This window comes from Streptomyces hygroscopicus subsp. hygroscopicus (genome assembly GCF_001553455.1).
Taxonomy (GTDB): Bacteria; Actinomycetota; Actinomycetes; order Streptomycetales; family Streptomycetaceae; genus Streptomyces; species Streptomyces hygroscopicus.
In genome coordinates this window covers 1-57,297 of sequence record NZ_BBOX01000097.1, presented here as the reverse complement: position 1 = coordinate 57,297, position 57,297 = coordinate 1, and the positions used below count along the sequence as shown (strand labels likewise).

Annotated in this window: 49 protein-coding genes and 2 tRNA genes (1 of these 51 only partly in view); 22 read left to right on the top strand and 29 right to left on the bottom strand. The window is 69.5% G+C overall.

All coding sequences use genetic code 11. The features are described from left to right. Positions 1–30 (bottom strand) — tRNA-Ala (locus tag AXW62_RS10835); it reaches 43 nt to the left of the window's first position. A gap of 118 nt (positions 31–148) precedes the next feature. Between AXW62_RS10835 and AXW62_RS10830 the strand changes: the two genes are divergently transcribed. Together AXW62_RS10830 and AXW62_RS10825 are read left to right on the top strand one after the other, a co-directional pair. Next, on the top strand, positions 149–694 hold the full coding sequence (locus AXW62_RS10830; RefSeq protein ID WP_030827812.1) for a helix-turn-helix domain-containing protein: 546 nt from the start codon (positions 149–151) through the stop codon (positions 692–694). 45 nt (positions 695–739) lie between these two features. Beyond that, positions 740–2,449 carry a serine/threonine-protein kinase gene (locus tag AXW62_RS10825; protein ID WP_060944313.1) on the top strand — a complete coding sequence of 570 codons (1,710 nt, stop codon included), beginning with the start codon at positions 740–742 and terminating at the stop codon, positions 2,447–2,449. 143 nt (positions 2,450–2,592) lie between these two features. Here AXW62_RS10825 and AXW62_RS10820 read toward each other — a convergent pair whose 3' ends face one another. The 11 genes from AXW62_RS10820 to dnaA all read right to left on the bottom strand — a co-directional run bounded on the left by AXW62_RS10820 (position 2,593) and on the right by dnaA (position 16,897). After that, positions 2,593–3,939, bottom strand: coding sequence for a hypothetical protein (locus tag AXW62_RS10820; protein WP_060944312.1), 1,347 nt, complete (start codon positions 3,937–3,939; stop codon positions 2,593–2,595). Positions 3,940–4,143: 204 nt separating this feature from the next. Beyond that, positions 4,144–4,278: a DLW-39 family protein gene (locus AXW62_RS45060; RefSeq protein ID WP_003958712.1), complete on the bottom strand. Its 135-nt coding sequence runs from the start codon at positions 4,276–4,278 to the stop codon at positions 4,144–4,146. 192 nt (positions 4,279–4,470) lie between these two features. Then, positions 4,471–4,544: transfer RNA gene (locus AXW62_RS10815), tRNA-Ile, on the bottom strand. 61 nt (positions 4,545–4,605) lie between these two features. Further along, entirely contained in the window at positions 4,606–5,379 is a 774-nt protein-coding gene (locus tag AXW62_RS10810) for a DUF3566 domain-containing protein (protein ID WP_236257918.1), read from the bottom strand. 3 nt (positions 5,380–5,382) lie between these two features. Next, a complete protein-coding gene (gyrA, locus tag AXW62_RS10805) occupies positions 5,383–8,007 on the bottom strand; it encodes a DNA gyrase subunit A (protein ID WP_060944311.1) in 2,625 nt (874 codons plus the stop codon). Between the two features lie 43 nt (positions 8,008–8,050). Next, a complete protein-coding gene (gene gyrB / locus AXW62_RS10800) occupies positions 8,051–10,081 on the bottom strand; it encodes a DNA topoisomerase (ATP-hydrolyzing) subunit B (protein WP_030827797.1) in 2,031 nt (676 codons plus the stop codon). Positions 10,082–10,390: 309 nt separating this feature from the next. Continuing rightward, on the bottom strand, positions 10,391–10,933 hold the full coding sequence (locus AXW62_RS10795; RefSeq protein ID WP_060944310.1) for a DciA family protein: 543 nt from the start codon (positions 10,931–10,933) through the stop codon (positions 10,391–10,393). Beyond that, on the bottom strand, positions 10,930–12,072 hold the full coding sequence (gene recF, locus AXW62_RS10790) for a DNA replication/repair protein RecF (RefSeq protein WP_060944309.1): 1,143 nt from the start codon (positions 12,070–12,072) through the stop codon (positions 10,930–10,932). The genes AXW62_RS10795 and recF overlap by 4 nt, the downstream gene beginning before the upstream one ends. Before the next feature lie 57 nt (positions 12,073–12,129). Next, entirely contained in the window at positions 12,130–13,011 is an 882-nt protein-coding gene (gene gnd, locus AXW62_RS10785; RefSeq protein ID WP_060944308.1) for a phosphogluconate dehydrogenase (NAD(+)-dependent, decarboxylating), read from the bottom strand. A 105-nt stretch (positions 13,012–13,116) separates the two neighbouring features. After that, positions 13,117–14,247 carry a DNA polymerase III subunit beta gene (gene dnaN / locus AXW62_RS10780; RefSeq protein ID WP_060944307.1) on the bottom strand — a complete coding sequence of 377 codons (1,131 nt, stop codon included), beginning with the start codon at positions 14,245–14,247 and terminating at the stop codon, positions 13,117–13,119. A gap of 829 nt (positions 14,248–15,076) precedes the next feature. Then, the gene (dnaA, locus tag AXW62_RS10775; RefSeq protein ID WP_079115565.1) at positions 15,077–16,897 is read right to left on the bottom strand and encodes a chromosomal replication initiator protein DnaA; all 1,821 of its coding nucleotides are present in this window, start codon (positions 16,895–16,897) and stop codon (positions 15,077–15,079) included. A 433-nt stretch (positions 16,898–17,330) separates the two neighbouring features. On the opposite strand from dnaA, the gene rpmH reads away from it, so the two are divergent. The 9 genes from rpmH (at position 17,331) to AXW62_RS10735 (ending at position 24,066) form a co-directional block, all read left to right on the top strand. Further along, positions 17,331–17,468, top strand: a complete 138-nt coding sequence (gene rpmH, locus AXW62_RS10770) for a 50S ribosomal protein L34 (protein ID WP_003956500.1) — start codon at positions 17,331–17,333, stop codon at positions 17,466–17,468. A gap of 24 nt (positions 17,469–17,492) precedes the next feature. Further along, positions 17,493–17,876, top strand: coding sequence for a ribonuclease P protein component (gene rnpA, locus AXW62_RS40675; protein ID WP_078961848.1), 384 nt, complete (start codon positions 17,493–17,495; stop codon positions 17,874–17,876). Beyond that, positions 17,873–18,190: a membrane protein insertion efficiency factor YidD gene (gene yidD / locus AXW62_RS10765; protein WP_030827780.1), complete on the top strand. Its 318-nt coding sequence runs from the start codon at positions 17,873–17,875 to the stop codon at positions 18,188–18,190. Before rnpA ends, yidD begins: the two co-directional genes overlap by 4 nt. 3 nt (positions 18,191–18,193) lie before the next feature. Beyond that, positions 18,194–19,324 carry a membrane protein insertase YidC gene (gene yidC, locus AXW62_RS10760; RefSeq protein WP_060944305.1) on the top strand — a complete coding sequence of 377 codons (1,131 nt, stop codon included), beginning with the start codon at positions 18,194–18,196 and terminating at the stop codon, positions 19,322–19,324. A gap of 15 nt (positions 19,325–19,339) precedes the next feature. Continuing rightward, positions 19,340–19,849 carry a Jag family protein gene (locus tag AXW62_RS10755; RefSeq protein WP_030827774.1) on the top strand — a complete coding sequence of 170 codons (510 nt, stop codon included), beginning with the start codon at positions 19,340–19,342 and terminating at the stop codon, positions 19,847–19,849. Between the two features lie 109 nt (positions 19,850–19,958). Beyond that, positions 19,959–20,672, top strand: coding sequence for a 16S rRNA (guanine(527)-N(7))-methyltransferase RsmG (gene rsmG, locus AXW62_RS10750; RefSeq protein WP_030827770.1), 714 nt, complete (start codon positions 19,959–19,961; stop codon positions 20,670–20,672). Between the two features lie 226 nt (positions 20,673–20,898). After that, entirely contained in the window at positions 20,899–21,984 is a 1,086-nt protein-coding gene (locus AXW62_RS10745; RefSeq protein WP_078961847.1) for a ParA family protein, read from the top strand. Further along, complete coding sequence (locus tag AXW62_RS10740; protein WP_079115564.1) at positions 21,981–23,123, top strand: ParB/RepB/Spo0J family partition protein; 1,143 nt, start codon at positions 21,981–21,983, stop codon at positions 23,121–23,123. Before AXW62_RS10745 ends, AXW62_RS10740 begins: the two co-directional genes overlap by 4 nt. 325 nt (positions 23,124–23,448) lie before the next feature. Continuing rightward, positions 23,449–24,066, top strand: a complete 618-nt coding sequence (locus AXW62_RS10735) for a GNAT family N-acetyltransferase (RefSeq protein WP_060944303.1) — start codon at positions 23,449–23,451, stop codon at positions 24,064–24,066. Between the two features lie 74 nt (positions 24,067–24,140). Here AXW62_RS10735 and trxA (AXW62_RS10730) read toward each other — a convergent pair whose 3' ends face one another. The 7 genes from trxA (AXW62_RS10730) to AXW62_RS10700 form a co-directional block, all read right to left on the bottom strand. Further along, the gene (gene trxA / locus AXW62_RS10730) at positions 24,141–24,470 is read right to left on the bottom strand and encodes a thioredoxin (RefSeq protein ID WP_014061966.1); all 330 of its coding nucleotides are present in this window, start codon (positions 24,468–24,470) and stop codon (positions 24,141–24,143) included. 43 nt (positions 24,471–24,513) lie between these two features. Next, on the bottom strand, positions 24,514–25,464 hold the full coding sequence (gene trxB / locus AXW62_RS10725; RefSeq protein ID WP_060944302.1) for a thioredoxin-disulfide reductase: 951 nt from the start codon (positions 25,462–25,464) through the stop codon (positions 24,514–24,516). Positions 25,465–25,617: 153 nt separating this feature from the next. Next, on the bottom strand, positions 25,618–26,589 hold the full coding sequence (locus AXW62_RS10720) for an RsmA family anti-sigma factor (protein ID WP_060944301.1): 972 nt from the start codon (positions 26,587–26,589) through the stop codon (positions 25,618–25,620). Beyond that, entirely contained in the window at positions 26,586–27,275 is a 690-nt protein-coding gene (sigM, locus tag AXW62_RS10715) for an RNA polymerase sigma factor SigM (protein WP_030827758.1), read from the bottom strand. Before sigM ends, AXW62_RS10720 begins: the two co-directional genes overlap by 4 nt. Positions 27,276–27,304: 29 nt before the next feature. Then, positions 27,305–29,035, bottom strand: a complete 1,731-nt coding sequence (locus AXW62_RS10710; RefSeq protein ID WP_060944300.1) for a protein kinase family protein — start codon at positions 29,033–29,035, stop codon at positions 27,305–27,307. Positions 29,036–29,145: 110 nt separating this feature from the next. Continuing rightward, positions 29,146–31,530 carry a murein biosynthesis integral membrane protein MurJ gene (gene murJ, locus AXW62_RS10705; protein ID WP_060944299.1) on the bottom strand — a complete coding sequence of 795 codons (2,385 nt, stop codon included), beginning with the start codon at positions 31,528–31,530 and terminating at the stop codon, positions 29,146–29,148. Between the two features lie 48 nt (positions 31,531–31,578). Beyond that, positions 31,579–33,936, bottom strand: coding sequence for a DUF6049 family protein (locus AXW62_RS10700; protein ID WP_079115563.1), 2,358 nt, complete (start codon positions 33,934–33,936; stop codon positions 31,579–31,581). A 179-nt stretch (positions 33,937–34,115) separates the two neighbouring features. Here AXW62_RS10700 and AXW62_RS10695 point away from each other — a divergent pair, with 179 nt between their 5' ends. Next, on the top strand, positions 34,116–35,606 hold the full coding sequence (locus tag AXW62_RS10695) for a CCA tRNA nucleotidyltransferase (protein ID WP_060944297.1): 1,491 nt from the start codon (positions 34,116–34,118) through the stop codon (positions 35,604–35,606). A gap of 5 nt (positions 35,607–35,611) precedes the next feature. Here the strand turns inward: AXW62_RS10695 and AXW62_RS10690 are convergent, their stop codons facing one another. From AXW62_RS10690 to AXW62_RS10680, 3 genes are all read right to left on the bottom strand, one after another. Then, positions 35,612–36,949 carry an MFS transporter gene (locus AXW62_RS10690; RefSeq protein ID WP_060944296.1) on the bottom strand — a complete coding sequence of 446 codons (1,338 nt, stop codon included), beginning with the start codon at positions 36,947–36,949 and terminating at the stop codon, positions 35,612–35,614. 84 nt (positions 36,950–37,033) lie between these two features. After that, positions 37,034–38,116 (bottom strand): inositol-3-phosphate synthase, encoded by a 1,083-nt coding sequence (locus AXW62_RS10685; protein WP_030827744.1) that lies wholly within the window; start codon positions 38,114–38,116, stop codon positions 37,034–37,036. 49 nt (positions 38,117–38,165) lie between these two features. After that, the gene (locus tag AXW62_RS10680) at positions 38,166–38,876 is read right to left on the bottom strand and encodes a PadR family transcriptional regulator (RefSeq protein WP_060944295.1); all 711 of its coding nucleotides are present in this window, start codon (positions 38,874–38,876) and stop codon (positions 38,166–38,168) included. A gap of 357 nt (positions 38,877–39,233) precedes the next feature. Between AXW62_RS10680 and AXW62_RS10675 the strand changes: the two genes are divergently transcribed. Both AXW62_RS10675 and AXW62_RS10670 read left to right on the top strand, forming a co-directional pair. Then, positions 39,234–41,921, top strand: coding sequence for a transglycosylase domain-containing protein (locus AXW62_RS10675; RefSeq protein ID WP_079115562.1), 2,688 nt, complete (start codon positions 39,234–39,236; stop codon positions 41,919–41,921). Positions 41,922–42,141: 220 nt separating this feature from the next. Further along, positions 42,142–43,629: a glycosyltransferase family 87 protein gene (locus tag AXW62_RS10670; protein ID WP_060944294.1), complete on the top strand. Its 1,488-nt coding sequence runs from the start codon at positions 42,142–42,144 to the stop codon at positions 43,627–43,629. Between the two features lie 36 nt (positions 43,630–43,665). Here AXW62_RS10670 and AXW62_RS10665 read toward each other — a convergent pair whose 3' ends face one another. The 3 genes from AXW62_RS10665 to AXW62_RS10655 form a co-directional block, all read right to left on the bottom strand. Continuing rightward, positions 43,666–44,697, bottom strand: coding sequence for an alanine racemase (locus AXW62_RS10665; protein WP_030827732.1), 1,032 nt, complete (start codon positions 44,695–44,697; stop codon positions 43,666–43,668). Positions 44,698–44,763: 66 nt separating this feature from the next. Continuing rightward, positions 44,764–45,882 carry a lipid II:glycine glycyltransferase FemX gene (locus AXW62_RS10660; RefSeq protein WP_030827729.1) on the bottom strand — a complete coding sequence of 373 codons (1,119 nt, stop codon included), beginning with the start codon at positions 45,880–45,882 and terminating at the stop codon, positions 44,764–44,766. Between the two features lie 118 nt (positions 45,883–46,000). Next, entirely contained in the window at positions 46,001–46,318 is a 318-nt protein-coding gene (locus AXW62_RS10655; protein ID WP_030827727.1) for a hypothetical protein, read from the bottom strand. Positions 46,319–46,546: 228 nt separating this feature from the next. Between AXW62_RS10655 and rpsF the strand changes: the two genes are divergently transcribed. The 4 genes from rpsF to rplI all read left to right on the top strand — a co-directional run bounded on the left by rpsF (position 46,547) and on the right by rplI (position 48,298). After that, positions 46,547–46,837 (top strand): 30S ribosomal protein S6, encoded by a 291-nt coding sequence (gene rpsF, locus AXW62_RS10650; RefSeq protein WP_030827724.1) that lies wholly within the window; start codon positions 46,547–46,549, stop codon positions 46,835–46,837. 82 nt (positions 46,838–46,919) lie between these two features. After that, on the top strand, positions 46,920–47,492 hold the full coding sequence (locus tag AXW62_RS10645; protein ID WP_060944293.1) for a single-stranded DNA-binding protein: 573 nt from the start codon (positions 46,920–46,922) through the stop codon (positions 47,490–47,492). 104 nt (positions 47,493–47,596) lie between these two features. Next, complete coding sequence (rpsR, locus tag AXW62_RS10640; protein WP_003978893.1) at positions 47,597–47,833, top strand: 30S ribosomal protein S18; 237 nt, start codon at positions 47,597–47,599, stop codon at positions 47,831–47,833. 18 nt (positions 47,834–47,851) lie between these two features. Further along, a complete protein-coding gene (gene rplI, locus AXW62_RS10635) occupies positions 47,852–48,298 on the top strand; it encodes a 50S ribosomal protein L9 (RefSeq protein ID WP_030827716.1) in 447 nt (148 codons plus the stop codon). A 248-nt stretch (positions 48,299–48,546) separates the two neighbouring features. On the opposite strand, the gene AXW62_RS10630 is transcribed toward rplI, so the two are convergent. Next, positions 48,547–49,887: an MATE family efflux transporter gene (locus tag AXW62_RS10630; protein WP_060944292.1), complete on the bottom strand. Its 1,341-nt coding sequence runs from the start codon at positions 49,885–49,887 to the stop codon at positions 48,547–48,549. Positions 49,888–50,347: 460 nt separating this feature from the next. Between AXW62_RS10630 and dnaB the strand changes: the two genes are divergently transcribed. The 3 genes from dnaB to AXW62_RS10615 all read left to right on the top strand — a co-directional run bounded on the left by dnaB (position 50,348) and on the right by AXW62_RS10615 (position 53,823). Continuing rightward, positions 50,348–51,823 carry a replicative DNA helicase gene (gene dnaB / locus AXW62_RS10625; RefSeq protein ID WP_030827712.1) on the top strand — a complete coding sequence of 492 codons (1,476 nt, stop codon included), beginning with the start codon at positions 50,348–50,350 and terminating at the stop codon, positions 51,821–51,823. Positions 51,824–52,029: 206 nt separating this feature from the next. Continuing rightward, positions 52,030–52,476, top strand: a complete 447-nt coding sequence (locus AXW62_RS10620) for an Rrf2 family transcriptional regulator (protein WP_079105768.1) — start codon at positions 52,030–52,032, stop codon at positions 52,474–52,476. A 102-nt stretch (positions 52,477–52,578) separates the two neighbouring features. Continuing rightward, on the top strand, positions 52,579–53,823 hold the full coding sequence (locus tag AXW62_RS10615) for an amidohydrolase family protein (protein WP_060944291.1): 1,245 nt from the start codon (positions 52,579–52,581) through the stop codon (positions 53,821–53,823). Positions 53,824–53,991: 168 nt separating this feature from the next. Here AXW62_RS10615 and def read toward each other — a convergent pair whose 3' ends face one another. The 3 genes from def to AXW62_RS10600 all read right to left on the bottom strand — a co-directional run bounded on the left by def (position 53,992) and on the right by AXW62_RS10600 (position 55,523). Next, a complete protein-coding gene (def, locus tag AXW62_RS10610; protein ID WP_060944290.1) occupies positions 53,992–54,630 on the bottom strand; it encodes a peptide deformylase in 639 nt (212 codons plus the stop codon). A gap of 84 nt (positions 54,631–54,714) precedes the next feature. After that, entirely contained in the window at positions 54,715–55,053 is a 339-nt protein-coding gene (gene trxA / locus AXW62_RS10605; protein WP_060944289.1) for a thioredoxin, read from the bottom strand. A gap of 38 nt (positions 55,054–55,091) precedes the next feature. Then, positions 55,092–55,523 carry a MerR family transcriptional regulator gene (locus AXW62_RS10600; protein WP_060944288.1) on the bottom strand — a complete coding sequence of 144 codons (432 nt, stop codon included), beginning with the start codon at positions 55,521–55,523 and terminating at the stop codon, positions 55,092–55,094. A gap of 120 nt (positions 55,524–55,643) precedes the next feature. Here AXW62_RS10600 and AXW62_RS10595 point away from each other — a divergent pair, with 120 nt between their 5' ends. After that, positions 55,644–57,032, top strand: coding sequence for a serine hydrolase domain-containing protein (locus AXW62_RS10595; RefSeq protein WP_060944287.1), 1,389 nt, complete (start codon positions 55,644–55,646; stop codon positions 57,030–57,032). Positions 57,033–57,297: the final 265 nt, after the last annotated feature.

Below are 57,297 nucleotides of genomic sequence, written 5' to 3'. Positions count from 1 at the left end.
ACGGCGCTCTACCAACTGAGCTAAGGCCCCGTCGCCGATCAGGATACCCGGTGCCGGGCACCTTTCCCGACCGGGTATCGCTCGTGCGTAGCGCTCTCCGTAGGATGCCACGCAAGATTCGCGGCAGCGAAGCGAAGGGGAGAGCGAGATGGACGCAACACAGCAGGATGCCACCGCCCGCGCACGGGAGCTTCAGCGCAGCTGGTACGGGGAGCCGCTGGGGGCGCTCTTTCGCCGTCTCATCGATGATCTCGGTCTCAACCAGGCCCGCCTCGCCGCCGTCCTCGGTCTGTCCGCACCGATGCTCTCGCAGCTCATGAGCGGCCAGCGCGCCAAGATCGGCAACCCCGCCGTCGTCCAGCGGGTGCAGGCGCTGCAGGAGCTGTCCAGCCAGGCGGCGGACGGCAGGGTCAGCGCCGCCGAGGCCGCCGAACGCATGGAGGAGATCAAGAAGTCCGCGGGCGGCTCGGTGCTCAACTCCACCCAGACCACGGCGAGCACGGGCGCCCCGACCGTACGGCGAGTGGTGCGCGAGATCCAGTCGCTGCTGCGGTCCGTGGCGGCGGCGGGGGACATCATCGATGCTGCCGACGCCCTCGCCCCCACCCACCCCGAGCTGGCAGAGTTTCTCCGTGTGTACGGCGCCGGGCGGACCGCCGAGGCGGTCGCCCACTACGAGGCGCACCAGAGCTGACGGGCTGAACTGCTGACGAGTCGATGACGGGGCGGGCACGGCGCGATGGGTGAGATCTTCGCGGGCCGGTACGAGCTGGTGGACCCGATCGGGCGCGGGGGCGTGGGCGCCGTATGGCGCGTCTGGGACCACCGCCGCCGGCGGTACGTGGCAGCGAAGGTGCTCCAGCAGCGCGACGCCCATACGCTGCTGCGCTTCGTCCGGGAACAGGCCCTGCGGATCGATCACCCCCATGTGCTGGCACCGGCCAGCTGGGCGGCCGACGACGACAAGGTCCTGTTCACCATGGACCTGGTGGGCGGCGGCTCGTTCGCCCATCTCATCGGCGACTACGGCCCGCTGCCGCCGCGTTATGTGTGCACCCTGCTCGACCAGTTGCTCTCCGGACTGGCGGCGGTGCACGCCGAGAATGTGGTGCACCGGGACATCAAACCCGCGAACATCCTGCTGGAAGCCACCGGGACCGGGCGACCGCATGTCCGGCTGTCCGACTTCGGCATCGCGCTGACCAAGGGCGAGCCCCGCCTCACCGAGGCCAACTACGTCATGGGCACGCCCGGTTACTTCGCACCCGAGCAGATGATGGGCGAGGATCCGGACTTCCCGGCGGACCTCTTCGCCGTCGGGCTGGTGACGCTCTATCTGCTCAACGGGCACAAGCCGGACGCGGAGGCGCTCGTCAAGCTCTTCGAGCAGGGGGTGCCGAACGCTCCCACCGGAGTGCCCGAACCGCTGTGGCAGGTGGTCGCGGGTCTGCTGCAGCCGGACCCCGAGGACCGGTTCCGCACCGCCACGGGAGCGCGGAAGGCGCTGACGACGGCGGTCGACCTGCTGCCCGAGGCCGATCTGGACGACGAGGCCATCGAGGTCTTCGACCATCTCGGACCGCTGCCCGCCGGCTTCGGCCTCAACGGCCCCACCCGGCCGGGCCGTCGGCATGCGAAGACCGACCCACCCCAGGAAGCCGGAGCGGCACCGCCCCGGCCTCAGCCGTCCGCCGGGGCGGTGCCCTCTCAGCCGTCCGACGAGGCGGGGCTTCCTCGGCCGGCCGCCGAGGTGTCCCCCGCTCAGCCGTCCGCCCCGCAGCCACCGTCCATGTCCGACACCGGGAGCTTCACCCTCCCGCCGCCGCTCCCCCGCAACGACCAGCCACGAATACCACATGCCGAGGCCCCTTCCGGTCAGAGCCCGCACACCGGGACTCCGTCCTCCCAACATCACGTCCCGCACGCCGAGCCCCCGCACACCCAGGCGCCGCTGAGCCGGACGCCACCTCCCCGGACCCCACCACCGCAGCCCGCGAACCCACCGACACCGACACCGACGCCCCCGCCACCGGCCGCCCAGCCCGGGACCCCGCCCCCGCCGGCCCGGCAGCCGTCGATGTCCCATCCGCCGGCCCCGCCGACCCCCTCGACCGCGGCCCCGCTCCCACTGGCCCCTCAGCCGCCCGTGCACCATTCGCACCACGCACCACAGCCCCCACACTCCGTACAACCGGTGCAGCACGCGCACCCGCATACGCCCACCCCCGCTTCCGCTCCGATTCCCACACCCACGCCGACTCCGACTCCGACCCCGGCGCCGCCCCCGCGTGAATTTCCCTCTACTCGTCCTTACACCGCCCAGCGGCCGCAGGTTCCCCGTGCGGCACGGCGGCGCCCCGGACCGTCCCGGAAGGCGGTGGTCTCGATCCTGATCGTCGCGGTGCTGTGCTTCGCCGTCGGCGCGTGGGCACTGGCGGCCACGGGCTGACGGCCGTCTTCCGCCGGCAAGCCTGGTGTCTTCCACCAGCGAGCCCGATGTCTTACAGCGAGCCCGGTGTCTTCGACCAGTAAGCCCGGCCGACCGTTCCCAGCAGCAGGCCGTTCGGGGCAACCGTCCCGAAACAGGCCCGGCTACCAGGCAGGCGGCGGCCCGTGCCGTTCCGCCGAGGCCCGGCGCCGGGCGATGAGCGTCCACGCCCCGAGCCCGAGCACCAAGGCCGTCCCGGTGCCGATCCCCGCGTACCCCACCACCCGCAGCATGGCCTTCTCCGAGTCATCGGCGGGCACGCCCATCGGGTCGTCATCCGCCGCGACCGCGTGCTGTTTCGCCGCCCGCCGGTCGGCCGCCGTGAGGCCGAACCCCGCCTCGGCGGGGTCCTTGTCGTAGGTGGGGCCGCTCCGCGCGGCGCCCGCGATCCGCACCCGCAGGACCACCGGCACCGAGCTGTTCAGATGCGGCGCCACCTGCGGCGGATTGAGGGTGACCGCCAGGAAGTACCCGCCGCTGAAGCTCATCGCGCGGACCGCGGAGCCGGTGTTCGCATACCGGTTCCCGTAGGCCACCGGCGCGGTGGTCAGCTCGGTGCGGGGCGACTCGCCGTCCTGCGCGGCGGCGGTGCCCCGCTTCGCGAGTCCGCGCGCCGGGTTGTAGGCGTGCACCGCCAGTGCGCGGTCGAGCAGACGGGTGCTCTGGTCCTTGTCGTCGGCGGGCAGTTCGGCGACGGCGGAGAGGCGCTGCCCCCAGTCGAGGGGCACCCGGTAGAAGTGCGTCTCCCCCGGTGTGATCTCGTCCTGCCACACCCCCGTGCCCAGGGTCGGCGCGTCGGTGAAGCCGCGGCCGCCGCTCCTCGGCCGGGCAGTGCCGTCCGGCGGCTCGGGCGACGGCGTGCCCGAACTCCCCTCCGGAGCCGCCCCGGTGGCCCCGCCCTTCACCGGCGGCTCCACCATCAGCCGGAGCTCCACGGGCCAGCGCTCCGGGTCCTGTGAGCCCGTCTGGCGCTCCACCGTCACCCCGTAGCGCCCCGCCTGGTGGCAGGAGGCCGGACCGGATTGGAGCTGGCGGGAGGCGTAGTCGGCCAGGGGATAGGCGACCCCACTCGTCTCGATCTTCGGGGCCGCGGTGCCGCAGATACCCCCGTCGGGGCTCTCCAGAGTCACCTTCACCCCGTCCCGGTAGGAGGCCACTCCCGCCCCCGGCCGGGGTGCCGCGACCACCGAGACGTAGGCGGCGGACTTCGCGTCGAGCGTCACGCCGTAGTACCGCTTCTCGCCGGGCCCGAGGCTGTCGACGTAGGTGCGGCCGGCCGTCAGGGACGGCGCGTCGGCGGCCCCGTCGGCGCCGTGTATCCGGCTGCCCCGGGGCTCGTACGCCCGGGCTCCGGCGGCGTCATCAGCGAGGGACGTCCCCTGCGCGGCGGCCACCACGCACAGCGCCGCCACCGCGGCGAGGCCGGCCCTGACCTTGCGGCGGTCCTTCATCGCGCGTCACTCCTCGTCGTACCGGCCGGTCGGCCCGTTCAACTTTGCCTGTGCAAGCTGTTCGTTTGCGAGAGTGAAACAGAAGGCCCCCGGTCATCCCATCCCCCGGCGCCCCCGCACCTTCCCCGCCACGGCGCCAGTAAAGCCGACGGGGCCCCGACCGCTCCAGCGGTCGGGGCCCCGTGGCGGGACTGTCGTGGGGGCTCACACACCCGAACCTGCGGGCACGGAGTCGGTCGCCTCCGTCCACAGATCCTGCTCGGCGCGATCCGCCTGGATCTGGCGGTACACGAGGAGCCCGCCGATGGCGGCCAGTGCGACCAGGAGAAGCTTCTTCACCGCGCTACCTCGTCTCTTTCTTGACGTAGGGGACCTCTGGCGCCCGATGATACACACCGACCGATACCGATCGGTGACCTATGCCCGGCATGGGCCGGACGAGAAATCGGGCTGGAATCGGGGGCCAACTTCCGGCCCCCATACGACATCAGCCTGACCGGAGATGATCTCCGACCAGGCTGATCGTGTCGGTGGGGCTAACAGGACTTGAACCTGTGGCCTCTTCCTTATCAGGGAAGCGCTCTAACCGTCTGAGCTATAGCCCCGCGCTGCACCGAAAGATTAGCGCACCACCTGCCCTGTCCCAAAATCGGTAACGGCGGGCCGCTACTCGTCCTCGGCCAGGGTCAGCTCGACCCCGCCCACGAAGCCCGCCGACAGGTTGTAGATGAAGGCCCCGAGCGTGGCCAGCGCGGTCGCCAGCACCACGTTGATCACGGCGATGACCGCGGTGAACCCCAGGGCGCGCGGCAGCGACAGGAAGGACTCCAGGTCGAACCCGGAGCCCTTCTGCGACTCCGTCGCATCGCTGATGGTGCCGCCCACCGCGCTGAAGACGCCCATGGCGTCCATGACCATCCACAGCACCGCCACGGCGATCACGGTACAGATCCCCAGCGCGATCGCGAGCAGGAAGCTGACCTTCATGACCGACCACGGATCGACCTTGGCGACCCGCAGCCGCGCCTTACGGGTCCGCGGCGCCGGCCGGGCCCCCGCCGTGGGCGCCGTTTGCGTACGGGGGCGGCGGGCGGCCGTGGTGGCCTGCTGCTGCCCCGACTGCCCCGGCACCCCGGAGCCGCCGCGGCCGGTGCCGCCGCCGGACGGCGGCGCGTACGCCTGCGGCGGGTGGTACGGCTGCGCGGGCTGGGAGGGCGCAGAACGCTCGCTGGGGAGCGGGCTGGAGTACTGGGGCTTCGGCTGCGGATCGCGCTGCGGCCGGAGCTTCCGGGTCTCCGTCACCGCGCCGGCCGCGGAGTCCCCGGCCGGGCCACGGGCGCCTTCCCCGGCGGCGGTGCCGCCCGCCGAAGTCGGGGCTCCCGATCCCGGACGCCCTCCGGCGTCCGCACCGCCGCCCGCGGCACCCGTGGCTCCACTCACGACTTACTCCTCGGTCTCATCGGCCGGGGGCGAGGTGCCCTCGGCCGCCTCGGACGCGGCCTCCTCGGCTGGCGCGTTCCCGGTCTCGGATTCCTCCTCGACCTCTTCAGCCTCGCGACCGGCCTCGGCGTTCCGGGCGATGCCGACAACGGCATCGCGCTTGCCCAGGTTGATCAGTTGGACGCCCATGGTGTCACGGCCCGTCTCCCGGACCTCATTGACCCGGGTACGAATCACGCCACCGCTGAGCGTGATGGCGAGAATCTCATCGGTCTCCTCGACCACCAGCGCCCCGACCAGGGAACCGCGGTCCTCGACGATCTTCGCGGCCTTGATTCCGAGGCCGCCGCGTCCCTGGACGCGGTACTCGTCGACATTGGTCCGCTTCGCGTACCCGCCGTCGGTGGCGGTGAACACGAACGTACCGGGCCGGACCACGTTCATCGAGAGGAGCTCGTCGCCCTCGCGGAAGCTCATGCCCTTCACACCGGAGGTCGCGCGCCCCATCGGCCGCAGCGACTCGTCCGTCGCCGTGAACCGGATGGACTGCGCCTTCTTGCTGATCAGCAGCAGATCGTCCGCGGAGGAGACCAGTTCGGCGCCGATCAGCTCGTCCTCGCGGCCGTCCTCCGTCTCCCGCAGGTTGATGGCGATCACACCGCCCGAGCGGGGCGAGTCGTAGTCCTTCAGCGGGGTCTTCTTCACCAGGCCGGACTTGGTGGCGAGCACCAGGTACGGAACCGCCTCGTAGTCCCGGATCGCCAGGATCCGCGCGATCCGCTCATCCGGCTGGAACGCCAGCAGGTTCGCGACGTGCTGGCCGCGCGCCTCCCGGCCCGCGTCCGGCAGCTCGTACGCCTTCGCCCGGTAGACCCGGCCCTTGTTGGTGAAGAACAGCAGCCAGTGGTGGGTGGTCGAGACGAAGAAGTGCTCGACGATGTCGTCCTGCTTCAGCTTCGTCCCGCGCACCCCCTTGCCGCCGCGCTTCTGCGAGCGGTAGTCCTCGGTCTTGGTGCGCTTCAGATAGCCGCCACGCGTGATCGTGACGACGATGTCCTCCTCGGCGATCAGGTCCTCGATGGACATGTCGCCGTCGAAGGGCACCAGCTTGGTGCGCCGGTCGTCGCCGTACTTCTCGACGATCGCGGTCAGCTCCTCGCTGATGATCTGCCGCTGCCGCTCCGGCGAGGCCAGGATCGCGTTGTACTCGTCGATCTTCGCCTGGAGCTCGTCGTGCTCCTGGACGATCTTCTGACGCTCCAGGGCGGCCAGCCGCCGCAGCTGCATCTCGAGGATCGCGTTCGCCTGGATCTCGTCGATCTCCAGCAGGCCCATCAGGCCCTCGCGTGCGATCTCCACCGTGTCGCTGCGCCGGATCAGCGCGATGACCTCGTCGATGGCGTCCAGGGCCTTGAGCAGACCGCGCAGGATGTGCGCCCGCTCCTCGGCCTTGCGCAGCCGGAAGCGGGTCCGGCGGACGATGACCTCGATCTGGTGCGTGACCCAGTTGCGGATGAACGCGTCCAGCGAGAGGGTGCGCGGCACACCGTCGACCAGCGCCAGCATGTTGGCGCCGAAGTTGGTCTGCAGGTCGGTGTGCTTGTAGAGGTTGTTGAGGACGACCTTGGCGACCGCGTCCCGCTTGAGCACGATGACCAGGCGCTGGCCGGTGCGCGAGGAGGTCTCGTCGCGGACGTCCGCGATGCCGCCGATCTTGCCGTCCTTCACCAGGTCGGCGATCTTCTGCGCGAGGTTGTCCGGGTTCACCTGGTACGGCAGCTCGGTGACCACCAGGCACTGCCGGCCCTGGATCTCCTCGACCTCCACGACCGCGCGCATCGTGATCGAGCCGCGCCCGGTGCGGTACGCCTCCTCGATGCCCTTACGGCCGACGACCAGCGCCCCGGTCGGGAAGTCCGGGCCCTTGATCCGGTCGATCAGGGCGTCGAGCAGCTCCTCCTGGGTCGCCTGCGGGTTGGCGAGGAACCACTGGGCGCCCTCGGCGACCTCGCGCAGATTGTGCGGCGGGATATTGGTGGCCATGCCGACCGCGATGCCCGCCGAGCCGTTGACCAGCAGGTTCGGGATGCGCGACGGCAGGACCGTCGGCTCCTGGTTACGGCCGTCGTAGTTGTCCTGGAAATCGACGGTCTCCTCGTCGATGTCCCGGAGCATCTCCATGGCCAGCGGGGCCATCTTGCACTCGGTGTAGCGCATGGCCGCCGCGGGGTCGTTGCCCGGGGAGCCGAAGTTGCCGTTGGAGTCGACCAGCGGCATCCGCATGGACCACGGCTGGGCCAGCCGCACCAGGGCGTCGTAGATCGACGAGTCGCCGTGCGGGTGGTAGGTGCCCATGACGTCGCCGACGACGCGGGCGCACTTGTAGAAGCCCTTCTCGGGGCGGTACCCGCCGTCGTACATCGCGTACAGCACCCGCCGGTGCACCGGCTTCAGGCCGTCCCGGACGTCGGGCAGCGCACGGCTCACGATCACGCTCATCGCGTAGTCGAGGTACGAGCGCTGCATCTCCGTCTCGAGGCCGACCGCCTCGACGCGGAGGGCGGCGCCTTCGGCGAGCTCGTCGGGGGTCAGGTCGTCGGTGGTGTTCGGAGTGTTCTCGTCGGCCATTGCTGGTCAAAGTCCTTGTCGTGGTCTGCGGCTGGGGGCCGACTCAGATGTCGAGGAAGCGGACATCCTTGGCGTTGCGCTGGATGAACGAGCGCCGTGCCTCGACGTCCTCACCCATCAGGACCGAGAACAGGTCGTCGGCCTGCGCCGCGTCGTCCAGGGTGACCTGGCCGAGAACGCGGTGGTCGGGGTCCATCGTGGTCACCCGCAGCTCTTCGGCGTTCATCTCGCCCAGACCCTTGAAGCGCTGGACCGAGTCGTCCTTGATGCGCTTGCCCTGTTCCCGGCCGGCCTGGATCAGCGCGTCCCGCTCCCGGTCCGAGTACGCGTACTCGAAGTCGTCCCGGCCCCACTTGATCTTGTAGAGCGGCGGACGGGACAGGAAGACGTGCCCCGCCTCGACCAGCGGGCGCATGAAACGGAAGAGGAAGGTCAGCAGCAGGGTGTTGATGTGCTGGCCGTCGACATCGGCGTCCGCCATCAGGATGATCTTGTGATAGCGGAGCTTGGCGATGTCGAAGTCCTCGTGCACGCCGGTGCCGAAGGCGGAGATCAGCGCCTGGACCTCGTTGTTCTGGAGGATCTTGTCGACGCGGGCCTTCTCGACGTTGAGGATCTTGCCGCGGATCGGGAGGATCGCCTGGTACTGCGGGTTGCGGCCGGACTTGGCCGAGCCGCCGGCGGAGTCACCCTCGACGATGAAGATCTCGCACTTCGACGGGTCGTTGGACTGGCAGTCGCTCAGCTTGCCCGGCAGCGACGCGGTCTCCAGCAGGCCCTTGCGGCGGGTGAGGTCGCGGGCCTTACGGGCCGCGACCCGGGCGGTGGCCGCCTGGATCCCCTTGCGGACGATGTCCGCCGCCTCGTTGGGGTTGCGGTCCAGCCAGTCGGCGAGGTGCTCGTTGACGATCTTCTGGACGAAGGTCTTGGCCTCCGTGTTGCCCAGCTTCGTCTTGGTCTGGCCCTCGAACTGCGGCTCGCCGAGCTTCACCGAGATGATCGCGGTCAGGCCCTCGCGGATGTCCTCACCGGTGAGGTTGTCGTCGCGCTCCCGGAGCAGCTTCTTGTCCCGCGCGTACTTGTTGATCAGGTACGTCAGCGCGGCGCGGAAGCCCTCCTCGTGGGTGCCGCCCTCATGGGTGTGGATGGTGTTCGCGAAGCTGTAGACACCCTCGGTGTACTGGGTGTTCCACTGCATCGCGATCTCGAGGGAGAGCAGCCGCTCCTTGTCCTCGGCCTCGAAGCCGATCACCGTGGGGTGGACCAGCTCGCCCTTGCGGGAGTTGAGGTAGGTGACGAAGTCGACGATGCCGCCCTCGTAGTGGTACTTCACGGAGAGCGGCTTGCCCTCCTCGTCCACATGGGCCTCGCGCTCGTCCGTCAGCGAGATCGACAGGCCCTTGTTGAGGAACGCCATCTCCTGGAAGCGCCGGGACAGCGTCTCGAAGGAGTACTCGGTGGTCTCGAAGACGTCCGGGTCCGCCCAGAAGGTGACCGTGGTGCCGGTCTCCTCCGTGGCCTCGTTCCGGGCCAGGGGCGCGGTCGGCACTCCCGTCTTGTAATCCTGGGTCCAGCGGTAACCATCCGTCTTGACCTCGACCGACACCTTCGTCGACAGGGCGTTGACGACGGAGACGCCGACGCCGTGCAGACCGCCGGAGACGGCGTAGCCGCCGCCGCCGAACTTGCCGCCCGCGTGCAGCACGGTCAGCACGACCTCCACGGCCGGCTTCCCCTCGGAGGGGACGATGCCCACGGGGATACCGCGGCCGTTGTCCACGACGCGAACGCCGCCGTCGGCGAGGATCGTGACCTCGATGCTGTCCGCGTGACCGGCCAGGGCCTCGTCGACGGAGTTGTCGACGACCTCGTAGACGAGGTGGTGCAGGCCGCGCTCACCGGTGGAACCGATGTACATACCGGGTCGCTTGCGGACCGCCTCCAGCCCCTCCAGGACGGTGATCGCGCTGGCGTCGTACGACGGCGAAGCCAGAGCCTCGCCGGCGGGGGTGGACGGGATGTTTTCGATGGGGTTGCCGGAATCGGCCACGAAGCGCCCTTTCTGGCACAGCACAAGCCGTCTCCGGGCAGGCGGGAGCGGCTGCGTCGTTCAACATGTGTCCGCGAGCGCTCGGTGCGCCAGCGGCGACGGTGTACGGCCCCAGTCTACCGGTAGCGCCGACAAGAATGGGGGCTTGCTGGCGCCTGAGTCCGCATGTGCCGCCCTGAACCGGCTGCCACCGACTCCCCATATGCGGGGACGGGCTCCAAGAGGCTCACACCGCCACTCAGCGCTTCGGGCTGTCAACCACCGGCTACCGTGACCGGCGTCTCAGCGGCCACCCTGTGACCAAGGGTTCACGCCACGGCACACGCGCCCCGGTCAGCCGTAGGTGTCCCCCGGGCCGGTGGAGCCCGGAGAGCGCAGCGGCCCGTAGCGGGGGGCCGGGCCGCCGGGGCCCAACACCTTGATCATCTTTACCGTGCCATGGCCCAGATCCGCGTTCAGCCGGGCGACGAGCTGCGGGGCGAGCAGCCGCAGCTGGGTCGCCCACGCCGTGGAATCACAGCGCACCGTCAGCACCCGGGCGTCCTCGTCGTACCGCTGCGGCTGGCAGTGCTGCGCCACCTCGGGCCCCACCATCTGGGGCCAGCGGCCCATCACCCCGCCGACCGCGGCCGGGGCCTCCCAGCCGCGCTCGGTGATCAGCCGGTTGATCGCCGCACCGAGCGGAAGCGGATCGCGGCCATCGGCGCGTGCGCCGGAGCGCAAGCCTCCTCTGCGCGCCTGCTTCTTCTGCTGGGCCGCCGCTCCCCGGGCACGCGCCTGCTCCTTGGCGGCACGCAGCGCGACGCGCGCCAGATCGACCCCCGAGGGCTCGGGCACCGGCGACGGCCGCGCGGGCTGGTCCATCCGGTCCGTCATACCCGCCGCACCTCCCCCTCGGACACCGCATACCGCGTGCCGGTCAGCACCTGCGGGACGTCGTCCTCCACCGCCGCGGTCACCAGCACCTGCTCACCGGGGGCGACCAGCTCGGCCAGCCGCTCCCGGCGCCGCTCGTCCAGCTCCGCGAAGACGTCGTCGAGCACCAGCACCGGCTCGCCCGCCTCGGTGCGCAGCAGATCGTAGGAGGCCAGCCGCAGGGCGAGGGCGTACGACCAGGACTCGCCATGGCTGGCGTAGCCCTTCGCCGGGAGCCGGCCGAGCTTGAGCACCAGGTCGTCGCGGTGCGGGCCGACCAGCGTGACCCCGCGCTCGATCTCCTGCTTACGGGCCTGGGCGAGGGCGGCCAGCAACAGCTCGTACAGCTCCTCGCGGCTGCCCGCGCCGGCCGGCCCCTCGCCGGCCGAGCCCCGGTACTCCAGCAGCACCGGGCCGCCGCCCGGGGCGAGCTGCTCGTACGCCTTGTCGGCGAGCGGCTGGAGGACCGAGATCAGGTCGAGCCGCTGGGCGAGCAGCTCGGCACCGGCCCGGGCCAGATGCTGGTCCCAGACGTCGAGCGTGGACAGGGCCGCGTCGCCGCCCCCGCTCCGCGAACCGTGGCGCCGGGCCAGGGCGGCGGTCTTCAGCAGGGTGTTGCGCTGCTTCAGCACCCGGTCGTAATCGGAGCGGACCCCCGCCATCCGGGGCGCCCGTGCGGTGATCAGCTCGTCGAGGAAGCGACGGCGCTCGCCCGGATCGCCCTTGACCAGGGCCAGATCCTCGGGCGCGAACAGCACGGTGCGCAGGATCCCCACCACATCACGCGGCCTGACCTGCGAGGATCGATTGATCCGGGCACGATTGGCCTTACCCGGGTTGAGCTCGAGCTCGATCAGCTGCTGCCGGTCCCCCTGGACGACCGCGGCCCGGACCACGGCCCGCTCCGCGCCCATGCGCACCAGCGGGGCGTCGGAGGAGACCCGGTGGCTGCCGAGGGTGGCGAGATAGCCGACCGCCTCGACCAGATTGGTCTTGCCCTGGCCGTTGGGCCCGACGAAGGCCGTGACGCCCGGACCGAGTCCGACCTCGGCCCGGACGTACGAGCGGAAGTCGGCGAGCGACAGATGCGTGACGTGCATGGTGGGCTGCGCCGACCTCCCCCGGCAGTACTGCTTGCTCCACCCCGTGGGGCGGTGTTACTTCTCGCTGCTCTCGACCGCGTGGCCGCCGAACTGATTGCGCAGCGCGGCGATCATCTTCATCTGCGGCGAGTCGTCCTGGCGGGAGGCGAACCGGGCGAAGAGCGACGCGGTGATCGCGGGCAGCGGCACGGCGTGGTCGATCGCCGCCTCCACGGTCCACCGGCCCTCACCGGAGTCCTCCGCGTAGCCGCGCAGCTTCGTCAGGTGCTCGTCGTCGTCCAGCGCGCGGACGGCCAGGTCCAGCAGCCAGGAACGGATGACCGTGCCCTCCTGCCAGGAGCGGAAGATCTCGCGGACGTCGGTGACCGAGTCCACCTTCTCCAGCAGCTCCCAGCCCTCGGCGTACGCCTGCATCATCGCGTACTCGATGCCGTTGTGGACCATCTTGGCGAAGTGGCCCGCGCCGACCTTGCCGGCGTGCACGGCGCCGCCCTCGCCCTCGGGCTTGAGCGCGTCGAAGATCGGCTGGACCTTGGCCACGTGCTCGGCGGCGCCGCCGTACATCAGGGCGTAGCCGTTCTCCAGGCCCCAGACGCCGCCGGAGACACCGCAGTCGAGGAAGCCGATGCCGCGGGCGTTGAGCTGCTCGGCGTGCTTCTCGTCATCGGTCCAGCGGGAGTTCCCGCCGTCCACGACGATGTCCCCGGGCGACAGCAGCTCGGCCAGCTCGTCGATGGTGATCTGGGTGGGGACGCCCGCCGGGACCATGACCCACACCACACGCGGACCCTTGAGCTTGCTGACGAGCTCATTGAGGCTGTGGACATCGGCGACGTCCGGGTTGCGGTCGTATCCGATGACGGTGTGGCCTGCGCGGCGAATGCGCTCGCGCATATTGCCGCCCATCTTGCCGAGGCCGATGAGACCGAGCTCCATCAGTGATCCTTCGTGCCGTAGTCCGTTGCGTTTCGCGGTGGGTCCGAGCCTACGCCCGCGGGTAACCGCACAGATGTGGGCTACACCTGCTCATTCGCTCGGGTCTCAGCCGCTCAGTCGGACCGGCATGATCAGGTACTTGTACGCCTCGTCCGCCTCCGCGTCCATGGCCGGCTTGCCACTAAGCAGAGCGGGCTTGGTCGAGGTGGTGAACGACAGTTGGGCGACCGGCGAGTCGATCGCGCTCAGGCCGTCCAGCAGGAACGTCGGGTTGAAGGCGATCGAGATGTCGTCGCCCTCGAGCTGGGCGTCCACCCGCTCCACAGCCTGTGCGTCGTCGCTGGATCCGGCCTCCAGGATCAGCACGCCCTGCTCGAAGGTGAGCCGCACCGGGGTGTTGCGCTCGGCGACCAGGGCCACACGCTTGACGGCCTCGACGAACGGGGCGGTCTCGATCACCGCGACCGAGTTGAACTCGGTGGGGAAGAGCGTGCGGTACTTGGGCAGGTCGCCCTCGAGCAGCCGGGTGGTCGTACGGCGCCCGGCGCCCTCGAAGCCGATCAGACCCTCACCCGCGCCCGAGCCGGACAGCGCGAGTGCGACGGTGTCACCGCTGGTCAGCGACTTGGCGGTGTCCAGGAGCGTCTTGGCGGGCACCAGCGCGACGGCGGAGACGTCGGGGGCCTCGGGCTTCCACAGGAACTCGCGGACCGCGAAGCGGTAGCGGTCGGTGGAGGCCAGCGTGACGGTGTCGCCCTCGATCTCGATCCGGACGCCCGTGAGCACCGGCAGGGTGTCGTCACGGCCGGCGGCGATGGCGACCTGGGCGGCCGCGGCGGCGAACACCTCACCGGGGACGGTGCCGGTCGCGGTCGGCATCTGCGGCAGCGCCGGGTACTCCTCCACCGGCAGGGTGTGGAGGGTGAACCGCGAGGAGCCGCAGACCACGGTCACCCGCACCCCGTCGCTGGAGATCTCCACGGGACGGTTGGGAAGGGCGCGGCAGATGTCGGCGAGGAGCCGGCCGGAGACGAGGACCGTGCCGTCGTCCTCGGTGTCGGCCTCCACGGACACCCGGGCCGAGACCTCGTAGTCGAAGCCGGAGAGGCTGAGCGCGCCTTCCTCCGCCTTCATCAGGATGCCCGCGAGGACGGGCACCGGCGGTCGGGCCGGAAGGCTGCGGGCCGTCCAGGCCACCGCCTCCGCGAGTACATCGCGCTCCACCCGGATCTTCACCGTAAGCCGCCTCCTGCTGTTGCTGGCTCGCCCTGCTGGCCTTCGTCGTCGGCTGTGTCGCCGGAGACCAGTCTGACGTACGCCGCCGACAGTCGGTGCGGCTCGGGGTCAAGTCGGTGCGCGAGGTGTCGGGCGGCTCGGCCCGAGGTTGTGCACAGGCCCCACTTCGAAGCGAGTTTCCCGCTATCTCTCTGTGGTCGTAGTAGTAGGGCCTGTGGAAACCGTGGAAAACTGACTCTGCCCTGGTCAGCGGCGCTTTTTTGTCCACCGGTCCTGTGGGCGGAGGCAGTGGACAACCAGGACTGTCTGTGGACGCCGAAGAGTTCTGCACACGCGATGCACAGACATCGCCCGGTTCTCCCCAGCGCCGTCCCCAGTTTTACCCACCTTCCCCACAGCCCAACCCGCCTCCTTGGTGTGATGCCTTTCACTCGCCCCGGTGACCGTGGCCGTTTCGTTGCCGAACAGTGGACAGCGGTGTGGAGAAGCTGTGGGCAACAGGCTCCCGGCTGTGGGTTGCCGGTGGACAAGCCGGTGCGCCTCCGGTGGGCATCTCGTTCATCCACAGTCTGTGGACATCCGTCGACCACAATTCCACACCCGCCTGACCTCGGGCGATGGCTGCCTTTCCACACAGGCTGTGGATGCGATCGGGACAACTCGCATGTCCCCAGGGTGTGGACGCGGGATGGGCGGTGAATCTGTGGAGAACCCGGTCGGCCGGGCGCGGAATCGAACAGTCCCGGAGCGGTGAATGACGAAGGGCGCCCCGGGAGTTGTCCGTCCCGGAGCGCCCTTCAGCGGTTCGCGGTGGCCGTACGCGCCCTTCTCAGCCGTTCTTGATGCGGTTGGTCAGCTCGGTCACCTGGTTGTAGATGGAGCGCCGCTCGGCCATCAGCGCCCTGATCTTGCGGTCGGCGTGCATGACCGTCGTATGGTCGCGGCCGCCGAACTGCGCGCCGATCTTGGGCAGCGACAGATCGGTCAGCTCCCGGCAGAGATACATCGCGATCTGCCGCGCGGTGACCAGCACCCTGCTGCGGGAGGCACCGCACAGATCGTCGACCGTGTGCCCGAAGTAGTCGGCGGTCGCGGCCATGATCGCGGTCGCGGTGATCTCCGGGGCCGCGTCCTCGCCGCCCGGGATCAGATCCTTCAGCACGATCTCGGTGAGGCCGAGGTCCACCGGCTGCCGGTTCAGGCTCGCGAAGGCGGTGACGCGGATCAGCGCGCCCTCCAGCTCACGGATGTTGCGGGAGATCCGCGAGGCGATGAACTCCAGCACCTCCGGCGGCGCGTTCAGCTGTTCCTGCACCGCCTTCTTACGGAGGATCGCGATCCGCGTCTCCAGCTCCGGCGGCTGCACATCGGTGATCAGACCCCACTCGAAGCGGTTGCGGAGCCGGTCCTCCAGGGTGACCAGCTGCTTGGGCGGCCGGTCGGAGGAGAGCACGATCTGCTTGTTGGCGTTGTGCAGCGTATTGAAGGTGTGGAAGAACTCCTCCTGCGTCGACTCCTTGCTCGCCAGGAACTGGATGTCGTCGACCAGCAGGATGTCCATGTCGCGGTAGCGCTTGCGGAACGCGTCCGCCTTGCCGTCGCGGATGGAGTTGATGAACTCGTTGGTGAACTCCTCGGAGCTCACGTAGCGCACCCGGGTGCCGGGATAGAGGCTGCGTGCGTAGTGCCCGATGGCATGCAGCAGGTGGGTCTTGCCCAGCCCGGACTCCCCGTAGATGAACAACGGGTTGTACGCCTTGGCCGGCGCCTCGGCCACCGCGACCGCCGCGGCGTGCGCGAAGCGGTTGGACGCGCCGATGACGAAGGTGTCGAAGAGGTATTTGGGGTTCAGCCGCGCGGTCGGCTCACCGGGGCCGGACGCGGGCGCGGGCTGGGCGGCGAGCGGGCCGGGGGCGCCGGTCTGCGAGGGCAGGACGGGCGGTCCGCCGCGGGCGCGCTCCAGCGGATCGGGCAGGTCGTGGCGCTGCTGCTCGTACGGCGGACGCTCGAGCCCTGGTCCGGGGCCGCCGGGGCCGCCCGGTCCGGGGCGCTCGGCGCCCGGACCACGGTAGTCGCCGCGCGGCTGCTGGTCGTACGGCTGCTGGTCGTAGCCGGACGAGGTGTGCTGGGAGCCGTAAGGGTCGCTTTCGGGGAAGCCGCCGAGCCGGGGCTGCTGCCAGCCGTAGTCGTCACGGGGCCGCGGCCAGCCGCCCGGTCCGGGGCGCGGCTGCTGGTAGCCGGGGTACGCGGGGCGGGCCGACGGCAGATCGTCCGGTGCCGGGCGGCCGTAGCCGTCCCGGCCGTCGTAGCTCTCGTAGGACTCGCGCTGCTCGCGCTGGAGCTGCTGGGGGACGACCGGTTCGCCGGCGGACTCGTCGACGGTGATCGCGATGCGGATCGGGCGGCCGCACTCCCGGCTGAGCGTTTCGCTGACGATGGGGGCCAGCCGGCCCTCCAGGACGCCCTTGGCGAATTCATTGGGGACGGCGAGCAGCGCGGTGTCGGCGACCAGCGCGAGGGGCTGGCACCGCTTGATCCAGTGCTCGTCCTTGGCCTCGACGCCCTGTCCGCCCTGTCCCGAGCCCTCTCCCAGAAGCCGCTCGAGCACACGTGGCCAGACTGCGGCAAGATCGGCGGGTACGTCAGCCACAGGGCACGCTCTCTCACTCGCTGGGTGGGGGACGCCGACAGGTCCCACGAATGCGTGGTTCTCGGGACGGGCGTGAAGGAATCGGAGCCCGGCCACGGTAGTCAGGCCGGGGTTCGCGGTTCAAGTCGTTGTCCACAGGGTGTGTACAAATGTGCCATGCGATGTCGCCGGGCGTTCCCCTGCCCCTGGGGTGGAGGAAAGTCCGCTGTCAGGGTGTCGGCCACCGGTTTGACCGGATGGCGTAACCGCGCGTACCGTAAGCAAGTCGAGTTGTCGATGGCTGCTGCCGCCTGCCTCCGATGGGCAAGGATCACGGGCCGATGATCCGTGGTCGTGAAGCGGTGCACTCGGGCGTATTGCGAGCTACTCGTGGGCGCACGGTGACAGCCAAGCGATAGACCGCCACCATCCGATTCATTTCTGGAGCCCCCGAGTGAGCAAGCGCACCTTCCAGCCGAACAACCGTCGTCGCGCGAAGACCCACGGCTTCCGGCTGCGTATGCGCACCCGTGCCGGCCGCGCGATCCTCGCGTCCCGCCGCAGCAAGGGTCGCGCCCGCCTGTCGGCCTGAGCAGCCTGACCCAAGGTCCATGACGTGCTGCCTACCGAGCATCGGCTGAGGCGGCGCGAGGACTTCGCGGCCGCGGTACGCCGAGGACGCAGGGCCGGTCGCCCGCTCCTTGTCGTGCATCTTCGCACCGGCCTCACCAGCGGTGACACGGACCCGCACGCACCAGGGGAGAGTGCTCCCCCGGCGCGTGCGGGTTTCGTCGTGAGCAAGGCGGTCGGCGGTGCCGTCGTCCGTAATCTGGTGAAGCGGAGGCTGCGCCATCTGATGCGGGACCGCATCGACCGTTTTCCCGCAGGTAGCCTTGTGGTCGTACGGGCGCTGCCCGGTGCGGGTGAGGCGGGTCACGACCAGCTGGCCCGCGATCTCGACACGGCAGTGCAGCGGCTACTGGGAGGGGTGCCGCGATGAAGTACCCGCTGCTGTGGTTGATCAAGCTGTACCAGTGGACCATCAGCCCGATGCTGGGACCGGTCTGCAAGTACTACCCGTCCTGCTCGCACTATGGCTACACGGCCATCGACCGGCACGGCGCGGTGAAAGGAACGGCGCTGACGGCCTGGCGCATCCTGCGCTGCAACCCGTGGTCGCTCGGCGGCGTCGACCACGTTCCGCCCCGGAAGCGTCCGGTGTGGCACCAGCGGCTGCGGAACCGCCTCGGCGGGCATCCGGCTGTGGAGCCTGCCGCACAGCCCGAGACCCAGCCCAACGCCCAAGGAGCCTGATTCGTGGACACGATCCTCGGTCCTCTTTATGACGTAGTTTCCTGGATCATCGTCCAGTTCCACTCGTTCTACAGCCTCATCTTCGATCGGGACAGTGGCTGGGCGTGGGGTCTGTCGATCGTTTCACTGGTGGTGCTGATCCGTGTCTGCCTGATCCCGCTCTTCGTGAAGCAGATCAAGTCGACACGGAACATGCAGGCGCTCCAGCCGAGGATGAAGGCGATCCAGGAGCGCTACAAGAACGACAAGCAGCGTCAGTCCGAAGAGATGATGAAGCTCTACAAGGAGACGGGCACCAACCCGCTCTCGAGCTGTCTCCCGATCCTGGCGCAGTCGCCGTTCTTCATTTCGCTGTACCAGGTCCTGAACCACATCGCGAACAACAAGACGGTCGGCGTCATCGACCAGTCGCTGCTGGACAGCGCCCGTAACGCGCACATCTTCGGTGCTCCGCTGTCAGTGAAGTTCATGTCGTCGGCCGACAAGGTCGCGTCGCTCGGCGCCTCGCTGACCGATGTGCGGGTCGTGACGATCACCATGATCGTCCTGATGTCGGCGTCGCAGTTCTTCACCCAGCGCCAGCTGATGACCAAGAACGTCGACCTCACGGTGAAGACGCCGTTCATGCAGCAGCAGAAGATGCTGATGTACGTCTTCCCGATCATGTTCGCCGTCTTCGGTATCAATTTCCCCGTCGGTGTCCTCGTCTACTGGCTGACCACCAACGTCTGGACCATGGGTCAGCAGATGTTCGTCATCCGCCGTAACCCCACCCCGGGCAGCGTCGCCTTCAAGGCCCGCCAGGAGCGGCTGCGGGCCAAGGGCAAGCTGAAGGAGGAGCCGGCCGAGGTCGCCGCGAAGCAGGCCGTCGAGGCGGCGCGTGCCAACCGTCAGCAGCCCAAGCGGCAGACCAAGGCGCAGCGCGCCACGACCGGTCACAGCAGGGCCACCGCGCAGTCGGCTTCCTCGGTCTCCACGCAGAAGTCCGCTCAGACCCAGCAGCAGGGCGCGGGGCAGAAGAAGGGCGCGCAGGGCGGTAAGCCGGCCGGCGGTTCGGCTTCCGGCTCCTCCCGTGGCGCCAAGTCCGGTCAGCGCAAGGGCCAGCAGCGCCCCAAGCACCCGTCCAAGAAGTAACGAAGGAGTCCATCCGTGACGGAAGGCACCACCCCGGCCGCCGAGGGTGTCGACACCCTGACCCGCCTTGAGCAGGAAGGGGAGATCGCGGCCGACTACCTCGAGGGGCTGCTGGACATCGCGGACCTCGACGGCGACATCGACATGGACGTCGAGGCCGATCGCGCAGCGGTGTCGATTATCAGCGACTCGACCAGCCGGGATCTGCAGAAGCTGGTCGGCCGCGATGGCGAGGTGCTGGAAGCCCTTCAGGAGCTGACCCGGCTCGCGGTCCACCGGGAGACCGGCGACCGCAGCCGGCTGATGCTCGACATCGCCGGATACCGGGCCCGTAAGCGTGCCGAGCTCACCGAACTGGGCACCAAGGCCGCCGAGGAGGCGAAGGGCACCGGTGAGCCGGTGAAGCTCAAGGCGATGACGCCCTTCGAGCGGAAGGTGGTGCACGACGCGGTGGCCGCCGCCGGGTTGCGCAGCGAGTCCGAGGGCGAGGAGCCCCAGCGCTGCGTGGTCGTGCTCCCGGTCTGAAGCGGTTCCGCATCGTGATCCACGGCCCCGTCTGTGCGCAGACGGGGCCGAATCTTGTCAGCCTTACATCATCGTTCAGCACAGTGTTCGGTACGGAAGGACGGTCCCCGTGACGGAAGCAGCGGAGCTCCCCCCGGCGCCCCCCGAGGCAAGGGATGTGTTCGGTGACCGCTTCCCGGAGGCCGTCCGGTATGGCGAGCTGCTGGCCGATGTGGGAGTGACACGCGGGCTGATCGGCCCGCGCGAGGTGCCGCGGCTGTGGGAGCGGCACCTGCTGAACTGTGCCGTGCTCTCCGAAGTGGTTCCCGAGAGGGTCACCGTCTGCGATGTGGGGTCGGGGGCCGGGCTCCCCGGTATCCCGCTCGCCCTCACCCGGCCGGACCTTCAGATCACGCTCCTGGAGCCGCTGCTGCGCCGGACGAACTTCCTGCGGGAAGTGGTGGAGCTGCTGGGGCTGGACCATGTGACGGTGGTGCGTGGCCGTGCCGAGGAGGTTCTCGGCAAGCTGCCGCCGATGCATGTGGTGACGGCCCGGGCGGTGGCCCCGCTGGACCGGCTGGCCGGCTGGGGGGTGCCGCTGCTCCGCCCGTACGGCGAGATGCTGCTGCTGAAGGGTGATACCGCCGAGGAGGAGCTGAAGCACGCCCGGGCCGCGCTGAGCAAGCTGGGCGTGGTGGGGACCTCAGTGCTGCATGTCGGTGAGGGTGTGGTGGACCCGCTGTCCACGGTGGTGAGGGTGGAGGTCGGCGAGAGCCCCGGAGGTGTGCGCTTCGCCGCGAAGCGGGCCAAGGCGGCTCGCCGGGGGCCGCGCCGTCGGCCCTGAGTAGCGGGCGTTGCTCCATACAAGCTGGCAAAACTACGCATACCGGAGTGTCGCAACGAATCAACGGGGCCTCCCGTGCATCGTGTTTCACGTGAAACGTCGCTCCCTGCTGCATGGAATCATCAGTCGCGGTCGTGCGGCGGCCTTGCCCCGCGACCGCCGACTTCGTACGAACGTGGATTCATCCACAGGAGAACGGGCCTCGCTGGTTCACGACCCCAAAAGCATGGCAGGCTCTGTTTATTGCGAGCCTGATGTCGAGGAGAGTGAATCCTTGCGGTCCGACGCCAACATCGCGGGGCCGATGACCGATCCGGTCCCCGGCCCCCGTACCGAATCGGCGGGGGAGGATGTTTCACGTGAAACACCGCCCCCGATGGACGACACCCCTATTGGTCGTGCCGCTCAACTGGCGGTAGACGCCTTGGGACGTGCCGGTGAGGGGTTGCCCAGGCCGGAGCAGACCCGGGTGATCGTGGTCGCCAACCAGAAGGGCGGGGTCGGCAAGACCACCACCACGGTCAATCTGGCCGCATCGCTCGCCCTGCACGGTGGTCGAGTCCTGGTGATCGACCTCGACCCGCAGGGCAATGCCTCGACGGCACTGGGGATCGACCACCATGCCGAGGTTCCATCGATCTATGACGTACTGGTCGACAGCAAGCCGCTGTCCGATGTGGTGCAGCCGGTCCCGGATGTGGAGGGGCTCTTCTGCGCTCCGGCCACCATCGATCTCGCCGGTGCCGAGATCGAGTTGGTTTCCCTGGTGGCGAGGGAAAGCCGGCTGGAGCGGGCCATCCAGGCGTATGAGCAGCCGCTGGACTACATCCTGATCGACTGTCCGCCCTCGCTCGGGCTGCTGACGGTCAACGCGCTTGTGGCCGGTGCGGAAGTGCTGATCCCGATCCAGTGCGAGTACTACGCGCTGGAGGGGCTCGGGCAGTTGCTGCGGAACGTGGATCTGGTGCGGGGTCATCTCAACCCCAAGCTCCATGTCTCGACGATCCTCCTCACCATGTACGACGGCCGCACCCGGCTGGCCTCTCAGGTCGCGGACGAGGTGCGCAGCCACTTCGGCAGTGAGGTGCTCCGGACGAGCATTCCCAGATCTGTGCGTATCTCCGAGGCTCCCAGCTATGGGCAGACCGTCCTCACCTATGACCCGGGGTCGAGTGGGGCGCTCTCCTATCTCGAGGCGGCTCGTGAGATCGCACTCAGAGGCGTCAGCGTGCACTACAACAGCCAGCACGCTCATGCCTTGCCCGAGCTCAGCCAGCACGATCAGCACAGCATGCAGGAGGGGATTCAGTGAGTGAGCGACGCAGAGGACTGGGCCGTGGGCTCGGTGCCCTGATCCCTCCCGCGCCGAAGGGGGCGGACAACACCGTGCCCGCGGCGGGGGCGGGAGCGGTCACGGCGACCGGGGCCACCACCTCACCGACCACGGTCCCGGTGCTTACCCAGGAGCGCGGAGTGGCGGCGGCCAAGGTGGCCGGACTGTCCACGCACACCGTTCCACAGGAAACCGAGCCCGCACCGCGGGAGAAGGAGCCCGAGGCGGCGCCGGTGGTGGTCCCGGACGAGGTGGCCGGCGCCCACTTCGCCGAACTGCCGCTGGACTTCATTACCCCCAATCCCCGACAGCCCCGTGAGGTCTTCGACGAGGACGCGCTCGCCGAACTGGTCACCTCGATTCAGGAGGTCGGTCTCCTCCAGCCCGTCGTCGTACGGCAGTTGGCGCCGGAGCGCTATGAGCTCATCATGGGCGAGCGCCGCTGGCGGGCCTGCCGTGAGGCCGGGCTGGAGAAGATCCCCGCGATCGTCCGGGCCACCGAGGACGAGAAGCTCCTCCTCGACGCGCTGCTGGAGAACCTGCACCGTGCTCAGCTGAATCCACTGGAAGAGGCGGCGGCGTACGACCAGTTGCTGAAGGACTTCAACTGCACGCATGACGAACTGGCCGACCGTATCGGGCGCTCACGTCCACAGGTCTCCAATACGCTGCGGCTGCTGAAGCTCTCCCCTTCTGTTCAGCGCAGGGTCGCGGCGGGGGTTCTCTCCGCAGGCCATGCCCGGGCGCTGCTCTCCGTGGACGACGCGGAGGAGCAGGACCGGCTGGCCCATCGCATCGTCGCCGAGGGGCTTTCGGTGCGTGCGGTGGAGGAGATCGTCACCCTGATGGGGTCGCGGTCGGGCGGGACGACGAAGGCCAAGGGTCCTCGGGCGGGGACGAGGGTGGCACCCGCGCTCACCGATCTCGCCTCGCGTCTCTCCGATCGGTTCGAGACGCGGGTGAAGGTCGACCTTGGTCAGAAGAAGGGAAAGATCGTCGTCGAGTTCGCCTCGATAGAGGATCTCGAGCGAATCCTCGGCACGCTGGCTCCCGGTGAGGGACCGGTGCTGGAGCAGCCTCTCTCCTCCGAGGGCGGAGCGGCGGACGAGGACGAGTGAGTCACGGTCCGTGCGGCCATGCCGCGCGGAAGGGCAGTGCGGGGCGGGTCGTGTTCCGACATGGTCGGAACACGACCCGCTGTTTGCCTAAGGGCGGTATCGGTGCAATCTCGGCACGGATACGATGCGATCAGATAGGGCGGATCCATGTGGAGGCGCCGCATGTGGAGGGCAGGGCCATGCGATCGGTGAGCCGCACCGGACTGTTGGCCACAGGATTGGGCCTGGGGGCTGTCGGTGGTTTCGTCGGCAGTCTGCTCAGGGAGCGTAGTGCGCTGTCAGCCGCCCGTGCCGCGGCTGGCCACGAAAGTGAAGGACTGGCTTCATGGGGCGTCGGCTCGTACCGCTCACGCTGGACAACCTCCCGGACATCCCCAAGCGCTGCCGCGCCTGTGTCTTCTGGGAACTCGATCCGGTCAGCGGTGAGGCAGCGGTAAGGGCCGGGCGGCCCGAGCTGGAGAAGGAAGCCTGGATCTCGGCCGTATTGCTGGAGTGGGGATCCTGCGGTCGGGTCGTCTACGTCGACGAGGTCCCGGTGGGCTTTGTGCTCTACGCGCCTCCGGCGTATGTGCCGCGCTCCACGGCCTTCCCGACCAGCCCCGTCGCGGCGGACGCCGTGCAGCTGATGACGGCATGGCTGACGCCCGGGTACCAGGGCCAGGGGTTGGGGCGGGTGATGGTGCAGACCGTCGCCAAGGACCTGATCCGCCGGGGCTTCAAGGCGATCGAGGCGTTCGGGGACGCCACCTGGAAGGAACCGGCGTGTGTGCTGCCCGCCGACCACCTGCTGGCCGTGGGCTTCAAGACCGTACGGCCGCATCCGCGCTATCCCCGGCTGAGGCTCGAGCTGAGGACGACGATCTCCTGGAAGGAGGATGTCGAGCTGGCGCTGGACCGGCTGCTCGGCGCCGTCCAGAAGGAGCCGGCGCTTCGGCCGCTGTAGGCCGTTCCACGTGAAACACGAAGGGGCTGCCCATGAGGGCAGCCCCTTCGTGTGTACGAGGGTGAGGCGTTCGCTCAGCCGATGAAGTCGGCCAGGTCGCGCTCGATGGCGGCCTTCGGCTTGGCGCCGACGATCGTTTTGGCGACCTCGCCGCCCTGGTACACATTGAGCGTCGGGATGGACATCACGCCGTACTTGGCGGCGGTCGCCGGGTTCTCGTCGATGTTGAGCTTGGCGATGACGATCTTGTCGGGGTGCTCGGCGGCGATGGCCTCCAGCGAGGGGGCGATCTGGCGGCACGGACCGCACCACGCGGCCCAGAAGTCGACGAGTACCGGCTTGTCGCTCTTGAGGACCTTCTCCTCGAAGTCGGCGTCCGTCACGGTGACCGTGGCACCGGCCATGGCAATCTCCTTAGTGGGTTGGTGCAGGGGGTGGATGGCGAAGTCAGACGGTGGCGTCGCCCTGGCCCAGCGAGGCGAGGTACCGCTCGGCGTCCAGCGCCGCCGAGCAGCCGGTGCCGGCCGCGGTGATCGCCTGACGGTAGGTGTGGTCCACGACGTCGCCCGCGGCGAAGACACCGGGCACGTTCGTCCGGGTGGAGGGTGCGTCCACCTTGAGGTAGCCCTCGTCGTCCAGGTTCAGCTGGCCCTTGAACAGCTCGGTGCGCGGGTCGTGACCGATCGCGATGAACAGTCCGGTCACCGGCAGCTCGGAGGTCTCGTCCTTCTTCACATCGCGGATGGTGAGACCGGAGAGCTTGCCGTCGCCGTGGATGTCCTCGACCACGCTGTCCCAGACGAACGAGATCTTCGGGTCGGCGAAGGCCCGGTCCTGCATCGCCTTGCTGGCGCGCAGCGTGTCCCGGCGATGGACCACCGTGACCGACTTGGCGAACCGCGACAGGAAGGTCGCCTCTTCCAGCGCCGTGTCGCCGCCGCCGATCACGGCGATGTCCTGGTCCTTGAAGAAGAACCCGTCACAGGTGGCACACCAGGAGACACCGCGGCCGGAGAGCTCGTCCTCGCGCGGCAGACCCAGCTTGCGGTGCTGAGAGCCGGTGGCCACGATGACGGTCTTGGCACGGTGGACCGTACCGGCGGAGTCGGTGACGGTCTTGATCTGCTCGCTGAGGTCGACCGCGACCACATCGTCCGGGACCAGCTCGGCGCCGAAGCGCTCGGCCTGAGCCCGCATGCCGTCCATCAGGTCGGGGCCCATGATCCCGTCCCGGAAGCCGGGGAAGTTCTCCACCTCGGTGGTGTTCATCAGGGCACCACCGGCGGTCACGGAACCCTCGAAGACCAGCGGCTTCAAGGAAGCGCGGGCGGTGTAGAGCGCGGCCGTATAGCCCGCGGGCCCGGAACCGATGATGATCACGTTGCGGACGTCGCTCACGGATGTCTTCCTTGTCTCTGCCGACTACCGGACTGCTGCTTGGGCGGACGGGGGTCCGGGTTTCCCCGGAAATCCGCTGTCACCCCACCCAACGGATCCTACGGGTCCGGCATTCCCGGGCGCTGTCAGACAGGGCCTGATGTGCGGTGCGCCTCAGCCACGCGGGTAGGTGCGGGTCACCAGAAGCTCCCCGGGAGAAGACGGGGATTGTGAGACGCAGGACGCGTCGATGACGAAAGCGTCGACGAGCGAGCTGTCGGAGGGGTGCGGCAGGACGACGATATAGGCGGTCCGGCCGTCGTAGGTGTCCCGCTGTGCCGCGAGAGCCGGTTCCTTGCGGCCGGTGCCGCTCTGGACGCAGGACGGCACGTACGGGTCGTCGTCGGCACGCAACGGCACATCGGGTGTGTTGTCCTGCCCGGTGACGCCCTTCGAGGCGGTGGACTTCCGCTCGGCGAGCAGTTCGTGCACGCGGTCCTTGAGGGTGCCCGAGGAGAGGGTGGATTTCCCGGGGCTGGCATGAGCCTGGGTGCCGTGGTCGCCCTGATCGTCGGAAGAGCCGCCCGGGATGAAGAGGGAGCCGATGCCGATCACTGCCGCGGCGCATGCGCCACCGAGGACGGCCTTGCGCCAGCGGCGGGCGCGGCCCGGGCGGGTGCCGGGGCCGGTCGATCCCCGTCCCGGCCCGGTGGCCCCCCGCGGGCGTCCGGCGGGCCGGTCCGTCACGGTGGACGGCGTGGAGACGGGCTCCGCGGCATCGGGCCCGGAGCTGCCGGAGGCGGTCCCGGCCGTTTCACGTGAAACTGGCGAGGGCGTCGAGGCCGGATCCGGAGTTTCACGTGAAACATCGGAGACGGCCTCGGGGGCGGTCGCGTCGAGAAGCGCTTCGGCGGCCAGGGCCGCGTCGATACGGCCCGCGACATCGGCGGGCATCCGCACCGGCCCCGGCAGGGTCCCGAGCATGGAGCGGATCTCGTCCAGGGATGTCCATACATCCGCGCACAGCACGCAACTCGCGAGGTGAGTGCGCACATCGACGGCGCGGGACGGAGAGAGCAGACCCTCGGTGAGTGCGGAGATCTCCGCGACTTCAGGGTGCTCGTCCGTGTCCGTCGAGGATGTCACGCTCGCCCACCTCCGCCCTTCACGGCATCTGTGTCGTTCGGTCCTGCCGTCGGTGGGACGGACGTCCCCTGCGTCCGGTTCCTTCCCCCGTCCGAGGGTGAGCTATCCCTCCCCTTGGGGTGGAGATGTGAGAGCAGCGGCAGCAGTCGAGCACGGCCCCGAGCGCAGCGGCTCTTCACGGTGCCGGTGGGAACGTCCAGAACCCTTGCCGCCTCCGCGACGGGATAGCCCTGCATATCGACGAGCACCAGGGCCGCACGCTGCTCGGGAGGAAGCGTGCGCAGCGCCCGCAGCAGCTCACGGTGGAGATCACCGCGCTCGGCGGGCGCGGCGGCCGACTCATGGGGTTCCAGAAGCTGCTCGAGCCGCTCGGTGTCGTCGACGGGCGAGGTGCGGCGGGACGCGGCCTTGCGGGCCCGGTCCAGACAGGCGTTGACCGTGATGCGGTGCAGCCAGGTCGTCACGGCGGACTGGCCCCGGAAGGTGTGGGCGGCGCGGTAGGCGGACACGAGCGCGTCCTGGACGGCGTCGGCGGCCTCCTCCCGGTCGCCGAGGGTGCGCAGCGCCACCGCCCAGAGTCGGTCGCGGTGGCGCCGCACTATTTCGCTGAAGGCGTCCGGGTCGCCGTCGACGTGCCGGGCAAGGAGCTCGCCGTCGCTCGCCCCGCCGATGGTGGCGTCGTCCAACGGTTGCGCCCCCTCCCCGATCAGCCGGCTCAGCCGGTGAACTTCACTTCGGTGATCGCCTGCTTGTAGCCCGCGTTGCTGTAGCTGGCGGCGTCGTGGGGGGAGTATGGCATGGCGGTGATCCAGACCAGGACGTAGCGCGCCTTGGCCTCGCCGTTGACCTTGATGTCCGCGGATGCGCCCGTGCTCTTGACGGAACCGAGCTTCTTGAACCCGGCGACGGGGTCGGAGGCTGATACGGACGGCGTCAGGGAATCCGTCTTGTACAGCGACACCGCCGTGAAGGAGCCCTTGAAGCGCAGGCCGATCGAGGCACCGCCGAGCTTCTGCTCGGAGCCGAGATCGTAGATCAGACCGACTCCCTTCTTGACGCTGGGAGCCAGCTCCGGACCGTCGTTGAAGCTGCTGGTGTGCCAGAACGTCGAGGGGTCGCCGTCGTGGGTGCGCGGTGCTTCGTCCTTGTGCTGGTCGATGCCGTCCGGGTAGAACTCCACGGCGTCCTCGATTTTCAGCGGCTTGCTGACAACCTTTCCGGCCTTGCCGTCGTCCTTCTCACCGGTGGACTTGCTCGGACCGGTCTTCTCGTCCTTCAGGAGGGTGTCCGCGAGCTGCCAGCTGCCAAGGCCCAGCGCGGCGATCAGCAGGGCGGAGACGGTCCACTTGAGGGCCTTGCCCGTGCGGCTCTGCAGCGGCGGCGGAGGTGGCACGGGAGCGGCTGCGGGCGCGGTGCCGCCCCGGGCGGAGGACTGGCCGTACAAGCCCTGTTGGTATGTCGTGCGTTGATACGCCGGGGAGGGGGTGAAGGCGGGCTCGGGCGGCCGGATGCGCGGCATGGCCGCGACGGCCTTGGCCAGCTCCTCGGGGGTGGTGCAGGGCTGGTCCTGACGGGAGGCGGTGGCGCCGTCGTTGACCAGTGCGCGCATCGCGAGCTCGGACAGACCGCGGTGCACTCCGGCGCGGACCTGGTCGGGGGCGATCAGGCCCACGCCCTTGGGCAGCCCGGACAGCCCGTAGGCGTCCGTCTCGTAGGGCCAGCGCTGGGTGAGCGCCGCGTACAGGAGTGCGCCGATCGCCTCGGTGTCGGTGCGCTGGGGGTGTTCGGCGCTGATACCGCGCAGGGCGGCCATGACGGCGAGTCCGCGGATGCGGTACTGGCCGGACTCGGTGCGCAGCACGGATCCGGGGTTCAGCCGCAGATGGGCCAGACCCTCACGGTGGGCGGCGGCCATGGCCTGGGAGACCTGGCTGACGAGTTGGTAGGCGTCGTGCGGCTCGAGCGGCCCGGCGGCCAGCACGGCGGTGAGTTCGGTGGCGTCGGGAAGCCATTCATGGACGACGTAGACGAGGTCGTTCTCCTCGACGGCGTCGAGGACCTGGACGAAGCGGGGGTCGCCCAGCAAGGCCGCCGAACGGGCGGCGGCGAGCACCGGCCTGGCACGCGGGTGGTCGGCGGGCAGGACATGCACCCCGACGGCACGCCGCAGCTTCTCGTCCACGGCACGCCAACTGCTGAATCCGTCCAGACGGGTGACGCACTCCTCCAGACGGTAGCGTCTGGCCAGCTTGTGACCGCTGTGCAGCTCAAGAGGGCTTGTTCCGGCCGAGGCGCCCGCATCGTCGGTGACCGCGGCCTCCGTCCCCTTGCCGGCCTTTTCTTTCGTCCCCGCCCCGTCGGCCGTGGCCTTGCCCGCCTCGGCGGTCAGCGGCTCCTCTCCGCCGCTGTCGGCCACGTCGACGGCAGCCGTGCTCCGTTCCGCCACCGTCGTTCCTGCCTCCCCATCCGTTGCGCCTACTCCGAGCCAAGACAATTGTGCCCACAGTCCGCCGCTATGCACGACACACGGTGGCGGACGATGGTTGTGCTCAATGATCAGCGTCCGAGTCGTCCGCGCACCATACCGACCATGGCCGTCAGTTCCTCAACGCGCATCCGTTTCGCAGCAATGTAGAAGACCGCGACAAGAACGAGACCGCCGCCCAGCAGAGCCGCTAGGGAGCCGGCGATGCCCATGCCGAGGGTCTGCATGATGGCGTAGGCCGCGCCACCGCCCAGCAGGGCAGCCGGGATGCTGGCCCCCGTGAGGCGGGTGTAGGTGCGCACGACGCGCGGGCCGTCCAGGTCGCCGCCCAGCCGGTTGCGCAGCCGCTTCCAGGCCACGCCCACGCCGGCGGCGTAGGCCAGGCCGTAGGCGGCCGCCATACCGGCGACGGCCCAGCGGGCGGGCAGTACGACGTAGGCGAGGGCGGAACCGGCGGCGTTGACGGCGGCGACGATCACCGTGTTGTAGAAGGGGGTGCGGGTGTCCTCGTAGGCGTAGAAACCGCGGAGGACGACGTACTGCACGGAGAACGGGATGAGGCCGAGGCCGAACGCCATGAGGATGTAGCCCATGGCCTGGGCCGTCGCGGTGCCCGAGGTTCCGAACAGCAGGGTGCACAGGGGAATGCCGAGCGCGATGAAGCCGAAGGCGAGGGGGACGATGGCGACGGCGGAGGTGCGCAGGCCCTGCGAGATGTCGTCGCGGACCGCTCCGGGGTCGCCGTCGTGCGCCGCCCGGGAGAGCCTGGGCAGCAGGGCTGCCATCACCGAAACGGTGATGATGGCCTGGGGCATGTTCCAGATGAGCTGGGCGCTGGTGTAGCCGACGTAGCTGGCGCCCGGGTGGCCTCCGTTGTCGGCCTCCGTACCGGCCGCGGTGGCGAGCTGGGTCACCACGATGTTGCCGGCCTGGTTGGCGAGCACGAACAGCACGGTCCACTTGGCCAGCTTGGCGGCCTTCCCGAGTCCGTGGCCGCGCCAGTCGAAGCGCGGCCGGAAGCGGAAACCGGCCGCCCGGAGGTAGGGGAACATCGCCAGGGCCTGGACGGTGAGGCCGAGGAGGGTGCCCAGCCCCAGCAGCCGGATGCCCTCCGGCGTGATGGTCGTGACCCCCATGTTGGAGTTGCTGGAAGTGCCGAACACCCAGATGAAGAGTCCGAAGGTGGCGATGACGACGATGTTGTTGAGGACCGGGGTCCACATCATCGCGCCGAACTTGCCCCGGGCGTTGAGGATCTGCCCCACCACCACGTGCACCCCCATGAAGAAGATGGTGGGCAGGCAGTAGCGGGCGAAGGTGACCGCCACCTCGTTGGCGGGGGGATCACTGGCGATGTCCGCGGAGAGCATGCGGATCAGCGCCGGGGCCGCGAACAGCGAAACCGCGACCAGGCTGCCGAGCACGACCATCGTCAGCGTGAGCAGACGGTTGGCGTAGGCGACTCCGTCGTCGTCGTCCTCCTTCATCGCGCGCACGAGCTGCGGAACGAAGACCGAGTTCAGACCGCCGCCGACGGTGAGGAAGTAGATCATCGCGGGGAGCTGATAGGCGACCTGGTAAGCCTGGCCGAGGCTGGCGGCGCCGAGGCCCGCGACGAGCACCATCTGGCGGAGGAAGCCGGTCAGCCGGGAGACCAGGGTGCCCGCGGCCATCAGCGCGCTGGACTGCAGCAGACCGCCCGCCCGGCCTCCTGAGGGCTTCTTCTGCTGGGGCTCGGCCGCGGGGGCGGTCACCACGGGAGCGGCCACCGTGGGAGCGGCGGCCGTCGCGTGCGCGGACTCGGACCTCGACGGTCCGGGTACCGGTGCCTGCCCCGGTGCGGGCTCCTGCCCGTGCGGGTGATCCGCTGAGCCCTGCGGGTAGCCCTGGGCGGGCCGGGGCTCATAGGGCTGCTGATCGCGGTAGAGGTGGGCGAAGGCGTCCCGCTGCGGCTGCTCCGCCACGCCGTAGCCGTCGTCGGCCCCCGGATAGCCGTGGCCCGGCTGATCGCCGGCGTACGCCTGTCCGTCGGTGTACGGCTGCTGTGCCGCGCCCTGGTGGCCGGGGGCGGCCTCGGAGGGCCAGACCCGCGGATCGGGGCCCTGCGGCGTGGGGGGCTGCTGGTAGTACTGCTCCGGGTAGCCACCCTGCTGCGGGGCGTGGGCGGAGTGCCGGTCGTACAGCGGATCCGTCAGCGGGTCGTGACCGTAGGAATCCTGCGTCGGATACGGGTAGGGCGTGAAGCTGCCCGTCGCGTACGAATCGTCCAGATACGGATCCTGCGGGTAGTACTGCTGGCCGTACCCCTGGCGCGGATCGGCCGGGGGGACCTGGTGGGCGTCGCCCAGATACGGGTCCCGCTGGTGCGGTTCCTGTCCGTAAGGGTCATGGGGGCCGTGAGGCGAAGGCTGCGGCGGTGGTGGCACTCGGCCCTCACCGTCATACGGCGCGTTCATCGCTACCCCACCTCATTGTCCGCTGCGGCCGACCGGCCCCGGCATTGCTCAATGGTCCACTTTCTCACCCGAGCCGGATGGGCCAGTGCTTTGCGATCCGGTGTCCGGCGCCGGGTCACTCGCCTGCCCGGGCACGACGGCGTGAGCGGGGTCACGCCGTTCGGTCTCCTGGGCCTCGTTGTCGTCCTCATCCTGCCCGTGCGCATCCTCGGCGTCTTCCCCGTCCCCGCCGTCCTCACCGCTCCTGGCGGCCGCGCGCTTGCGCTGGATGTAGATCCGGACACCGGCGAGGACCAGCAGCAGCACACCGCCCGCGATCACGAGAATCACGGTCGACGTGATTTCGGTGACATTCACCTCGAACGGCATCTCGTCGCCGTACGGCTGCCCGTCCGGGGTGTAGAGCTGGGCCGAGACCCACACCGGGCCGTTCGCGTTCGCGGTGGTCCCGAACTTCACGGACTGGCTGTGCCCGCCCTCGACATTGACCAGCTGGGGCTCGCTGACCGCCAGCCGGTTGCCCTGGTGGGACCTGAGGACGAGCCGCAGCTCGACCCCCTGCACCAGGTTGTTCTGGACGGTCACCGGGACGGTCGCGCTCCGCCCGGACAGGGTCATGTCCGTCTTCGGCACCAGGCGCACCTTCTTGGTGAGCCCGGACAGATAGGTCTGCACGTCGTTGCGGAAGCCGGCCGCGTTCCGTGCCTCGCCGCGCCACGAGGTCGACATGTCGCGCCTGATCGCGTTCCCGAAGGGAGTGACCACCCGGTACTTGGCGGTGAGGATCGGCTCGAAGTTGTCCAGGGTCCGCTGGGTCTCCTGGATCTTCTGGAACGCCTCGGTCGGCAGTTCCCGGGCGCGCAGCGACCGGGGGTACGACCGGGAGCTGGGCACCCGCTGGGTGGCGTTCGGGTCGGGCTTGGCCTTCGCGGCCTGCCCCAGGCTCAGCGGCTGCGTCCACTGCCCGGAGAGGCCCTCCAGGGCCGCTGCCATCGCCTGCGCCTGGCTGGTGGTGGGCATCCGCTGGGGGGCGACCACGATGCTGCGCTGCTTGTCCGGCGCCTGCAGGTTGATCATCTGGCTCTGGGCCAGGAACCTCTGGATGGCGAGAGTGGAGTTCTCCGCCTTGGACATGTCGCCGGTGAAGGCGGTCGACAGCCGCGCGTCGGCGACCACCGCCGTGTTGCCGCCGCCGATCTGGCGGGCCGCGGTGGGGGTGTAGGAGAGCCCGCCGGTCTCGCGCAGGCTGTCGCTGCGGGCGATGACGTTGTGTGCGCCCGCGGAGGTGGCGACGTCCACGATCGAGGAGTCGATCGCGCCGTCCACCGGCCAGGCGAAGTCCGTGCGCGGTTTCACCCCGAGGACGGTCTCCACGGTCGTGGAGGCGAGCTCGGTGGCGTCCTGGAGGTGGCCGAGGGAGCCGGTGACGTTCTTGCCGCGGTGGGCGAGCGCGGCGAGGTCGGGGTCGGCGAACGGCAGCGCGACCACCTGCTTGCCGTCCACGGCCTTCTGCAGGGCGTCGAGCCACTGCTTGGCGACCGCCTGTCCGTGGCCCGTCCTGGTCCCGTTGCCCGAGCCGTCCTGGACCTCGTACTTCTTCGTCATCGCGTCGACCGTGGCGAGCAGGTCGGGGTCGATCACCCAGGTGATGGGGAGGTTCTTCCCCAGCGCGACCATCTGCTGCAGCCGGCCGCCGGGGGCCAGCTCCGACGCGAGACGGTCGTCCCGGAAGATCGGGGTGCGGTCCTCGTCGTTGTCCGTGCGGGCGGTCACATGGGTCGAGGAGATCAGCGGCCACAAGTAGGTGAGCTGTGACTTCTTCGCGGGTGCGCCCGACTGCCAGGGCAGGAACGTCCGCTCGATGCCCAGCACCTGTGGCCAGGGCTGGCTGGAGGTGCCGCCGGTGAGCGAGACGCCGAGCTGATAGACGCCGTCTTCCCCCAGATGCAGCTGGTTGACCGGTATGGAGAGGGAGAAGTCACGGCTGGCGCCGGCCGGCAGCTTGTCGATCTTCTTGGCGTATTTGCCGCCGATCTCGGTGCCGTCGAGGCCCTCCGCGTAGCCGGTGCGCCGGGCGGCGGTGTCGATCGCGTTGCGGCCGTTCATGGTCGGACCGACGCGGAGGCCGATACGGGCGTCGGAGACCGCGGTCCTGGTGTCGTTGGTGACGGTGCCGCTGACGGTGAGGGTGTCGCTCTTCTTCGGCGCGGTGGGGGTCAGGGAGGTGATGGAGACGTCCACCGACCGTGAGCCGGTGGCCTTGCTCTCGGCGTGGGCGGCGGGGGCCGCCGGAAGCTGCGCCAGGCCCGCGAGCATCGGCGCCGCGGTGAGCAGTGCCGCTGTGCGCCGCAGCCATCGTCGGGTACGAGCGGAAGTTGTCCCCCGGAGGTCTGCCGCATCGGCCACGCGCTCGCCCGTCCCTCGTCGTCAGTAGGTCGTCAGTGGTCGTCACAATGTGCGTCCACGAAATGGTAACGATGCCCGCTGTGACGAAGTGCTGTGGACGGCTCCACAAGATCGTTACGCAGTGGTGGTCGCCTTGGTGTGGAGTCTCCGAGGCGCGCGGCCACGTACTCTGTTTTGTTGTGCCGAACGCCAACAGTGACCGCCGATCCCCGCAGCCGACCAACGAGCTCAGCCAGGTGCAGCGCCGCGCCGTGGGCGAACTCCTGCGGGTCTCTCCCGTTGCCGACGATCTCGCCCGCCGGTTCGAGCAGGCCGGTTTCCATCTGGCCCTGGTCGGCGGCTCGGTACGGGACGCGCTGCTCGGCCGGCTCGGTAACGATCTGGACTTCACGACGGACGCCCGTCCGGAGGAGGTGCTGAAGATCGTCCGGCCCTGGGCGGACGCGGTCTGGGACGTCGGCATCGCCTTCGGCACGGTCGGCTGCCGCAAGGACGTATCCGCCGGAAACGGGTCGGAGCAGGGCTTCCAGATTGAAATCACGACTTATCGGTCAGAAGCCTATGACCGGACATCCCGGAAGCCCGAGGTGTCGTACGGCGACTCCATCGAGGAGGATCTGGTCCGTCGGGACTTCACGGTCAACGCGATGGCGGTGGCACTTCCGCAGAAGGAGTTCATCGACCCGCACAACGGACTGGAGGATCTCGCCGCCCGGGTGCTGCGCACCCCGGGGACGCCCGAGGAGTCCTTCTCCGACGATCCGCTGCGGATGATGCGCGCCGCGCGTTTCGCCGCGCAGCTGGACTTCGAGGTGGCGCCCGAGGTGATCGCCGCGATGACGTCGATGGCCGACCGTATCGAGATCGTCTCGGCCGAGCGGGTGCGCGATGAGCTCAACAAGCTCATCCTGTCGGACCACCCCCGCAAGGGGCTGCGGCTGCTGGTCGAGACCGGGCTCGCCGACCGCGTACTGCCGGAGATCCCGGCGCTGCGTCTGGAGCGCGATGAGCACCACCGCCACAAGGACGTGTACGAGCATTCGCTGACGGTGCTGGACCAGGCCATCGCCCTGGAGACCGGGGGGCCCGATCTGGTGCTGCGGCTGGCCGCGCTGCTGCATGACATCGGCAAGCCCAAGACGCGCCGCTTCGAGAAGGACGGCCGGGTCTCCTTCCACCACCACGAGGTGGTGGGGGCCAAGATGACCAAGTTCCGGATGACGAAGCTCAAGTACTCCAATGATCTGATCAAGGACGTTTCGCGCCTTGTCGAACTGCATCTGCGCTTCCATGGCTACGGCACGGGGGAATGGACCGACTCCGCCGTCCGTCGCTATGTCCGTGACGCCGGGCCCCTGCTGGACCGGCTGCACAAGCTGACCCGTTCGGACTGCACCACCCGCAACAAGCGGAAGGCGATGGCGCTTTCGCGTGCCTATGACGGCCTCGAGGAGCGCATTGCCCGGTTGCAGGAGCAGGAGGAGCTGGACGCGATCCGCCCGGACCTGGACGGCAACGAGATTATGAAAGTTCTCGGTATCCCCCCGGGCCCGCAGGTCGGCAAGGCGTACAAGCATCTGCTGGAGCTGCGGCTGGAGCACGGCCCGATGGGGCGCGATGCCGCGATCGCCGCGCTCCAGGAGTGGTGGGCGGCTCAGCCTGAGGGCTGATCTCCTCACGTTTCACGTGAAACATTGTTCCGGGGGGTGCCCTCCCGGTCATGTTTCACGTGAAACCTGACCATGGCCGCGGTGGCCGCGTAGAGCAGTGCCACACAGATCAGCAGCGTGGCCGAGGTGCCGTCCGGCGGCAGCATCAGGGCGGCGACCGCGGCGGCTCCCACGAAGGCGACGTTGAACAGCACGTCGTAGAGGGAGAAGATCCGACCACGGAACTCATCCGTGACCGCGGACTGCACCACGGTGTCGGTGGCGATCTTCGCTCCCTGGGTGACCAGCCCGAGGACGAACGCGGCGATCAGCATGGGGGCGGGTTCGAAGGGCAGTCCGAGTCCCGGTTCCAGAAGGGCCGCGCTTCCCGCGCACACCATGATCCAGGAGAGCCGGCCGTCCGGCCGGGACGATGTGCGGACCCTGAGCCGGCCGACCGCCCATGGGGTGATCACCGCCGCCACGAAGAAGCCGGCGCCCGAGACGCCGAGCGCCAGCCCCAGAAGTGCGAGCCCCTGGGATTCGGTATCGGCCCACGCGTACCGGCAGAGCATCAGCACCGTCACCGTGAGCGCGCCGTAGCAGAAGCGCATCAGCGTCATCGCGGTCAGTGCCACGGTGGGGTCCCGGCGCTGCAGCAGATGGCGTACGCCCGCGACCAGGCCCCGTGCGGTACTCAACAGGGCTGCGGAAACGCGGGGCTGAAGGGCCGTTGGGTCCGGTCCCAGCAGGCCGGGGGCCATCAGAAGGGCCGTGAGCCCGGCGATCAGATAGAGCGTGGCACCCAGCAGGACGACCAGCGCGTCCGATGAGGTTCCTCCCGGGCCGGAGAGCCGGACGATGAAGGCGAGGCTGCCCCCGGCCGTGGCGGCGAGCGTTCCCGCGGTGGGTGACAAGGAGTTGGCCATGACCAGACGTTCCTGGCTGTCGACCACCCGCGGCAGGGCCGCCGAAAGACCGGCCAGCACAAAGCGGTTGACGGCCGTCACCGACAGGGCCGATACGTAGAAGAGCCACTCCGGCACCTGGCCGAGGATCAGCACGGCGGTTCCGGCGGCCAGCCCCGAGCGCAGCAGATTGCCGTAGAGCAGCACCTGTCGCCGGCGCCAGCGGTCCAGCAGCACCCCGGCGAACGGGCCGAGGAGGGAATAGGGGAGCAGCAGGACGGCCATGGCGGAGGCGATGGCCGTGGCGGAGGTCTCCTTCTCGGGGGAGAAGACCACGTACGTGGCGAGGGCGACCTGGTAGACGCCGTCGGCCAACTGGGACAGCAGACGGACGGCGAGAAGGCGGCGGAAGTCCCGCAGTTGCAGCAGTACGCGGAGATCACGCACAACAGGCATGACGTCAGCCTCACACACCGCACGGGCCTCCGGGGGGATTACCCGGAGGCCCGTGATCATGCGGCGGGCATCAGCGACCGGCGCTCAGCGCTCGACCTCGCCCTTGATGAACTTCTCCACGTTCTCCCGCGCCTCGTTGTCGAAGTACTGCACCGGCGGCGACTTCATGAAGTACGAGGAGGCCGAGAGGATCGGGCCGCCGATACCGCGGTCCTTGGCGATCTTCGCGGCGCGCAGCGCGTCGATGATGACACCCGCGGAGTTCGGGGAGTCCCACACCTCGAGCTTGTACTCCAGGTTCAGCGGGACGTCGCCGAAGGCGCGGCCCTCCAGGCGGACATACGCCCACTTGCGGTCGTCCAGCCAGGCCACGTAGTCCGACGGGCCGATGTGGACGTTGTCGGCGCCCAGATCACGGTCGGGGATCTGCGAGGTGACGGCCTGGGTCTTGGAGATCTTCTTGGACTCCAGACGCTCGCGCTCGAGCATGTTCTTGAAGTCCATGTTGCCGCCGACGTTCAGCTGCATGGTGCGGTCCAGGACGACGCCCCGGTCCTCGAACAGCTTGGCCAGCACGCGGTGCGTGATGGTCGCGCCGACCTGGGACTTGATGTCGTCACCGACGATCGGCACCCCGGCCTCGGTGAACTTGTCCGCCCACTCCTTGGTGCCGGCGATGAAGACCGGGAGCGCGTTGACGAAGGCGACCTTCGCGTCGATGGCGCACTGGGCGTAGTACTTGGCGGCGTCCTCGGAGCCGACCGGGAGGTAGCAGACCAGAACGTCGACCTGCTTGTCCTTGAGGACCTGGACGACGTCGACCGGGGCCTCGTCGGACTCGTCGATGGTCTGGCGGTAGTACTTGCCGAGTCCGTCGAGGGTGTGGCCGCGCTGGACCGTGACACCGGTCGTCGGCACGTCGCAGATCTTGATGGTGTTGTTCTCGCTGGCGCCGATGGCGTCCGCGAGGTCCAGGCCGACCTTCTTCGCGTCCACGTCGAAGGCGGCCACGAACTCCACGTCCTTCACGTGGTAGTCGCCGAACTGCACGTGCATCAGACCCGGCACGCGGGTGTCCGGGTCGGCGTCCTTGTAGTACTCGACGCCCTGTACCAGCGAGGCGGCGCAGTTGCCCACGCCGACGATGGCTACACGAACCGAACCCATTCCGGTTGCTCCCTGTGTGTACTGGACGAGGCCCCGCGGACGCCGGGCCTCACTTGGCGGTGTCATCGGACGGATCCGGCCGGGAACCACCCCGGTGCCGGGGCGGGCCGTCCGCATCTCCTGACTGGTCCTGCTGTGGAGACCGGTCCGCATCCCGATCGGTCGTCCGGTCCTGCCCGGCGGCGCCGCCGCGCTGATCGCGGCCGGCCCGCTCACTCTCGATCAGCTCGTTCAGCCAGCGCACCTCGCGCTCCACCGACTCCATACCGTGTCGCTGGAGTTCGAGGGTGTAGTCGTCCAGCCGCTCGCGGGTACGGGCCATGGCGGCGCGCATCTTCTCCAGGCGCTCCTCCAGGCGGCTGCGCCGCCCTTCGAGCACCCGCATCCGGACGTCCCGTGAGGTCTGGCCGAAGAAGGCGAAACGGACGCCGAAGTGCTCGTCCTCCCAGGCGTCCGGCCCGGTCTGGGAGAGCAACTCCTCGAACCGCTCCTTCCCCGCCGCGGTCAGCCGGTAGACGATCTTCGCCCGGCGGCCGGAGAGGGGCGCGGCGAGAGCGTCCTGCGAGGCGCTGCCGGACTCCTCGATCAACCAGCCGTTGACGACCAGCGTCTTGAGGCAGGGATAGAGGCTGCCGTAGCTGAACGCACGGAACACCCCGAGTGAGGTGTTGAGCCGTTTCCGCAGCTCGTATCCGTGCATCGGGGACTCACGCAGCAGGCCGAGGACGGCGAACTCCAGGACGCCGGAGCGTCTGCTCATTCCCCGCCTCCCCTCTCCTATGAACCTGCTATGCCGAGCTGATGTATCGACTCGATACATCAAGACGATAGAACCGCGCTCTGGGTGGGACAAGGGGGACCACGGTGAACGCCGTCACATCATCAATTCGTGGCACTCAATCTGACGGTTATGGAGTGAAGGTGGCGGGTGGGCTGGTTTTGACCGTGCGTACTCTGTTCGCCATGCAGACCTATGGGAACCAAGTGACGCCGCGATGCGTCCTCGTCCCGGATGCAGTGCGTCCGGTTGCCTGGTGCGACCGGATCGCACATGGGGGGGACCGGAAGCCACCTGCCGCTTTCAGGCGATAGCGCCTGCCCGAGGAGAAGTCGTTCCATGAGCGAGCACCGTCGCAAGCCGCCGCAGCCCCAGGGCGGCGGACGAGCAGCGGCCCGGCGGGCCGGACAGCAGCCGTCCGGCCGCCGCGCAGCACCGACGCACAACGCCGCAGCCGGGTCGGGCGCCACCCCCCATGGGGAGGAGCGTCCTTACGGCGGCCGGGCGGCGGCCCGGCGGGCCGCCCAACGCGGCGGCAGCCGCAGACGAGCATCGGATCCCGGCGCGGGAGGCGCGGGGCGAGGCGGCCGCGGGGGCGGCCGGCGGGCGGCCGGTGGGGGACGCGGACGTGGCTCGGGGGGCGATGGGCGCCCCGCCAAGAAGCGCTTCATCGACTATCCCCGCGCGGGCAAGTCGGGTTTCCGGCGCTGGGTCCCGTCCTGGAAGCTGGTGACGGGAACCTTTCTCTTCTTCTTCGCGGTGCTGCTCGGCGCCGTCGGCATAGGGCTGTGGCTGGTGCAGGTACCGACCGCCCAGGCCGCGTCCCAGACCCAGAAGAACGTCTACTACTGGGCTGACGGCAAGCAGATGGTGGTCTCCGGCGGTGGTGACCTCAACCGCCAGATCGTGCCCCTCAGCAAGATCCCCAAGTCCATGCAGAACGCGGTCATCTCCGCGGAGAACGCCAGCTTCTACGACGACAGTGGCGTCGACCCGATGGGTATCGCCCGCGCGGTCGTCAACATGGCCAAGGGCGGCGCGACCCAGAGTGGTTCGACCATCACCCAGCAGTATGTGAAGAACACCTACCTGGATCAGTCGCAGACCATCACGCGCAAGGTCAAGGAACTGTTCATCTCCGTCAAGGTCGGACTGGACATGGACAAGGACGATATCCTCGCGGGGTATCTCAACACCGCGTACTACGGGCGCGGGGCCTACGGATGCCAGGCGGCGGCGCGCGCCTACTACGACCGGGACTGCGAGGACCTGACCGCGAGTCAGAGCGCCTTCCTGGCCTCCACGCTCAATGGCCCGAACCTCTACGACCCCAACGGCGGCTACGGCGCCGTGGCCACCAAGGAGGCCAACACCAAGCGCGCCAAGGCCCGCTGGGAGTGGATCCTCCGGCGTGAGGTCGCCGTCAACCGGATGTCCAAGAGCGAGGCCCAGAAGTGGATCGACAAGAAGTTCCCGATGCCCCGGGACCCGAAGGTCGCCACGAACAAGCAGGGTCAGATCGGCTATCTCACCGATCTCGCCGACAACTACATCGTCGCCAACACGGGCATCAGCAAGTCGCAGCTGGACAAGGGCGGCTATCAGATCCGCACCACCTTCGACCGGAAGAAGATCAGTGAGCTGACCCGGGCGGTCGAGAAGGTCACCAAGGAGAACATCAAGCCGAAAGAGCGCGACGTGGACAAATACGTCCAGTTCGGCGGTGCCTCGGTGGAACCCAAGACGGGCAAGATCGTGGCCATCTACGGCGGCAAGGACGCGCTGGAGCACTATCGCAACAACGCCGACTACACCGGTGTCCAGGTGGGCTCGACCTTCAAGCCCTTCGTGCTGGCCGCCGCGATGACCAACGGCGTCCGCGATCCCGAGGGCCCACGGGACCAGCCCGACTCCGAACGCACCCTCGTCTCGCCGAAGAGCGTCTACAACGGCGACAACAAGGTGACCTTGCGGGACTACGACGGCACCGTCTGGCACGACAAGGACGGCAGGGAGTGGCACCAGAGGAACGACGGTGACGAGGACAAGGGCCCGATCAGCCTGCGCACCGCGATGCAGTTCTCGGTGAACACCCCGTACATCCAGCTGGGCATGGACGTCGGTACCGACAAGGTGCGGGACGCGGCCCTGGCCGCGGGCCTCAGCAAGGAGCAGCTCGCCTCGATCACCCCGACGTTCTCGCTCGGTACCTCGGCACCCAGCGCCATCCGGCTCGCCGGTGCGTACGCGACCTTCGCGGCCAGCGGCGAGCAGGCCGAGCCGTACTCGGTCGAGCGGGTCGAGGACAAGGACGGCACCGTCTACGACCACAAGAAGGACGTCGAGCTCAAGCGGGCATTCGATTCGAACGTGGCGAACAACGTCACCGACGTCCTGGAGAACGTGGTCCAGCACGGCACCGGCAGCTCGGCGCAGATCGGCCGGCCGGTCGCGGGCAAGACCGGAACCACCGACGAGAACAAGTCGGCCTGGTTCTCCGGCTACACCCCGCAGCTGTCCACCGCGATCGGCATGTGGCGGGTCAACGACCAGGCCAAGAGCCAGAAGTTCCTGTCCATGCGCGGTGTGGGCGGCCAGAAGACGATCCACGGTGCGTCGTTCCCGGCGGAGATCTGGGCCGACTACATGCGCGGCGCCCTGAAGGACGAGCCGGTCAAGGCCTTCCCCGCGGCCACCCCGATCGGTCAGAAGATCTTCGGTGAGGATGCGAGCCCGTCCCCGCCCCCGCCGTCGCATTCGCCGTCGGAGTCGCCGTCGGAGTCGCCCTCGGAGTCGCCCTCGGAGTCGCCGTCGGAGTCCCCGTCCGGCAGTCCGACCCCCACGGACAGCTGCGACCCGCTGGACCTCAAGTGCCACGACAACGGCGGAAACGACAACGGAGGCGAGGAGAACGGAGGCGGGAACGGCTCTCCGGGCGATCCCTCCACGTCGCCGTCCACGGACCAGCCGGGCGGCCCCAGCGGCGGTATCTTCGGCGGCCCGTCCGGGCCCCGCAGGAAGAACTAGCGCCCCGTACGCCCCGTACGACCCGTTCACGACTCGCCGGCCGCGCCGGAGCGAACCCCGCTCCGGCGCGGCCGGCGCCGTTCACGGCCCTGGACGGCCCTCTGCGCCGCTCGCACCCCGCTCCCCGGCCCCGAGCGCCTCCATGCGTCCACGGCGCGCTCAGCGGCCGCTGGGGCGGTCCTGACTTCTCCCGCTGGGCGCGTACGGCAGGATGGAGGCCATGAGCGTGCGCGAGGACCCACAGGCACAGCCCGTCAGGCCGACCGCCGAGGACCCGGTGGCCGCGGCCGGCAGCGAGCTGATCGGTGGGCCGGCCGGACGCCGGGCCCTGCTCGGCACGAGCTGGTGGACTCCGGTGCGGATCGTGGCGATCATCGCCATCGGCATGTTTGCCCTGGGCATGGTGCAGAAGCTGCCGTGCTACGACGGCGGCTGGTTCTACGGCGCCACCGCCCAGTACACCCACGCCTGCTACTCCGACATACCGCACCTCTACAACGGCCGGGGCTTCGCCAACGACCTCGTCCCGTACTTCGACCGCATACCGGACAGCGTCTCGGGCGGGATGCAGTACCTGGAGTATCCGGTCCTCACCGGGCTCTTCATGGAGGTCGCCTCCTGGATGACCCCGCACGGCGGCTCCATCCAGCACCGCGAGCAGATCTACTGGCTGGTCAACGCGGGCATGCTGATGGCCTGCACCGCGGTCATCGCGGTCTGTGCGGCCCGTACGCACCGCCGCCGTCCCTGGGACGCGCTGCCGGTCGCCCTGGCCCCCGCCTTCGCCCTCACGGCCACGATCAACTGGGATCTGCTCGCCGTCGCGCTCACGGCCGCCGCCCTGCTGATGTGGTCCCGCAGCCGTCCGGTGGCCGCCGGTGTGCTGCTGGGGCTCGCGACGGCCGCGAAGCTCTACCCCGTGCTGGTGCTCGGCCCGCTGCTGGTGCTCTGCCTGCGGGCGGGGCGGCTGCGGGCCTTCTGGTCGGCGGCCGGCGGGGCGGTGGCCGCCTGGCTCGTGGTGAACGTCCCCGTGATGATCACCACGGAGGGCGGGGGCCTGCACCTCCGGGACGGCTGGAAGACGTTCTACACCTTCAGCCAGGAGCGCCCCGTCGACTTCGGGTCCCTGTGGCTGATCATCTCGCAGCGCACCGGGAACCCCATGGAGGACGTCAACACCTACGCGACCCTTCTGATGGTCCTGGCCTGCGTCGGTGTGGCGGCCCTCGCCCTGTGCGCCCCGCGCCGCCCGCGCCTGGCCCAGCTGGCCTTCCTGATCGTCGCGGCGTTCGTGATCACCAACAAGGTCTACTCACCGCAGTACGTGCTGTGGCTGGTCCCGCTGGCGGCGCTGGCACGGCCGCGCTGGCGGGACTTCCTGGTCTGGCAGGCGTGCGAGGTGATGTATTTCCTCGGGATCTGGATGTACCTCGCGTACACGGGCAGCGGCGATCAGCACCGGGGGCTGCCCGCGGAGGGCTATCAGCTGGCGATCGCCGTGCATCTGCTGGGGACGCTCTATCTGTGCGCCCTGGTCGTGCGGGACGCGCTGGTGCCCGAGCGGGACCCGGTGCGGCAGGGCGGATCGGACGACCCCGGGGGAGGCGTGCTGGACCGGGCCCCGGACGCGTTCGTGCTGGGAGAGGGGCGGCGCGCGTCCCGGTACGACGGCGCGGCGCTGGTGGACTGGGGCGTTCGCCGGGAGTGAGCTCCAAAGGCGGCACTCACTCCCGGCGGCACGGGTTCAGCGGTCCAGCAGCCGGTCGAACTGCGTCGTGGTGTGCCGCAGATGCGCCACCAGCTCATCCCCCACCTGGGGCGGCAGGACGTCGCTGGGCACGAACAGGATGGACACCTGCATATGCGGCGGCTCGGCGAACCACCGCTGCTTGCCCGCCCACACGAACGGCGAGAGGTTGCGGTTGACGGTGGCGAGACCGGCGCGGGCGACCCCCTTGGCACGGGGCATCACACCGTGCAGCGCCTTGGGGGCCTCCAGCCCGACGCCGTGGGAGGTGCCGCCCGCGACGACGACCAGATGACCGTCGGAGGCGGCCTTCTGCTGGCGGTAGCCGAAGCGGTCGCCCTTGGCCACCCGCGTGACGTCGAGCACCGAGCCCCGGTACTCCGTCGAATCGTGGTCGCCCAGCCACAGCCGGGTGCCGATGCGTGCCCGGAAGCGGGTCTGCGGGAACTGCTGCTGCAGCCGGCCCAGCTCCTCGGCCTTGAGGTGGCTGACGAACATGGTGTGCAGCGGCAGCCGCGCGGCCCGCAGCCGGTCCATCCAGGCGATGACCTCCTCCACCGCGTCCAGTCCGTCGGTGCGGTCGAGCGGGAGGTGGATGGCGAACCCCTCCAGCCGGACGTTCTCTATCGCGGCGTGCAGCTTGGGCAGGTCCTCCTCGGTGACGCCGTGCCGCTTCATGCTGCTCATGACCTCGATGACCACGCGGGCGTTCACCAGGCCGTAGACGCCGTCGACCGACGAGACCGAGCGGATCACCCGGTCCGGCAGCGGCACCGGCTCCTCACCGCGGCGGAACGGGGTGAGGACGAGCAGGTCACCGCTGAAGAAGTCCTTCATCCGGGCCGCCTCGTACGTGGTCCCGACCGCGAGGATGTCGGTGCCGATGCGGGCGGCTTCCTCGGCCAGCCGCTCATGGCCGAAGCCGTAGCCGTTGCCTTTGCAGACCGGGACTATCCCTGGGAACTGCTGGATCACCATCTGCTGGTGCGCCCGCCAGCGCGCGGTGTCGACGTAGAGGGTGAGCGCCATTGGCCGGTCCCGGAACCTTTCTCGTAGCCGCGGTGTATTGGAGGTATGGGAAACAGCGAATCGTGGTCAACGGCGCGACATGTAGATGTCGAGCGCCTTGTGCAGCAGCTTGTTGAGCGGGAAGTCCCACTCGCCGAGGTATTCGGCAGCCTGCCCACCGGTGCCCACCTTGAACTGGATCAGACCGAAGAGATGGTCTGTCTCATCGAGGGAGTCGCTGATGCCGCGCAGGTCGTAGACGGTCGCGCCCAGGGCGTACGCGTCGCGGAGCATCCGCCACTGCATCGCGTTAGAGGGCCGGACCTCGCGCTTGTGGTTCGCGGAGGCGCCGTAGGAGTACCAGACATGGCCTCCGACGATCAGCATCGTGGCGGCGGCCACGGCCTCGTTCTCGTGCATCGCGAAGTACAGGCGCATCCGGTTGGGATCCTCGGTGTTGAGGGCCGTCCACATGCGCTGGAAGTAGCTGAGCGGGCGGGGCCGGAAATGGTCGCGCTCCGCGGTGATCTCGTAGAGCCGCTGCCACTCGGGCAGATGCTCGTAGCCGCCCTGGACGACCTCGACACCGGCCTTCTCGGCCTTCTTGATGTTGCGGCGCCACAGCTGGTTGAAGCCCTTGTGGACGTCCTCCAGGGAGCGGTTGGCCAGCGGCACCTGGAAGACGTACCGCGGCTGGACGTCACCGAAGCCGGCCCCGCCGTCCTCGCCCTGCTGCCAGCCCATGCGCCGCAGCCGATCGGCGACCTCGAAGGCGCGCGGCTCGATGAAGGTCGCCTCGACATCGCGCAACCGCTTGACGTCCGGGTTCTGGATACCGGACTTGATCGCGGAGGCGTCCCAGCGGCGGATGATGACCGGCGGGCCCATCTTCACGGAGAACGCGCCCTGCTGCTTCAGATGCGCGAGCATCGGGCGCAGCCACTCCTCGAGGTTGGGCGCGTACCAGTTGATGACCGGACCCTCGGGAAGATAGGCGAGATAGCGCTTGATCTTGGGCAGCTGGCGGTAGAGGACGAGACCGACGCCGACGAGCTGGCCCGTGGCGTCGAACCAGCCGAGGTTCTCCGAGCGCCACTCCGACTTGACGTCAGCCCATGCCGGTACCTGCATGTGGCTGGCCGCCTGCAGACTCTGGATGTACGCCAGATGCTGCTCTCGGCTGATCGTCCTCAGGGTCAGGCTCATGCGGGGCGCTCCTCGGCAGGTGTGTCCCCAGGGTCGGGGCTCCGGCTCTCGCGCCGAAGCCTACTGCGACAGGGGCACGCCCCGTTCGGGCCTGGGGACAACCAGGCTCCGGCCGGGCTCAGCCGAGCACGCCGCCGAAGAGTCCTCCGTGGGCCATACCGAGGTAGAAACCGACCGCCGAGGCACCGAGCCCGAGGATCAGCAGGAACCGCTCACCGGTGGTCGCGGAGATCAGCTGGCCCCAGGCTCCGGTGATCATTCCGATCAGCCCGGTCCACGAGCTGAGCAGGTGGAGCTGGGTGAAATGCGCCGTTACAAAGGCGATCGCCCCGATCACCAGCGTGGTCACGGCGAGGGTGTTCTCGACGGGATGGGACTTGCCGTCGGTGTCCAGGAAGGAGAGCAAGCCGTGATGGGGTCGTGCTGTCTGTGCCATGGGGCACCTCCAGGAAGGCACATAGAGCAAGGCGGCGAACTGTAATGCCGCTCACACCCGATGTGTACAGATTGCGGGCCAAGACGCCCGGATTTCAAGCGGGAGGCCGTAGCCGGGTACTGTGTACCGTCCGCGGTGGTGTCTGCACAGACGCCGACGCGGAACGCATCACGACCCTCCTGCCACGGAACGACCGTGGCCGCTGAGTCCAAAGGAGGTGGGTTCCACATGCGTCACTACGAGGTGATGGTCATCCTCGACCCCGATCTCGAGGAGCGCGCTGTCTCCCCGCTGATCGAGAACTTCCTTTCCGTCGTCCGCGAGGGCAACGGCAAGGTCGAGAAGGTCGACACCTGGGGCCGTCGTCGTCTCTCGTACGAGATCAAGAAGAAGCCCGAGGGCATCTACTCGGTCATCGACCTGCAGGCCGAGCCCGCGGTCGTCAAGGAGCTCGACCGCCAGCTGAACCTGAACGAGTCGGTCCTCCGGACCAAGGTCCTCCGTCCCGAGACCCACTGACCGCGTAAGCGTTCAGCGGTCATCGGGCCGTATCGCAACGAGTAGCAAGCAGCCCAGCAGTACCCGCCGAGAGGTTCCCCCAATGGCAGGCGAGACCGTCATCACGGTCGTCGGCAATCTCGTCGATGACCCCGAGCTGCGTTTCACCCCGTCCGGTGCGGCGGTCGCGAAGTTCCGCGTCGCGTCCACTCCCCGCACCTTCGACCGGCAGACCAACGAGTGGAAGGACGGCGAGAGCCTCTTCCTCACGTGCTCGGTGTGGCGGCAGGCCGCGGAGAACGTGGCCGAGTCGCTTCAGCGCGGCATGCGCGTCATTGTGCAGGGCCGTCTGAAGCAGCGGTCCTACGAGGATCGTGAGGGGATCAAGCGCACGGTCTATGAGCTGGATGTCGACGAGGTCGGCGCCAGCCTGCGCAACGCCACAGCCAAGGTCACCAAGACCACCGGTCGCGGTGGTCAGGGTGGTTACGGCGGTGGCGGCGGCCAGAGCGGAGGCGGCTGGGGCGGTGGCCCCGGCGGCGGTCAGCAGGGCGGCGGCGCTCCGGCCGACGACCCGTGGGCGACCGGCGCACCGGCCGGCGGCCAGGGCGGCGGTGGAGGCTGGGGCGGCGGCTCCGGCAACTCCGGCGGCTACTCGGACGAGCCGCCCTTCTAGGCCCGGGGCGGTGTTTCACGTGAAACGGCCCGTTTCACGTGAAACAGCGCGCGGTCTGGTCAGGGCGACCAGCACAAACTTCTTGATCACACTGGAGAGAGACAATGGCGAAGCCGCCTGCTCGCAAGCCTAAGAAGAAGGTTTGCGTGTTCTGCAAGGAGAAGATCTCCTACGTCGACTACAAGGACACGAACCTGCTGCGGAAGTTCATTTCCGACCGCGGCAAGATCCGTGCCCGCCGGGTCACCGGCAACTGCACCCAGCACCAGCGTGACGTCGCCACGGCCGTGAAGAACAGCCGTGAGATGGCGCTGCTGCCCTACACCTCCACCGCGCGATAAGGGAAGGGTGACCGAGTCATGAAGATCATCCTCACCCACGAGGTCTCCGGCCTCGGTGCCGCCGGTGACGTCGTGGACGTCAAGGACGGTTACGCACGTAACTACCTGGTTCCGCGTGGTCTGGCGATCCGCTGGACCAAGGGCGGCGAGAAGGACGTCGAGCAGATCCGCCGCGGTCGTCGCATCCGCGAGATCGCTACGATCGAGCAGGCCAACGAGGTCAAGGCTCAGCTCGAGGGCGTCAAGGTGCAGCTGAAGACCCGCGCCGGCGACGCCGGCCGGCTGTTCGGCTCCGTGACCCCGGCCGACATCGCTTCGGCGATCAAGGACGCGGGTGGTCCGGACGTGGACAAGCGCCGTATCGAGGTGAAGGCGCCGATCAAGACCCTGGGTGCGCACCAGGTCTCGGTCCGTCTGCACGCCGAGGTTGCCGCCAAGGTCGGCGTCGAGGTCGTCGCCGCCTGACGACCGCGACGGTCGCCTTCGGCACCGTGCGCCATGCACCGGAGGGCCGCACCCCGTGTGGGTGCGGCCCTCCGCCGTGCGGGGGCTGGACGTCCTGGGGTGCGGGGTGCGGGGTGCGGGGCGCCGTGCCCGGGGCCGCCGTTCCGTCCGGGTGCGTGTTGGAGTGCATCGTGTCGGGGCGTCGTGTTCGAGGACGTCTTTTTCGAGGCACCGTGTCGGAGCGCATCCGGGGCGTGGCTCGGTCCGGCTCAGCCTCGTACCGCGCCGGTGACGATCCAGCGGCCGGAGCGGCTGCGCAGCCACAGGGTCGCCATCCGGACCGACATCATCAGCGCCATGGTGCACCACAGCGCGGTCAGTCCCCCGCCGAGCCATGGCACCAGCAGCGCCACCGGGGCGAAGACGGCCAGGGTGGCGATCATCGCCCAGGCCAGATAGGGCCCGTCGCCCGCCCCCATCAGCACGCCGTCGAGAACGAAGACCACCCCGGAGACCGGCTGGACGAGGGCCGTCACCAGCAGGGCGGGCAGCAGGGCGTCCCGTACCGCGGGATCGGTGGTGAACAGGGGGATGAACAGCGGCCGGGAGGCGACCACCAGCAGACCCAGCACGATGCCCGAGGCGATGCCCCAGTGCACCATCCGGCGGCAGGCGGCCCGTGCCCCCTCCTCATCGCCCGCGCCCAGATAGCGTCCGATGATCGCCTGACCCGCGATGGCGATGGCGTCCAGGGCGAACGCCAGCAGATTCCACAGGGTGAGCACGATCTGATGCGCGGCGATGTCGGTGTCACCGAGGCGGGCCGCGACGGCCGTCGCGATCAGCATCACGGCACGCAGCGAGAGCGTACGGATCAGCAGCGGTGCCCCGGCGTGGGCGGAGGCCCGTATCCCGGCGGCATCGGGCCGCAGCGAGGTGCCATGGCGGCGGGCGCCCCGGATGACCACGGTGAGGTAGACGGCGGCCATGGCGTTCTGGGCGATCACCGTGCCCCAGGCGGAGCCCGCGATGCCCAGCCCGGCCCCGTAGACCAGGGCGGCGTTCAGCGCGGCATTGGCCCCGAAGCCGCCGACGGCGACATACAGCGGGGTGCGGGTGTCCTGGAGACCGCGGAGGACGCCGGTGGCGGCGAGCACCACCAGCATCGCGGGGATGCCGAGCGTGCTGATCCGCAGATAGGTGACGGCGTAGGGGGAGGCGGTGTCCGAGGCGCCGAAGAGATCGACGAGGGCGGGGGCGGTGGGAAGAGCGGCGGCGATCACGGCGGCGCCGAGCAGCAGGGCCAGCCAGATGCCGTCCATGCCCTGCCGGATGGCCCCGGGAACGTCGCCGGCGCCGACGCGTCGGGCCACCGCCGCGGTGGTGGCGTAGGCGAGGAAGACGAAGATGTTGACGGCGGTGGCGAGCAGGGCGGCGGCGACCCCCAGACCGGCCAGCTGGGCGGTGCCCAGATGACCGACGACGGCGCTGTCGACCATGACGAAGAGGGGTTCCGCCACGAGTGCGCCGAAGGCGGGAAGCGCGAGCGCGATGATCTCGCGGTCGTGGTGGCGCAGGGTGCTCCGCGCACTCGTGGAGGTCTGTGTCATGAGGGCAATGTAATCGTCCACAGGTAAGAGACACAAGCCAATAGCAGTCCTTACAAGGCGGCGCGCGGGACGATCTTCTCTGCGCCCTTTGTCGCGATCTTGCGCTGGGGGCAGAAGTTTTTCTTCTGCACAGCCCCTGGATAGAGAAATCGCAGGTCAGGCTTGCCTTCTCGGGGTGATTGCGGGTTTGTCCACAGCGCTGTCCCCCGACCCGTGCACAGGTTCGCGCGACTTACCCACAGGATGGGTCGCATCATCCACATGCCCTGTGGATAACCAAGTTGGCTGGTGGTGCCGACGGGCCTAACGTGGTCCGGCGTCCGCCACCCGATCCGGCCCCGGAACCCCCGGTCTCCGATGCGCCGTGTCCGGAAAGCCGGCCGCTCTGTTGTGTCATAGCCGTGCCGTAGGAAGGACGGGCACGGCGAGGTTCGCTTCGCGGACGGGAGGAGGTGGCGGGGTGAGCGTGCCCGAGCCCATGGACGATCCGTGGGCGGACTCCGGCCCGTCCGACCGCTTCCCGTCCCCCCGCTTCCGCCGCGGTGACGGCGGCGGCCGGGGCGGTCAGCAGGACCGTGACGGAGGCGGCGGCTCCCCCTGGGAGGGCTCCGGCTTCGAGCGCGTACCGCCGCAGGACCTCGACGCCGAGCAGTCCGTGCTCGGCGGCATGCTGCTCTCCAAGGACGCCATCGCCGACGTCGTGGAGGTCCTCAAGGGCAATGACTTCTACCGGCCCGCCCATGAGACCGTCTACCAGGCCATCCTGGATCTCTACGCCAAGGGCGAGCCGGCCGACCCGATCACCGTCGCCGCGGAGCTGACCAAGCGCGGTGAGATCGCCCGGGTCGGCGGGGCCTCGTATCTCCACACCCTCGTCCAGTCGGTCCCCACCGCCGCCAACGCCGAGTACTACGCGGAGATCGTCCACGAGCGGGCCGTGCTGCGCCGCCTCGTCGAGGCCGGCACCCGCATCACCCAGATGGGATACGCGGCGGACGGTGACGTCGACGAGATCGTCAACAACGCCCAGGCGGAGATCTACGCCGTCACCGAGCAGCGCACCAGCGAGGACTACCTGCCGCTCGGCGACATCATGGAGGGCGCGCTCGACGAGATCGAGGCGATCGGCTCCCGCAGCGGACAGATGTCGGGGGTGCCCACCGGCTTCACCGACCTGGACTCCCTGACGAACGGGCTGCACCCGGGCCAGATGATCGTGATCGCCGCGCGTCCCGCGATGGGCAAGTCCACCCTGGCCCTCGACTTCGCGCGGGCCTGCTCGATCAAGCACAACATGCCGAGCGTGATCTTCTCGCTGGAGATGGGGCGCAACGAGATCGCGATGCGTCTGCTCTCCGCCGAGGCCCGGGTGGCGCTGCACCACATGCGCTCCGGCAGCATGACCGACGAGGACTGGACGCGGCTGGCCCGGCGGATGCCGGATGTCTCCCAGGCCCCGCTCTACATCGACGACTCCCCGAACCTGTCGATGATGGAGATCCGCGCCAAGTGCCGTCGGCTCAAGCAGCGCAACGACCTCCAGCTCGTCGTCATCGACTACCTCCAGCTGATGCAGTCCGGCGGTGCCCGGCGCCCCGAGAGCCGTCAGCAGGAGGTCTCGGACATGTCGCGAAACCTGAAGCTGCTGGCCAAGGAGCTGGAAGTGCCGGTTATCGCGCTCTCCCAGCTCAACCGAGGCCCCGAGCAGCGCACGGACAAGAAGCCGATGGTCTCGGACCTCCGGGAGAGTGGATCCATCGAGCAGGACGCGGACATGGTCATCCTGCTCCATCGCGAGGACGCCTACGAGAAGGAGTCACCGCGTGCGGGCGAGGCGGATCTGATCGTGGCCAAGCACCGTAACGGTCCCACGGCCACCATCACGGTCGCCTTCCAGGGCCACTACTCCCGCTTCGTGGACATGGCCCAGACCTGACGCGGACCTGTAGGGCCGCGCGGCTGGGCTCCGCCGACGGGAGATGCGCATGCGCACCGCGCGCTACCGGTCCCGGCCACCTCGGCGGCAGCGGGGACGCCCCGGCCCGGCGAGCACCGGATTGACAGGCGCATTAACTGTAACTAGGTTCGTTACAGTTAGATCGTCGGTCAGATCGTTGCCGCTCAGGTCGCGAAGGGAAGACGGTGGGTCTCAGCAGCAGGAGTGCGGTCGCGATCCACGCGCTCACCATGTTGGCGCGCTGGGGCGACCGTTCGCTGACCTCCGCGGAGATCGCGGACAGCCTGGCGAGCAATCCGGTGCTCGTGCGGCGCATCCTGGGCAGTCTGCGAAACGCCGGCCTGGTGTGGTCCACCGAGGGCCGCGGCGGCGGCTGGTCCCTTGCCCGTGCCCCACGGGACATCACGCTCTACGACGCCTACGCGGCCGTCGAGGAGGGGCGGATCCTGTCGCGGCACGCCCATCCGCCCAGCGACGCGTGCGAGGTCGGCCGCAACATCTCCGCCCTGCTCGAGGTGGAGTTCCGGGACGCCGAACGGGCCATGGAGGAACGGCTCGGCCGAACGACGATCGCCCACCTGCTCCGGCGGGTGCTGGCCAACGAGCGCGAACCCGCGCCGGTGGACAGCTGACCGAGTAATGGCGGAGGCATGCCCTCCGCCACTTTTTCTACCCTAACTGTAACCACGGCGGTGGCAGTCAAGCCGGACGCCGCCCGATCAGGAGTGAGAGCGATGGCCCATGAACCCGAGGTGACCACGAGCACCGAAGGCCGCGATCCCGCGACGTACGACCTCGTCATCCGCCGTGCGCACGTCTTCGACGGCCACAAGGCGCTCGCCGGGCCGCACGACGTCGCCATCAACGGTGGAGAGATCGCCGCCGTCTCGGCAGAGCCGCTGAGGGGCAGGAAGGAGGTCGACGCGGCGGAGGGCTGGGTGATGCCGGGCCTGATCGACACACACCTCCACTTCTACGACGTCCTCGCGGTGTCCGATCAGGAGTCGATGCGGAGGTTCGAGGAGGACGAGCTTCCCGGACGGCTCGACCTGTTCCTCCAGCACGGGGTCACCACCATCAAGTCGGTGGGCGATCCGACCGGGGGGATCCTGGAGACGCGGGCCAAGATCGCTGCGGGCACGCTACGAGGACCGCGGCTGCTGGCGACCGGCTGCGGCATCACCGGGCGCGACGGACATCCCGCGGCCACCGTCTTCGGCGGCAACCCGTGGGCACGCGCACGGTTCACGGGCGAGGCCGACAGCGTGCGGCAGATGCGTGATCTGGTGCATCATCTGGCCGACCGGAAGGTGGACGCGATCAAACTTCTCTCGGAGGGTGCGTGCGCCTGCGCCGGATCGCCCCCGTACGTCTGGCGGAACGCCGCTTTTCCGGTCGCCGTCGAGCTTGTGCGGCTCCCCCTCGATTTCCTTCGGGCGGGCATCGAAACCGGGCACGAGCGAGGTCTGAGGGTGACCGTCCACACGACCCAGCAGGCCGCGGCCCGCGAAGCGATCGAGGCGGGCGCGGACGGCCTGGAGCATGGTGTCACGGTCGAACCCATCACGGATCACTCGCTTGTCGAACTGATGCTCGAGCGCGACATCACCTACACACCGACGCTCTGGATCCACGACGCGACCCATCCGGACACCCGGGGCAACGTCAAGAAGGTCGCCGACGCCGGCGTGCGCATCGCCCTGGGCAGCGACACCTTCAGTGGCCGGGGCCTGTTCGGGGCCAACACCTTGGAGGAGGCCGAGCTGATGGTCGCGGCGGGAATGACACCCGTCCAGTCGCTCGTCGCAGCCACCAGCGGCGCGGCGCGGCAGTGCGTCCGCCCCGATCTCGGCACGGTGGCCCCCGGCAAGCGCGCCGACCTGATCGTGCTGACCGCCGATCCCACCCAGGACATCAGCAACCTTCGCGCACTCGGCATGACGATCCTGAACGGCGAGATCGTCGTCGACAAGCGCTAGCCACGTCCGCGACGCGCCTTCCCGCCACCGTCCTCACCGGTTACCCCGGCGCCGGCACACCGCAGCCGGTGGTCCGTGCCCCCTGAGCGGCCCGCCGGGAGATGCCGCACGTCGAACAGGTCAACGTGCCGGCGACAGCGGGCCCTGCGGGGCCCCGGGCGAGCCGGGTCAGGGCTTCAGCTGGTGGCCCAGGGCCGCCGCCTTCTCCACGCGCCGGGCGAGGACCTGCTCATGGAGGTCCGCCATCTGCCGCAGCGCTTCCTTGCGGTCGCGCTTGGAGAGCCGGTCGATGTAGAGATGTCCCGAGAGGTGGTCGGTCTCGTGCTGCAGACACCGGGCGAAGTAGCCGGTGCCCTCGATCACCAGCGGGTTCCCGTCCTTGTCCGCACCGCGGACCACGGTGCGGTCGGTGCGCGGTACGTCCATCCGCGCGCCCGGTACGGACAGACAGCCCTCGGCCTCCTCGATGAGCAGCCGGTCGGCCGGGTCGGGCTGCTCCAGGACGGGGTTGAGGATGTGACCGACATGCCGTACGCCGTTGTCGTCCGGGCAGTCGTAGACGAACAGCCGCAGGTCGACGCCGACCTGATTGGCGGCCAGCCCGGCGCCCTCGGCGATGTACATGGTGAGGAACATGTCGTCGATGAGGGCGCTCAGCTCGGGCGTGCCGAACTCGGTCACCTCCCGGCAGGGGCGGCGGAGCACCTCCTCGCCGACCTCGGTGATCCGACGCGGGGAACCGCGCTCGGCCTCGGGAGGGAGGGCCGGATAGGAACCGACGGGTTTTCCCTGCACCAGGACGCGCACCGCTGACCTCACCTTTTCCGCCCCCGTTGCTGGTCACGTCCGGCCAACGTAGCAGGGGCGGTTCGGCCGCGGCCCGCTCATGTGTCAGATCGCGTCACCGAGCTCCTCCAGCAGCCGCCGCTTGGTACGGGCCCCGACCAGCGACCGCACCGGCTCACCCGCCCGGAACAGCATCAGCGTCGGCATCGAGAGCACCCCGTAGGCCAGGGTGGTGGACGGGTTCGCGTCCACGTCCAGCTGGACCACCTTCAGCCGGTGGCCCTCCTCCCGGGCGATCTCCGCCAGCACCGGAGCGATCATCCGGCACGGCGGGCACCAGGAGGCGGTGAACTTCACCAGCACCGGCAGCTCCGCCGCCAGCACCTCCTCGGCGAAGGTGGCGTCCGTGACCGTGGCCACTCCCCCGGTGTGCGTCAGCGTCATCTCGTCTCTCCTTCGTGGCCGTCGTGGTGACGGGCGGTTCACTGGCCGGGCGGCGTCAGTTCGCAGCGCGGCTCCGGGGCCCCTTCGGGTGCCGTCGCCGCGGCCTCCAGCTCCGCGCGGGCCCGCTCCGCCTGGGCGAGCTGCGTCCCGACCCGCTCCCGGATGGCGCTCAGCCGGGCGATGCACTCGTCCAGCTCGGCCAGCTTGCGCCGGTAGACCTCCAGCGAGGCGGGGCAGGAGTCCCCGGCCGGATGGCCGGAGCGCAGGCATTCGACGAACGGACGCGTCTCCTCCAGCTCGAAGCCGAAGTCCCGCAGCGTGCGGATCTGCTGAAGCAGCCGCAGGTCCTCCTCGTCGTACGACCGGTAACCATTGCCGGTGCGGCGCGCGGGCAGCAGCCCGAGCGACTCGTAGTAGCGCAGGGTGCGGGTGGTGGTACCCGCCCGTTCGGCCAGCTCTCCGATCCGCATGCTGCGACGGTAGACCTTGACCCTGACGTCAAGGCCAGAGCCCGGCTCCGAAGGGCCCGGACGCCGACGGCCGAAGGACGAACGGCCGGGATTGTCGGACCCTGGCCGTACAGTGCCGACATGACCACACTCGACGCGGACGAGTTCGCCGAGCCGTTGCCCGCCACCCGTCGTGCCCTGCTGCGGCGCGTCGCCCTCGGCCAGGTTGAGGGCCGTGCCCCGTCCCTGGTGGGGGCCGTGGTGCGGGAGGGGAAGCTGGTGTGGACGGGTTCGCGCAGCTGCGTGGAGGGACACGCGCCGGACGCCGACACCCAGTACCGCATCGGCTCCTTGACCAAGACCTTCGTGGCGGTGCTGGTGATGCGGCTGCGTGACGAGGGGCTGCTGGACCTCGGCGATCCGCTGGCCAAGCATCTGGACGTGCCGGAGGCCGGGGGCGCGACCGTGGCCCAGCTCCTCTCCCACACCGCGGGTCTCGCCGCCGAGCCGCGCGGCCCGTGGTGGGAGCGCACGCCGGGGGCGCTGCGGCCCGAGACGGCCGATGTCTTCGGCGAGCGCCCGGTGGTGTACCCCGCGGGCCGCCGCCACCACTACTCCAACCCCGGATTCGCGCTGCTCGGCGCGCTGGTCGAGCGGCTGCGCGGCGCCCCCTGGGGCCAGGTGCTCACCCGTGAGGTGCTGGAGCCGCTGGGGATGGGGCGTACGTCGCTCGAGCCGCGGGCCCCGCACGCCGGGGGATGGGCCGTGCACCCCTGGGCGGATGTGATCCTGCCCGAACCGGCCGAGGACACCGGGCGGATGGGGCCGGCCGGGCAGCTCTGGTCGACCGCCGGGGATCTGGCCCGCTTCGCCGCCTTCCTGCTGGACGGGGACGAGCGGGTGCTCGGCGCCGAGTCGCTCGCCGAGATGCGGGCGCCCGCCGTCGCCCCCGAGGAGGGGGACTGGGACGGCGGCTACGGCCTGGGGACGCAGCTCATCCGCCATGGCGGTCGCTACCTCCACGGCCACACCGGCTCCATGCCCGGTTTCCTGGCCTCGCTGTGGGTGAGCCCGGAGGACCGGCTGGCCGGGATCGCGCTGGCCAATGCCACATCAGGGCCCACGATCGGCGCCATCGCCGCCGACCTCATAGAAATCGTGGCGGAGCACGAGCCCCGTATCCCGGCGCCCTGGCGGCCGCTGCTCGAGGCGGATCCGGCGCTGCTGGCGCTCACCGGCCCCTGGTACTGGGGCGCCCGCCCGTACCATCTGCGGCTGCGCGCGGACCGCGGACTGGAGCTGTCCCCGGCCGCCGGGGCGGGCCGGGCCTCGCGCTTCAGGGCCGAGCCGGACGGCACCTGGACGGGGCTCGACGGCTACTACGCGGGGGAGACGCTGCGCGTGGTGGAGGGTGAGGGCGACGCCCCCGCCCATCTGGACCTGGGCACCTTCGTGTTCACCCGGGAGCCCTACGGCCCGGAGGGCGTGGTGCCCGGCGGGGTCGACCCGGAGGGCTGGCGCGGCCTCTGAGGGGGCCGTACCGCGTCCGGCGGCGGCCCTCGGGGCTTTCCTTGGGCCGGGCGGGGCGGCTCCGCCTTCCGGCTTGACGTCCTGTCCTGGCCGGGGCGGGGTGTGCCGACTGGAGAGGGCTGTGTTCCCGAGTGGGCGGGGCTGTCGTGGCGGGGGCGGGGTGTGCTGGGTGAGTGGGGCTGTCCGGGTCGGGGTGGGGCGCGGCGTGCTGGACGAGCCCGGTTGTCCGGGCCGGGGCGGGGCGTACGGCCGGTGTGGCGGGGGC

What these genes read in the sequence shown, in the direction of transcription:
- trxA (WP_060944289.1), bottom strand. Translation starts at nt 55,053, where the DNA reads ATGACGCTGACGCACACCGGGGGAGTGGCCACGGTCACGGACGCCACC.
- AXW62_RS10630 (WP_060944292.1), bottom strand. Translation starts at nt 49,887, where the DNA reads ATGACACAGACCTCCACGAGTGCGCGGAGCACCCTGCGCCACCACGAC.
- AXW62_RS10645 (WP_060944293.1), top strand. Translation starts at nt 46,920, where the DNA reads ATGGCAGGCGAGACCGTCATCACGGTCGTCGGCAATCTCGTCGATGAC.
- AXW62_RS10735 (WP_060944303.1), top strand. Translation starts at nt 23,449, where the DNA reads ATGGGGCGTCGGCTCGTACCGCTCACGCTGGACAACCTCCCGGACATC.
- AXW62_RS10690 (WP_060944296.1), bottom strand. Translation starts at nt 36,949, where the DNA reads ATGCCTGTTGTGCGTGATCTCCGCGTACTGCTGCAACTGCGGGACTTC.
- AXW62_RS10830 (WP_030827812.1), top strand. Translation starts at nt 149, where the DNA reads ATGGACGCAACACAGCAGGATGCCACCGCCCGCGCACGGGAGCTTCAG.
- AXW62_RS10825 (WP_060944313.1), top strand. Translation starts at nt 740, where the DNA reads ATGGGTGAGATCTTCGCGGGCCGGTACGAGCTGGTGGACCCGATCGGG.
- murJ (WP_060944299.1), bottom strand. Translation starts at nt 31,530, where the DNA reads ATGAACGCGCCGTATGACGGTGAGGGCCGAGTGCCACCACCGCCGCAG.
- rpsF (WP_030827724.1), top strand. Translation starts at nt 46,547, where the DNA reads ATGCGTCACTACGAGGTGATGGTCATCCTCGACCCCGATCTCGAGGAG.
- AXW62_RS10675 (WP_079115562.1), top strand. Translation starts at nt 39,234, where the DNA reads ATGAGCGAGCACCGTCGCAAGCCGCCGCAGCCCCAGGGCGGCGGACGA.
- trxA (WP_014061966.1), bottom strand. Translation starts at nt 24,470, where the DNA reads ATGGCCGGTGCCACGGTCACCGTGACGGACGCCGACTTCGAGGAGAAG.
- AXW62_RS10670 (WP_060944294.1), top strand. Translation starts at nt 42,142, where the DNA reads ATGAGCGTGCGCGAGGACCCACAGGCACAGCCCGTCAGGCCGACCGCC.
- gnd (WP_060944308.1), bottom strand. Translation starts at nt 13,011, where the DNA reads ATGGAGCTCGGTCTCATCGGCCTCGGCAAGATGGGCGGCAATATGCGC.
- AXW62_RS10685 (WP_030827744.1), bottom strand. Translation starts at nt 38,116, where the DNA reads ATGGGTTCGGTTCGTGTAGCCATCGTCGGCGTGGGCAACTGCGCCGCC.
- AXW62_RS10820 (WP_060944312.1), bottom strand. Translation starts at nt 3,939, where the DNA reads ATGAAGGACCGCCGCAAGGTCAGGGCCGGCCTCGCCGCGGTGGCGGCG.
- AXW62_RS10795 (WP_060944310.1), bottom strand. Translation starts at nt 10,933, where the DNA reads ATGACGGACCGGATGGACCAGCCCGCGCGGCCGTCGCCGGTGCCCGAG.
- AXW62_RS10665 (WP_030827732.1), bottom strand. Translation starts at nt 44,697, where the DNA reads ATGGCGCTCACCCTCTACGTCGACACCGCGCGCTGGCGGGCGCACCAG.
- AXW62_RS10595 (WP_060944287.1), top strand. Translation starts at nt 55,644, where the DNA reads ATGACCACACTCGACGCGGACGAGTTCGCCGAGCCGTTGCCCGCCACC.
- gyrA (WP_060944311.1), bottom strand. Translation starts at nt 8,007, where the DNA reads ATGGCCGACGAGAACACTCCGAACACCACCGACGACCTGACCCCCGAC.
- yidD (WP_030827780.1), top strand. Translation starts at nt 17,873, where the DNA reads ATGAAGTACCCGCTGCTGTGGTTGATCAAGCTGTACCAGTGGACCATC.
- AXW62_RS10655 (WP_030827727.1), bottom strand. Translation starts at nt 46,318, where the DNA reads ATGGCACAGACAGCACGACCCCATCACGGCTTGCTCTCCTTCCTGGAC.
- AXW62_RS10745 (WP_078961847.1), top strand. Translation starts at nt 20,899, where the DNA reads ATGGCAGGCTCTGTTTATTGCGAGCCTGATGTCGAGGAGAGTGAATCC.
- AXW62_RS10615 (WP_060944291.1), top strand. Translation starts at nt 52,579, where the DNA reads ATGGCCCATGAACCCGAGGTGACCACGAGCACCGAAGGCCGCGATCCC.
- recF (WP_060944309.1), bottom strand. Translation starts at nt 12,072, where the DNA reads ATGCACGTCACGCATCTGTCGCTCGCCGACTTCCGCTCGTACGTCCGG.
- AXW62_RS10680 (WP_060944295.1), bottom strand. Translation starts at nt 38,876, where the DNA reads ATGAGCAGACGCTCCGGCGTCCTGGAGTTCGCCGTCCTCGGCCTGCTG.
- rplI (WP_030827716.1), top strand. Translation starts at nt 47,852, where the DNA reads ATGAAGATCATCCTCACCCACGAGGTCTCCGGCCTCGGTGCCGCCGGT.
- AXW62_RS10600 (WP_060944288.1), bottom strand. Translation starts at nt 55,523, where the DNA reads ATGCGGATCGGAGAGCTGGCCGAACGGGCGGGTACCACCACCCGCACC.
- rpsR (WP_003978893.1), top strand. Translation starts at nt 47,597, where the DNA reads ATGGCGAAGCCGCCTGCTCGCAAGCCTAAGAAGAAGGTTTGCGTGTTC.
- AXW62_RS10660 (WP_030827729.1), bottom strand. Translation starts at nt 45,882, where the DNA reads ATGAGCCTGACCCTGAGGACGATCAGCCGAGAGCAGCATCTGGCGTAC.